At 61.8% G+C, this 55423-nt stretch carries 58 protein-coding genes (2 of these 58 running past the window's edge); 19 read left to right on the forward strand and 39 right to left on the reverse strand.

Annotated features, from left to right (window positions below):
• From ACYQ6T_RS00550 to coaBC, 9 genes are all read right to left on the reverse strand, one after another.
• Positions 1–741, reverse strand: partial view of a c-type cytochrome gene (locus tag ACYQ6T_RS00550; RefSeq protein WP_459826383.1) — the 5' portion only. It extends 324 nt beyond the left edge of the window; only the first 741 of its 1065 coding nucleotides appear in the window; the start codon lies at positions 739–741; its stop codon lies beyond the left edge, outside the window.
• Positions 725–2083, reverse strand: a complete 1359-nt coding sequence (gene soxC / locus ACYQ6T_RS00555) for a sulfite dehydrogenase (protein WP_459826385.1) — start codon at positions 2081–2083, stop codon at positions 725–727. The genes ACYQ6T_RS00550 and soxC overlap by 17 nt, the downstream gene beginning before the upstream one ends.
• Before the next feature lie 135 nt (positions 2084–2218).
• Positions 2219–3487 (reverse strand): FCSD flavin-binding domain-containing protein, encoded by a 1269-nt coding sequence (locus ACYQ6T_RS00560; RefSeq protein ID WP_459826387.1) that lies wholly within the window; start codon positions 3485–3487, stop codon positions 2219–2221.
• 14 nt (positions 3488–3501) lie between these two features.
• Positions 3502–4101, reverse strand: coding sequence for a c-type cytochrome (locus ACYQ6T_RS00565; RefSeq protein ID WP_459826389.1), 600 nt, complete (start codon positions 4099–4101; stop codon positions 3502–3504).
• Between the two features lie 88 nt (positions 4102–4189).
• Positions 4190–5131, reverse strand: coding sequence for an ankyrin repeat domain-containing protein (locus ACYQ6T_RS00570; RefSeq protein WP_459826391.1), 942 nt, complete (start codon positions 5129–5131; stop codon positions 4190–4192).
• Positions 5132–5185: 54 nt separating this feature from the next.
• The gene (locus ACYQ6T_RS00575; RefSeq protein ID WP_459826393.1) at positions 5186–5704 is read right to left on the reverse strand and encodes a NapC/NirT family cytochrome c; all 519 of its coding nucleotides are present in this window, start codon (positions 5702–5704) and stop codon (positions 5186–5188) included.
• Between the two features lie 137 nt (positions 5705–5841).
• Positions 5842–6282 carry an NUDIX domain-containing protein gene (locus ACYQ6T_RS00580; protein WP_459826395.1) on the reverse strand — a complete coding sequence of 147 codons (441 nt, stop codon included), beginning with the start codon at positions 6280–6282 and terminating at the stop codon, positions 5842–5844.
• Entirely contained in the window at positions 6282–6716 is a 435-nt protein-coding gene (dut, locus tag ACYQ6T_RS00585; protein WP_459826540.1) for a dUTP diphosphatase, read from the reverse strand. Before dut ends, ACYQ6T_RS00580 begins: the two co-directional genes overlap by 1 nt.
• 7 nt (positions 6717–6723) lie before the next feature.
• A complete protein-coding gene (coaBC, locus tag ACYQ6T_RS00590) occupies positions 6724–7998 on the reverse strand; it encodes a bifunctional phosphopantothenoylcysteine decarboxylase/phosphopantothenate--cysteine ligase CoaBC (RefSeq protein ID WP_459826397.1) in 1275 nt (424 codons plus the stop codon).
• Positions 7999–8011: 13 nt separating this feature from the next.
• Here coaBC and radC point away from each other — a divergent pair, with 13 nt between their 5' ends.
• Positions 8012–8695: a RadC family protein gene (gene radC, locus ACYQ6T_RS00595; protein WP_459826399.1), complete on the forward strand. Its 684-nt coding sequence runs from the start codon at positions 8012–8014 to the stop codon at positions 8693–8695.
• A 27-nt stretch (positions 8696–8722) separates the two neighbouring features.
• Here the strand turns inward: radC and ACYQ6T_RS00600 are convergent, their stop codons facing one another.
• A complete protein-coding gene (locus tag ACYQ6T_RS00600) occupies positions 8723–9190 on the reverse strand; it encodes a hypothetical protein (RefSeq protein WP_459826401.1) in 468 nt (155 codons plus the stop codon).
• A 197-nt stretch (positions 9191–9387) separates the two neighbouring features.
• On the opposite strand from ACYQ6T_RS00600, the gene ACYQ6T_RS00605 reads away from it, so the two are divergent.
• From ACYQ6T_RS00605 to ACYQ6T_RS00620, 4 genes are all read left to right on the forward strand, one after another.
• A complete protein-coding gene (locus ACYQ6T_RS00605; RefSeq protein ID WP_459826403.1) occupies positions 9388–9618 on the forward strand; it encodes a sulfurtransferase TusA family protein in 231 nt (76 codons plus the stop codon).
• A gap of 71 nt (positions 9619–9689) precedes the next feature.
• Positions 9690–10160, forward strand: coding sequence for a sulfur carrier protein DsrE2 (dsrE2, locus tag ACYQ6T_RS00610; protein ID WP_459826404.1), 471 nt, complete (start codon positions 9690–9692; stop codon positions 10158–10160).
• Between the two features lie 23 nt (positions 10161–10183).
• Entirely contained in the window at positions 10184–11287 is a 1104-nt protein-coding gene (locus ACYQ6T_RS00615) for a YeeE/YedE family protein (protein ID WP_459826406.1), read from the forward strand.
• 3 nt (positions 11288–11290) lie between these two features.
• Positions 11291–12193 (forward strand): TauD/TfdA family dioxygenase, encoded by a 903-nt coding sequence (locus tag ACYQ6T_RS00620; RefSeq protein ID WP_459826408.1) that lies wholly within the window; start codon positions 11291–11293, stop codon positions 12191–12193.
• A gap of 83 nt (positions 12194–12276) precedes the next feature.
• On the opposite strand, the gene ACYQ6T_RS00625 is transcribed toward ACYQ6T_RS00620, so the two are convergent.
• The 3 genes from ACYQ6T_RS00625 to ACYQ6T_RS00635 are packed head-to-tail and all read right to left on the reverse strand — an operon-like array spanning position 12277 to position 16859.
• Positions 12277–13179: a dimethyl sulfoxide reductase anchor subunit family protein gene (locus ACYQ6T_RS00625; protein WP_459826410.1), complete on the reverse strand. Its 903-nt coding sequence runs from the start codon at positions 13177–13179 to the stop codon at positions 12277–12279.
• A gap of 3 nt (positions 13180–13182) precedes the next feature.
• Positions 13183–13902: a 4Fe-4S dicluster domain-containing protein gene (locus ACYQ6T_RS00630; RefSeq protein WP_459826412.1), complete on the reverse strand. Its 720-nt coding sequence runs from the start codon at positions 13900–13902 to the stop codon at positions 13183–13185.
• Positions 13899–16859, reverse strand: coding sequence for a molybdopterin oxidoreductase family protein (locus ACYQ6T_RS00635; RefSeq protein WP_459826414.1), 2961 nt, complete (start codon positions 16857–16859; stop codon positions 13899–13901). The genes ACYQ6T_RS00630 and ACYQ6T_RS00635 overlap by 4 nt, the downstream gene beginning before the upstream one ends.
• Positions 16860–16992: 133 nt before the next feature.
• On the opposite strand from ACYQ6T_RS00635, the gene ACYQ6T_RS00640 reads away from it, so the two are divergent.
• Positions 16993–18153, forward strand: coding sequence for a GAF domain-containing sensor histidine kinase (locus tag ACYQ6T_RS00640; RefSeq protein ID WP_459826416.1), 1161 nt, complete (start codon positions 16993–16995; stop codon positions 18151–18153).
• On the forward strand, positions 18146–18820 hold the full coding sequence (locus ACYQ6T_RS00645) for a LuxR C-terminal-related transcriptional regulator (protein ID WP_459826418.1): 675 nt from the start codon (positions 18146–18148) through the stop codon (positions 18818–18820). Before ACYQ6T_RS00640 ends, ACYQ6T_RS00645 begins: the two co-directional genes overlap by 8 nt.
• A 14-nt stretch (positions 18821–18834) precedes the next feature.
• Here the strand turns inward: ACYQ6T_RS00645 and cobA are convergent, their stop codons facing one another.
• The 14 genes from cobA to ACYQ6T_RS00715 form a co-directional block, all read right to left on the reverse strand.
• Positions 18835–19671, reverse strand: coding sequence for a uroporphyrinogen-III C-methyltransferase (cobA, locus tag ACYQ6T_RS00650; RefSeq protein ID WP_459826420.1), 837 nt, complete (start codon positions 19669–19671; stop codon positions 18835–18837).
• Positions 19668–21179 (reverse strand): cobyrinic acid a,c-diamide synthase CobB, encoded by a 1512-nt coding sequence (locus ACYQ6T_RS00655; protein WP_459826422.1) that lies wholly within the window; start codon positions 21177–21179, stop codon positions 19668–19670. Before ACYQ6T_RS00655 ends, cobA begins: the two co-directional genes overlap by 4 nt.
• A gap of 49 nt (positions 21180–21228) precedes the next feature.
• Positions 21229–22428, reverse strand: a complete 1200-nt coding sequence (gene nrfD, locus ACYQ6T_RS00660; RefSeq protein ID WP_459826424.1) for an NrfD/PsrC family molybdoenzyme membrane anchor subunit — start codon at positions 22426–22428, stop codon at positions 21229–21231.
• Between the two features lie 3 nt (positions 22429–22431).
• The gene (gene dsrO / locus ACYQ6T_RS00665) at positions 22432–23166 is read right to left on the reverse strand and encodes a sulfate reduction electron transfer complex DsrMKJOP subunit DsrO (protein ID WP_459826426.1); all 735 of its coding nucleotides are present in this window, start codon (positions 23164–23166) and stop codon (positions 22432–22434) included.
• Positions 23163–23558, reverse strand: coding sequence for an Hdr-like menaquinol oxidoreductase cytochrome c subunit (locus ACYQ6T_RS00670; RefSeq protein WP_459826428.1), 396 nt, complete (start codon positions 23556–23558; stop codon positions 23163–23165). Before ACYQ6T_RS00670 ends, dsrO begins: the two co-directional genes overlap by 4 nt.
• 1 nt (position 23559) lies before the next feature.
• Positions 23560–25539, reverse strand: a complete 1980-nt coding sequence (locus ACYQ6T_RS00675; RefSeq protein ID WP_459826429.1) for an NAD(P)-binding protein — start codon at positions 25537–25539, stop codon at positions 23560–23562.
• A 38-nt stretch (positions 25540–25577) separates the two neighbouring features.
• Positions 25578–27092 carry a sulfate reduction electron transfer complex DsrMKJOP subunit DsrK gene (dsrK, locus tag ACYQ6T_RS00680; RefSeq protein ID WP_459826431.1) on the reverse strand — a complete coding sequence of 505 codons (1515 nt, stop codon included), beginning with the start codon at positions 27090–27092 and terminating at the stop codon, positions 25578–25580.
• Positions 27093–27122: 30 nt separating this feature from the next.
• Positions 27123–27842, reverse strand: a complete 720-nt coding sequence (locus ACYQ6T_RS00685; RefSeq protein WP_459826433.1) for a respiratory nitrate reductase subunit gamma — start codon at positions 27840–27842, stop codon at positions 27123–27125.
• A 93-nt stretch (positions 27843–27935) separates the two neighbouring features.
• Positions 27936–28271 carry a TusE/DsrC/DsvC family sulfur relay protein gene (locus ACYQ6T_RS00690; protein ID WP_459826435.1) on the reverse strand — a complete coding sequence of 112 codons (336 nt, stop codon included), beginning with the start codon at positions 28269–28271 and terminating at the stop codon, positions 27936–27938.
• A 21-nt stretch (positions 28272–28292) separates the two neighbouring features.
• On the reverse strand, positions 28293–28583 hold the full coding sequence (gene tusB / locus ACYQ6T_RS00695; protein WP_459826437.1) for a sulfurtransferase complex subunit TusB: 291 nt from the start codon (positions 28581–28583) through the stop codon (positions 28293–28295).
• Between the two features lie 12 nt (positions 28584–28595).
• A complete protein-coding gene (gene tusC / locus ACYQ6T_RS00700) occupies positions 28596–28952 on the reverse strand; it encodes a sulfurtransferase complex subunit TusC (protein WP_459826438.1) in 357 nt (118 codons plus the stop codon).
• Between the two features lie 13 nt (positions 28953–28965).
• Positions 28966–29325 (reverse strand): sulfurtransferase complex subunit TusD, encoded by a 360-nt coding sequence (tusD, locus tag ACYQ6T_RS00705; protein WP_459826440.1) that lies wholly within the window; start codon positions 29323–29325, stop codon positions 28966–28968.
• A 21-nt stretch (positions 29326–29346) separates the two neighbouring features.
• A complete protein-coding gene (gene dsrB, locus ACYQ6T_RS00710) occupies positions 29347–30438 on the reverse strand; it encodes a dissimilatory-type sulfite reductase subunit beta (protein WP_459826442.1) in 1092 nt (363 codons plus the stop codon).
• Positions 30439–30505: 67 nt separating this feature from the next.
• Positions 30506–31819 (reverse strand): dissimilatory-type sulfite reductase subunit alpha, encoded by a 1314-nt coding sequence (locus ACYQ6T_RS00715; RefSeq protein ID WP_459826444.1) that lies wholly within the window; start codon positions 31817–31819, stop codon positions 30506–30508.
• Positions 31820–32046: 227 nt separating this feature from the next.
• Between ACYQ6T_RS00715 and ACYQ6T_RS00720 the strand changes: the two genes are divergently transcribed.
• The 6 genes from ACYQ6T_RS00720 to rpmG all read left to right on the forward strand — a co-directional run bounded on the left by ACYQ6T_RS00720 (position 32047) and on the right by rpmG (position 35896).
• The gene (locus tag ACYQ6T_RS00720) at positions 32047–32763 is read left to right on the forward strand and encodes an iron-containing redox enzyme family protein (RefSeq protein WP_459826446.1); all 717 of its coding nucleotides are present in this window, start codon (positions 32047–32049) and stop codon (positions 32761–32763) included.
• Between the two features lie 15 nt (positions 32764–32778).
• Complete coding sequence (locus ACYQ6T_RS00725) at positions 32779–33909, forward strand: anthranilate phosphoribosyltransferase (protein WP_459826447.1); 1131 nt, start codon at positions 32779–32781, stop codon at positions 33907–33909.
• Positions 33910–34014: 105 nt separating this feature from the next.
• Positions 34015–34965 carry a sulfite exporter TauE/SafE family protein gene (locus ACYQ6T_RS00730; RefSeq protein WP_459826449.1) on the forward strand — a complete coding sequence of 317 codons (951 nt, stop codon included), beginning with the start codon at positions 34015–34017 and terminating at the stop codon, positions 34963–34965.
• Positions 34962–35420 carry a hypothetical protein gene (locus tag ACYQ6T_RS00735; RefSeq protein WP_459826451.1) on the forward strand — a complete coding sequence of 153 codons (459 nt, stop codon included), beginning with the start codon at positions 34962–34964 and terminating at the stop codon, positions 35418–35420. Before ACYQ6T_RS00730 ends, ACYQ6T_RS00735 begins: the two co-directional genes overlap by 4 nt.
• Before the next feature lie 59 nt (positions 35421–35479).
• Positions 35480–35716 carry a 50S ribosomal protein L28 gene (gene rpmB / locus ACYQ6T_RS00740; RefSeq protein WP_459826453.1) on the forward strand — a complete coding sequence of 79 codons (237 nt, stop codon included), beginning with the start codon at positions 35480–35482 and terminating at the stop codon, positions 35714–35716.
• 12 nt (positions 35717–35728) lie between these two features.
• Positions 35729–35896 (forward strand): 50S ribosomal protein L33, encoded by a 168-nt coding sequence (rpmG, locus tag ACYQ6T_RS00745; RefSeq protein WP_459826455.1) that lies wholly within the window; start codon positions 35729–35731, stop codon positions 35894–35896.
• Between the two features lie 109 nt (positions 35897–36005).
• On the opposite strand, the gene ACYQ6T_RS00750 is transcribed toward rpmG, so the two are convergent.
• Positions 36006–36209 carry a cold-shock protein gene (locus tag ACYQ6T_RS00750; protein ID WP_459826457.1) on the reverse strand — a complete coding sequence of 68 codons (204 nt, stop codon included), beginning with the start codon at positions 36207–36209 and terminating at the stop codon, positions 36006–36008.
• 160 nt (positions 36210–36369) lie between these two features.
• On the opposite strand from ACYQ6T_RS00750, the gene ACYQ6T_RS00755 reads away from it, so the two are divergent.
• Entirely contained in the window at positions 36370–37680 is a 1311-nt protein-coding gene (locus ACYQ6T_RS00755; protein ID WP_459826459.1) for a M23 family metallopeptidase, read from the forward strand.
• A 15-nt stretch (positions 37681–37695) separates the two neighbouring features.
• On the opposite strand, the gene rfbC is transcribed toward ACYQ6T_RS00755, so the two are convergent.
• From rfbC to ipdC, 5 genes are all read right to left on the reverse strand, one after another.
• Positions 37696–38247 carry a dTDP-4-dehydrorhamnose 3,5-epimerase gene (gene rfbC, locus ACYQ6T_RS00760; RefSeq protein WP_459826461.1) on the reverse strand — a complete coding sequence of 184 codons (552 nt, stop codon included), beginning with the start codon at positions 38245–38247 and terminating at the stop codon, positions 37696–37698.
• 10 nt (positions 38248–38257) lie between these two features.
• Positions 38258–39202, reverse strand: a complete 945-nt coding sequence (gene rfbA, locus ACYQ6T_RS00765) for a glucose-1-phosphate thymidylyltransferase RfbA (RefSeq protein WP_459826463.1) — start codon at positions 39200–39202, stop codon at positions 38258–38260.
• A 48-nt stretch (positions 39203–39250) separates the two neighbouring features.
• Positions 39251–40159, reverse strand: a complete 909-nt coding sequence (gene rfbD, locus ACYQ6T_RS00770; RefSeq protein WP_459826465.1) for a dTDP-4-dehydrorhamnose reductase — start codon at positions 40157–40159, stop codon at positions 39251–39253.
• On the reverse strand, positions 40156–41238 hold the full coding sequence (gene rfbB, locus ACYQ6T_RS00775; RefSeq protein ID WP_459826542.1) for a dTDP-glucose 4,6-dehydratase: 1083 nt from the start codon (positions 41236–41238) through the stop codon (positions 40156–40158). Before rfbB ends, rfbD begins: the two co-directional genes overlap by 4 nt.
• 106 nt (positions 41239–41344) lie before the next feature.
• Entirely contained in the window at positions 41345–42964 is a 1620-nt protein-coding gene (ipdC, locus tag ACYQ6T_RS00780) for an indolepyruvate/phenylpyruvate decarboxylase (protein WP_459826466.1), read from the reverse strand.
• 122 nt (positions 42965–43086) lie between these two features.
• On the opposite strand from ipdC, the gene yajC reads away from it, so the two are divergent.
• From yajC to secF, 3 genes are read left to right on the forward strand one after another with little or no spacing between them, the layout of a single operon-like run.
• Complete coding sequence (gene yajC / locus ACYQ6T_RS00785; protein ID WP_459826468.1) at positions 43087–43413, forward strand: preprotein translocase subunit YajC; 327 nt, start codon at positions 43087–43089, stop codon at positions 43411–43413.
• A gap of 21 nt (positions 43414–43434) precedes the next feature.
• Complete coding sequence (secD, locus tag ACYQ6T_RS00790; protein WP_459826470.1) at positions 43435–45273, forward strand: protein translocase subunit SecD; 1839 nt, start codon at positions 43435–43437, stop codon at positions 45271–45273.
• 12 nt (positions 45274–45285) lie between these two features.
• Positions 45286–46218, forward strand: coding sequence for a protein translocase subunit SecF (gene secF / locus ACYQ6T_RS00795; protein WP_459826472.1), 933 nt, complete (start codon positions 45286–45288; stop codon positions 46216–46218).
• A 139-nt stretch (positions 46219–46357) separates the two neighbouring features.
• On the opposite strand, the gene ACYQ6T_RS00800 is transcribed toward secF, so the two are convergent.
• From ACYQ6T_RS00800 to ACYQ6T_RS00810, 3 genes are read right to left on the reverse strand one after another with little or no spacing between them, the layout of a single operon-like run.
• Complete coding sequence (locus tag ACYQ6T_RS00800; RefSeq protein WP_459826474.1) at positions 46358–47365, reverse strand: TRAP transporter substrate-binding protein; 1008 nt, start codon at positions 47363–47365, stop codon at positions 46358–46360.
• A gap of 25 nt (positions 47366–47390) precedes the next feature.
• Entirely contained in the window at positions 47391–48674 is a 1284-nt protein-coding gene (locus tag ACYQ6T_RS00805; protein ID WP_459826476.1) for a TRAP transporter large permease, read from the reverse strand.
• On the reverse strand, positions 48675–49274 hold the full coding sequence (locus ACYQ6T_RS00810) for a TRAP transporter small permease (RefSeq protein ID WP_459826478.1): 600 nt from the start codon (positions 49272–49274) through the stop codon (positions 48675–48677). It abuts the gene before it with no gap.
• Between the two features lie 73 nt (positions 49275–49347).
• Here ACYQ6T_RS00810 and ACYQ6T_RS00815 point away from each other — a divergent pair, with 73 nt between their 5' ends.
• The gene (locus ACYQ6T_RS00815; RefSeq protein WP_459826480.1) at positions 49348–51276 is read left to right on the forward strand and encodes a two-component system sensor histidine kinase NtrB; all 1929 of its coding nucleotides are present in this window, start codon (positions 49348–49350) and stop codon (positions 51274–51276) included.
• Positions 51273–51920 (forward strand): response regulator transcription factor, encoded by a 648-nt coding sequence (locus ACYQ6T_RS00820; RefSeq protein ID WP_459826482.1) that lies wholly within the window; start codon positions 51273–51275, stop codon positions 51918–51920. The genes ACYQ6T_RS00815 and ACYQ6T_RS00820 overlap by 4 nt, the downstream gene beginning before the upstream one ends.
• On the opposite strand, the gene purB is transcribed toward ACYQ6T_RS00820, so the two are convergent.
• The 3 genes from purB to secA all read right to left on the reverse strand — a co-directional run.
• Positions 51903–53276, reverse strand: a complete 1374-nt coding sequence (gene purB, locus ACYQ6T_RS00825; protein WP_459826544.1) for an adenylosuccinate lyase — start codon at positions 53274–53276, stop codon at positions 51903–51905. The genes ACYQ6T_RS00820 and purB overlap by 18 nt on opposite strands.
• Before the next feature lie 68 nt (positions 53277–53344).
• Entirely contained in the window at positions 53345–54583 is a 1239-nt protein-coding gene (gene argJ, locus ACYQ6T_RS00830) for a bifunctional glutamate N-acetyltransferase/amino-acid acetyltransferase ArgJ (RefSeq protein ID WP_459826484.1), read from the reverse strand.
• A gap of 29 nt (positions 54584–54612) precedes the next feature.
• On the reverse strand, positions 54613–55423 hold the 3' end of the coding sequence (secA, locus tag ACYQ6T_RS00835; protein WP_459826486.1) for a preprotein translocase subunit SecA. Its footprint extends 1928 nt past the window's final position; only the last 811 of its 2739 coding nucleotides appear in the window; its start codon lies off the right edge, out of view; it ends in the stop codon at positions 54613–54615.

Raw genomic sequence — 55423 nt, forward strand, 5'->3', positions numbered from 1 at the left:
GGGACCGACGATCCGGTTCTGCTCCTTGAGGTTGCCGTGGGCGTCCCACGCAAACTCGGGGAGGTTCGATGCGATCACCACCTCTTTCTTACAATCTTTCATGCAGTTGCTGCCCTGCACGTCGGGTTTGCCGCCGTTGCCGATGCCACCTCCTTTCAGACCGGGCCCCCACGGCCACATGCCGTGGTCCCAGGTCATTCCGTTGCGGTTCGGCATGCGCTGCTGCACCTCCTTGATCGTCTCCTGATTGAGTTCGAAGTCGGCAGGGATGATCTCGGCAAGGTTGAGGAGGTAAGCAACGAGCGCATAGACCTCGTCCGATTTTAGCGACTTCGGCGAGGTCCACGGCATTGCCCGGTGGATGTAATCCCAAAGGGTAGAGACGGTGGCCACCTTCATCAGCGTGGTCCGCTGCGGGACTGACCCGGTCACGAGCGCCTTCACCCGTCCGGTTTGGATATCTTCCTGGGTCGTCCCACCAACCAGCGGGGTGAAGACCTCGTTCGACTCCGCAAAGTCACCGTGGCACATCGCGCACTTTTGCAGCCAGATCTTCTCCCCCTCTTCGGCCGTCCCACGGCCCGGAGGAAGACCGACGAAATCGGGGCGAACGTCGATATCCCACGCCTTCACTTCTGCCGGAGTGGCCGGCCGTCCGATCCCTTCATATTTTGCTGCAACGGCTGCACCACAAGCCACAGCGGCAGCCAACGCGATCAGAGATTTAGAGAACTTGGACATTGCTCACCTCGCCATTTTCACTGACCAGCCACGACTGGATTGCGTTGTTGTGGTAGATCGAACGGGTTCCGCGCACCTTGCGCAACTGCCCATAACTCGGCTGAATGTGGCCGGTCTCATCAACCGCGCGCGATTGCAGAATCGCCGGCTTGCCATCCCAAACCCAATCGATATTGAAGCGGGTGAGCGCTTTGGGAAGCACCGGCTGCTCGAGGCGGGCCTGCCGCCAGTTGATCCCGCCGTCGGTCGAGACATCGACGCGCACAATCTTGCCCCGTCCCGACCAGGCGAGGCCGGAGATGTTGTAAAATCCTTTATCAAGAAGGATCTGCCCGCCCGACGGGGTGGTGATCACCGACTTCACCTCTTGAAGCGAGGTGTACTGCCGGTGCAACCCATCGGGCATCAGATCGATGTAGTGCACCGCTTCGTCCTTCGTCCCGTAGGGTTTGTCCCCCACTTCGACGCGGCGCAGCCACTTCACCCAGCTGACCCCCTGCACCCCGGGAACGACCAGACGCAACGGGTAGCCGTTCTCTGGCCGGATCATTTCGCCATTCATCCCGTAGGCGACGAGGACTTCGCCCGATTCGACGAGCTCCATCGGGATCGTCCGCGTCATCGACGAACCGTCGGCCCCTTCAGCGAGGAGATAGCGCCCCTTCTTGAGGTCGGCGCCACACATCTCGAGAAGATCGATCAGGCGCACGCCGGTGAACTCGGAGCAGGAGAGCATCCCGTGGGTATATTGGACGGTGGGCACCGCGACGTTCGCCCACTCCATGCCGGTGTTGGCGCCACACTCGATGAAATGGATGCGCGACACCGACGGGAGACGCAGCAGGTCGTCCATCGTAAAGACCATTGGCGTCTTTACCAGGCCGTTGATCATGAAGCGGTGGCGGGTGGGGTCGATATCGTGCCACCCTTGGTGGTGGCGTTCAAAGTGCAGCCCCGACGCGGTGATGATCCCGAATGTCCCCTGAAGCGGGGTAAAAGCAACCGACGAGGCCGCCGTTTGCGTGAGCCCCGGGCTCTGCCGCCGGATCAACCCCGCCTCATATTTCGACGGGAGGCCGTACCCGCGGGTCGCGACGGGCATCCCGAGCGTGGTGCTCCACTCCGGGAGATTGAGAATGTTGGGATCCCCTTTGCCGGGGTCAACGGTCTCACCATAGGCATTGATCACTGGGGCGCTCGCGGCGAGCGCCGATGCGGTGGCAAACGCTTTGCGGATGAAATCGCGCCGCCCCTTTTTGATCGCTTCGATCTCCTCCGGCGACAGGAAGTTTTCCGGTGCCTTGCGAATCAAGCCGATCTTCGTCGCTAACTCTCGACTCATCGAACTCTCCATTGGCGAAAAAATTGATCTACGTCAAAATTTATTGTATCGTGAAATTGTGAAATGTCAAGACTAAAATCCTTGAGGAGGCGCAACCGCCTCCTCGCGCAACTCAATGGGAATAAAAGAAAATCATCAGCCGAACATCTCGGTAGTGATGTTGCGGTACCACGATTCGGCGTAGGCCGCCTCGCGACGCAATATCGCCTCTGGCGCATCAGCAGGGGTCAAACCACCCGCCTTCTCTTTGATTTCGCCGTCGACGAGTTCATAGATCCCCGCCACCGAAACCGCTTGATCACCAGTGACATAGCTATAGCAGGTGTTGGTATAGGCCGGCGTGAGCGGGTCTTTGCCGTTCAGTAGCAGCGCAACGGCCATCGCACAGACCTTCGCCTGACTGTTCGCCGCATAGGCGGACTTAGGCATCGCGCCGGCGATTGCCGCGTCGCCAATCACGTGAACCCCCGGGACGAGCTTCGATTCGAAGGTGTGCTGGTTCACCGGGCACCACCCCTTGTCGTCGGTGAGGTTCGCATCCTGCGCGATCTTGCCGGCTTTCTGCGGCGGGATGAGGTTGAGGACATCTGCCTTGAACTCGCCCGCATCCGATTTCACCGTTTTACTCGCGACATCGACCTTGAATTTCGTCCCCGCCATGTCGGGACCGAGCCGCTCGACGATGCCGGAGTAGTGCTTCTGCCAAGCAGCGGTAAAGAGCCCCTGCTTGGAGAATTTCTCTTTCGGATCGAGGATGATCAGCTTCGACTTCGGCTTATGCTGCTTGAGGTAGTTGGCGATCAAGCACGCCCGCTCGTAGGGCCCGGGGGGACAACGGTAAGGGTTCGGCGGCGCGACCATCACCACAAGCCCACCGTCTTTCATCTCTTGCAGCTGCTTGGCGAGGATCGCGGTCTGCTCACCCGCTTTCCAGGCGTGGGGGATCGTCTTTTCCGCCTCTTTGCTGTACCCTTCGATCCCCTCGTAGACGAGGTGGATCCCCGGCGAGACAATGCAGCGGTCGTAAGAGAACTTCTGGCCACCCGCCGTCACCACGGTCTTCGCCGCGCCGTCGATCGCGGTGACGGTATCGTGCACCACCTTGACGCCGCGCTTCGCGAGCCCCTCGTAAGTGTGGCGGATCGACTCGAGCGGCCGCAGCCCGCCAACCACCAGGTTACTGAAAAAGCAGGTGTAGTACTCTTTGTTCGGCTCGATCAGAGTCACTTCGATCGACGGGTCGTAGCGCCGCAGGTATTGGGCTGCCGTAGCCCCTCCTGCACCCCCACCGACGATCACCACCTTTTTCGCGGCGCCCAACGCCAACGAGGGGGCACCGACGACCCCGACCGCGGCGGCGGCACCCAACCCTTGCAAAAAAGTACGACGATGCATCCGATTCATGGCTACTCCTCCTCTCACTTCTGGCTCGCGTAGAAGTTGACGACCGCCTGGAGCCCATCCCGCCCCTCTTTTTCGAGCAACTCAGCCAGACGCTTCTTCATGTTGCTCTCTTTGTACTCGCGCTTCTCGGCAAGATAATCTTCAAGCTGATAGTGGAGGTAGGGCGACCACTGGCCGGCCAAAATCCCCGCTTCGGCGCTCGCTTTCCCTCCCTCTTCGTGACACTTCTCACAATAGCGCTCGTGGAGTTTCTTCCCTTTTTCGGCCAATTTGGCGTCGAACGGCTGCGCAAACCGCTGGAAGGGCTGCTTCGCGAAATACTCGGCCATCAGTTTGATCTGTTCGTCGCTGTACCCTTTCGCGATCCGCGGCATGATCGTTCCCGGCCGCTTCCCTTCGCGATAATCTTTCATCGCTTCGATGAAAATTTCCGGATTCATCCCGGCGATTGTCGGCGATGCCGGTCCATGGCTTGAACCATTAGGACCGTGGCAGCCCGCACAGGTGTTGCTCACTACCTGCGCGTAGTCGACCTCAACCGCGTGCGCCTGCGGCACGGCCGCAAAAGCGAGCGCCGCTGCCGCCCCCAACGCGACACCTTTCCAACGCTTCATCGTCTGCTCTCCTCTTGTTGCACAACACACCCCCCTTGGCGGGGTCCCTCAAAACGCCAACCGGAGAGTGTCCCCGATTGACTAGACCTTAGCGCAGCCCGCGCAACCACGCGGCGAGCTCCGTATGCCCGCGCTTTTCGGCTATCGTGATAGCATCGTCGCCATGGCGGGTGCGAACAGCGGGCGCAGCACCCCGCGCGACAAGCAACTTCACCAGATCGAGCCGCCCTGCATCAGCCGCGGCAATGAGCGGCGTAGCCCCCTCGACATCCTGGTGGTTGATATCGGCACCGCGTTCGAGGAGGAGTTCGGCAGTATGGAGATGTCCCTTGGCAGCAGCTAACATCAGTGGCGTTTCGCCTTCGTCATCGACGACATCGACCCGAGCCCCGTGGTCCAAAAGCCAATGGACCACATGCAGCCGCCCCGTCTCGGCGGCATAGTGGAGCGGCGCTTTGCCGTCGCGGTCACGCAAATCGATGTCTGCACCGCCGTTCACCAAGAGCTCGACCGCCCGCAGATCCCCTTTTGCCGCGGCCCGCATGAGCGGGGTCACCCCGTGACGGTCGCCACTATCGGGGTCGGCGCCGCGAGCAAGGAGCAGGCCAATCAGTTCGTGGTAGCCGCGTGCCGTGGCAATCCCGAGTGGCGTCTCCCCACTGCGCGTTTTGATATTGACACGCGCCCCCCGATCAATCAGGTAAGCGGCAACGTCGATCCGACCCGACTCGATCGCATAAAAGAGGGCGTTCCGGCCTACCGAGCACCGGGCATGGAGGTCAGCACCCGCCTCCAAAAGGGTTTTGACGGTGGCAAGGTCACCGCTCTCTGCCGCATACATCAACGGTGTTTGGCCGAACTCGCCTGTGGTTTTGGGGGAGACCCCTTGCGCAAGGAGCGCTCGTACCGTCTCGGCGTCCCCCAATTGTGCCGCTTCAAAGAGCGCCTTCTCGTCATGCGTGAGCGCGTGGACCACGGCGGAAGAAAGGAGTAAACCTCCGACTGCCAGTTTCAATAGGCGACGCTTCATCCCCCTCTCCCTCGATCCGACGATGCAAGCTCTCTCATTTTAGTCAACTCGCGCTCAAGATTGCGGCTCTTTGGGCAGACGATGGGCAATGCCTTGGTGGCAGTCGATACAGGTCTTTCCTTCCATTGGCGCGTTTTCGTGCTTGCGTCGCGCGGAGCGCCCCTGCGCTGCAAGATCCATGTCGGCAAACTCGTGGCAGGTACGGCATTCGCGGGAGTTGGTCTCCTTCATCCTCGCCCAGACGCGGTTCGCCATCATCCAGCGGTGCGCTTCGAACTTCTCCTGCGTGTCGATCGTACCGACGAGGTGGTGGTAGATGTCCTTGACCGCAACAATCTTCGCCGCAACTTTGGGAAAGAACTGTTTGGGGACATGGCAGTCGGCGCATTCGGCTTGAACACCGACCCGATTCTTGTAGTGGATCGTCTCCATCCACTCCGCCTTGTTCCACTGCATCGTGTGGCATGAAGTACAAAATTCGGTGGTGTTGGTGTATTCAAAAAAGGCGTTCACCGCCCCCAACGCGAGAACACCCGAGAGAAAGAGCCCGACGGCGAAGAACCACTTTTTCATCGTCACTCCAAACGGGGTTGAAAAACAAGTGTTTTACGGTTATGTACTTATGGATTCATTGTATAAGAATTTTGACCCCTGTCAAGAAAAAAAGCAGACGAATTATGCTGCGGTGCAAAATCGCGCAGTAGAGGGGGCTACCAACCGAGCTCAAAAAGCCACGTCCCCCCGAGCTGCGACCAGATGGCCGCGAGATAGGGCACGAGGGGTTCAGGGGGATTCGCGCGCGGCGCCCAGCAGAGTCTCGCCGCCCGATCCGGTTCGCAGCATTTCGGCACCCCTTGCCAACGGGTGAGGGTGAAGAGAAACTCGATGCGGTTGGTGTCGGACAAGCGGTGGATCGCCCCTAAAGGTTCGAGGTCCCCTGGGGCCACCGCAATCCCCAACTCCTCCGCGAGCTCCCGGCATGCGGCAGCGCGGAGCGACTCACCCGGTTCGACGTGCCCGCCCGGCAAGCTCCAGAAGCCGTCGAAAAAACCAGTGCCGGCACGAAGCTGAAAAAGGACCTTCCCCCCCGGGTCGCTGAGTACCACCTGAACCGCCGTAGGGATCCCCGCGCGGGGAGCATGCGACGCCATTACCGGCTTCCAGTGCTGCCAAAGCCACCCTCGCCGCGTGTGGTCGGCGCAAAGGACTCCACCACCTCAAAGGCGACTTGGACCACCGGCACGACGACGAGCTGGGCGATGCGCATCAACGGCTCGATCGTGATCGGGTTGGCGCCACGGTTCCAGAGCGACACCATGATCTCCCCTTGGTAATCGGAGTCGATCAACCCCACAAGGTTACCCAACACCAGACCGCTTTTATGGCCCAACCCCGAGCGCGGCAGAATCATCGCCGCAAGCGTTGGATCGGCGAGGTGGATCGCGATCCCGGTCGGGATGAGCTCGGTCGCCCCGGGCGCAAGGGTGATCGGTTGCGCGATCGCAGCACGCAAGTCGAGCCCTGCCGCCCCCTCTGACGCGTAATGGGGGGGATGGGCGCGAATCCGTTCGTCGAGGAAGTGAATGGCGACTTTAGGGCGTTGCGCAGTCACGTACTGCTCCTTCACTTGAAGCCGACAACAGCGATCGCAGGTGGGCGAGAATCCCCCACGCTACTTCTGTCTTATCTCCAGGGGGCAAGGGGTGACGGCCGGCGGCGTCGTAGAGGACCACCCGGGTGCGGTCGTGGCCGAGCGCTTCATGTGCAAGGTTGCCGACCACCAGGGCAAGCCCCTTGCGCTGCCGCTTCTCTTCGGCATAGCGATCGAGCGCCTCGCTCTCAGCAGCAAAGCCGACACAGAGGGGGCCATTGGGGAGCGCCGCCACCTCGGCGAGAATATCGGGGTTGCGCACCAGCGTGAGCGTCAGCCGCTCGGCACTCTTTTTGATCTTCTGGGGCGCCTCCCGCTCTGGGCGGTAGTCGGCAACCGCCGCGACCCCGACGAAGAGGTCCGCCCCTGGGGCATGGACAAGCGCCGCGTCACGCATCTCCAACGCCGTCTGGACGTCGATTCGCCGCACCCCCCACGGCGTTGCGAGCGACGAAGGACCAGCGATCAAGACCACCTCAGCGCCCGCCATCGCAAAGGCTTCGGCAAGGGCAAATCCCATCTTGCCGGAGCTCAAGTTGGTGAGCACCCGCACCGGGTCGAGCGGTTCCTGCGTCGGTCCGGCAGTGAGGACGACCCGTTTGCCACGGAACCACTTGGGGGCGAGTTGGGCCTCGATCGCGCGGACGATCTCCGCTGCTTCGATCATCCGCCCCTCCCCCACTTCGCCGCACGCTTGCGCCCCTGAGGCCGGGCCCCACACCTCAGCGCCGTCCTCACGAACCTGCGCGAGGTTGCGCTGCGTCGCGGGGTGACTCCACATCGCACGATTCATGGCCGGCACCACCGCCAGGGGGCAATCGCGCGCGAGCGCCAAAGCGCTCACCAGGTCGTCGGCCCGCCCCTGCGCCAGGCGCGCGAGGGCATCGGCCGTCGCCGGCGCAACGACCATTAACGCCGCGCCCCGCGTAAGGTCGATATGGGCCATCGCATCGTCCGCTTCGCCCCCCCAGAGGTCGTGCCAGACGCGTCGTCCTGAGAGCGCTTGAAAGGTGAGCGGTGTGACAAAGCGGGTCGCCGCTTCACTCATCACGACGTCCACAACCGCCCCGCGCTCGACCAGCCGCCGCACCACTTCGCAGACCTTGTACGCGGCAATGCCGCCCGTCACGGCGACGACGATCCGTTTTCCACGGACAAAGGGGGGCGCAGGATGCCCCTCTGGAGCGCTTGCGGTAAGATTACCAAGTTCTGCCATTTTTCTGCTTTCAATGTCGATCAACGATTGGCCCGAACTCGAGCGCCCGCGGGAGAAGTTACTCGCCAAAGGGGCGCAGCACCTCAGCGACGCCGAGCTTTTGGCGATTTTCCTACGGGTTGGCGTCCGCGGCAAGAGCGCGGTTGATCTGGCGCGGGAGCTCCTCACCACCTTTGGCGACATCGCGTCGCTGATTCACAGCGAACCCGCGGCGTTGGCGCAACTTCCCGGTGTAGGGCCGGCGAAGACGGCGCAGCTCCTTGCGGCGGTCGAGCTCGCACGGCGAGTGCTCTGGCAGGAGGCGCGCCAAACCCCCGCGTTTGAGAAACCCCAAGCAGTCAAGGAGTGGTTGCGGCTGCAGATTGGCGGACTCCCCCACGAACTTTTTTTGGTGCTGCTGCTGGACCAGCGTCACCGTCTGATCCGCAGCGAACCCCTCTTTCGCGGCACCACCCATGAGGCGACCGTCTATCCGCGCGAAGTCGCCAAACTGGCTTTGAGCGCCAACGCGAGCGCGGTGATCATCGCGCACAACCATCCGAGCGGCTTTGAGGAGCCGAGTCGCGAAGATCTCGCGATCACCGAACGGGTCGCACGGGCGCTGGAGCTGATCGATGTGCGGCTCCTCGACCACTTCATCGTCACGCGCCACACCACCGTCTCGTTTGTCGAGCGGGGGCTTTTTACCGCGCGGTGACCCCGCGACGATTGCGTCCGCCGAGTGCTATTCCCCCTTGGCCTCTCTCTTGCCGACGAAGGCGACGGGAAAGGTCGTCCCTTGGCGAGCACGGCGGCGACGGGCGTTTTCGTAGTCGGGAATCTCATTCTCGAGCTCCGCCGCCTGAGCGAGCTTCTGAATCAAAACCTGCACCGGCAGCTCGAACCACTCCTCGTTGACCCACGTCGGGATGAAACTCAATTCGGCAACGCCAGGAGGAACATCACTGGGCAGCAGGCGCTCATGGGCTGCGTAGGCGGAGGTAAAGAACGGGCCCGAAATGAAGACGAGCTCCCAGCCAGTCTCGTCGTTGGGTTGAATGATGAAGATCTTCGCCCCTTCGGCGCGTACCTCTTCGTCGTCGGCGACATCGGGAAAGACGGGGACAGCGCAGAAGACCGGTTGCAACTCATTTTCCACGTAGCGGACGGCATGCACGAACGGCAACCGCCCCAGCTCATCGACGGGGTACATCTTGTCTCTCCACTGGACACAATAGAATAATCACCGTACCATAGCTTGGGGCTCCCGTTGCTACCAACTAACGGTCACTCCCCCTTACCCAAAAGGGTACTATCGTTTTTCCCCTTTGGGAATTGATTGGCAATCAAAATCTGCTTATGATCGTGTGACCATTGCACTGACGGTTTTTTTTCATATCTAGGAGGAAAGTGATGAACTTCGATCAGGAACTCGACGCCCGCGGTCTCAACTGCCCGATGCCGATCGTCAAAACGAAAAAGACCCTCTCGGGAATGGCCTCGGGGCAGATTCTCAAGGTGATCGCGACCGACCCGGGCTCGGTCAAGGATATGGAGGCGTTCGCCAAACAGACCGGGAACCAGCTGGTCGAGAGCGGGCAAGAGGGGAATGCCTACGTCTTCTACCTCAAAAAGGCCTAGTCTATCCCCTGGTGGGTAGCCCACTTCACCGCCCCCTTTCTCGGGAGAGGGGGCTTTTTTAGGAGTCGCTTATGAGCAAGAAATTGGCGATGATCGCCTCGAAGGGGACCCTCGATTGGGCCTACCCCCCTTTCATCCTCGCTTCGACTGCAGCCTCGCTCGGTTATGAGGTGGCGATCTTCTTTACCTTCTACGGGCTGCAACTCCTCAAAAAAGATCTCAGCGAAATCCGCGTGAGCCCCTTGGCGAACCCCGCGATGCCGATGCCTGTCCCGATGCCCGTGCTGGTCCAAGCCCTCCCGGGGATGGAGGCGATGGCGACGACGATGATGAAGAGCATGATCAAGAAGAAAGGGGTGGCGTCGCTTGAGGAGCTGCGCGCCCTCTGTCAGGAGCTCGAGGTGCGCTTCATCGCCTGTCAGATGACCGTCGAACTCTTCGACATGAACCCGAAGCGCGACTTCATCGACGGCATCGAGTATGGCGGCGCTGCGACCTTTTTTGAATTTGCTGGGGAAGCGGACATCACCCTCTTCATCTGACCCCCCGACCGGAGAGCACCCCTATGGAATGGACGATCCACCACACCGTTCTCACTGGCGCACTGGGCGCAGGAGTCACCGTCGGAGTTGTGGCTGCGCGGAGCCACTTTTGCACGATGGGGGCCGTTTCAGACTGGATCAACATGGGGGAGCTCTCCCGCCTCCGCTCCTGGTTTCTCGCGATTGCGGTGGCGATCGTCGCAACCCTCCTCCTCGAGCGCTTCCAGGGGGTCAATCTCGACGAAGGGGTCTTCCCCCCCTACCGCAACGGCCAATTCAACTGGCTTCGCCATCTCCTCGGCGGCCTCCTCTTCGGCGTCGGCATGACGATCGCCGGTGGCTGCGGCAACAAGACCGCGGTCCGCATCGGCGGCGGGAACCTCAAATCGGTGGTGGTTCTAGCAATCATCGCGGCGACCTCCTACGCGCTCGTCTGGGGCGGAGGCTATGCGACGCTGATTGAACCCTGGGTCGGCCGCGCCACCGTCACCCTCTCCTCAGGGTCACAAGAGCTTGGGCAGCTCCTCACTGGCCAGAAGGGGGTCGCCCACGACCTGATCGCGCTCCTCGTTGCGGCGCTCTTTCTCCTCTTCGCCGTGAAGGACCGAGAGTTCCGCGCCAACCGCGAGCTCGGCGCCGCGGGGGTGATCATCGGCCTTGCCGTCGCCTTTCTCTGGTGGCTCACGGGGAGCAGCACGACCGGAAGCAGCTGGCGCGAGTACGCCGAATTTGCCGATGTGACCCCCAGCCGGGTCAATACACAGTCGATGACCTTCATTGCGCCAGCGGGGGACCTGCTCCACTACCTGACCGCCCCCTCTGAGCTGCAGCGCATCAATGTCGGCATCATGGTGCTTGTCGGGGTGATCGTCGGCTCTTTTCTCTACGCGATCGCGAGCCGCACTTTCCGCGTCGAGTGGTTTGCCAACCGCGCCGATTTCATCAACCATGTCGTCGGCGCGGTGTTGATGGGGGTCGGCGGCGTGATGGGGATGGGGTGCACCTTTGGGCAAGGGATCACCGGTGTCTCGACGCTCGCGTTGGGTTCGTTCCTCACGCTTGCCGGCATCATCCTCGGCAGCGCCGCGATGATGAAATACCTCTACTGGAAAATGATGAACGAGTAACCCGTGGTCCCGACCCGCGAAGAGCTGAGCCGCTACCTTGCGCCGATCCGGCAGTGCGCCCCTTTCGCGTACTGTGGGTTGACCCCCGAACGGCTGGTCGTCGAGGTCGCCGATCCGCTCAAGCTCACACGGTGCGAGATCGACGCCCTCGCTGCACGCCTGGCTCGCTACCGTTTCGCCTTCTACTCCTGCCGCCAACCGGTGACGCTCGCTACTGCCAAAGCGTGGGTTCGCTCGGTGGGAGCTGTTTTTGGCCTTGCGACGCTCGACGACAATCTCCTGAGCGACGATGACGGCATTACCCCCATCACCGTCCATCACGAGGGGGAGCGGGCGCACTACATCCCCTACACTGATCGCCCGATCCAGTGGCATACCGACGGCTACTACAACCCGCCGGAGCGGACCGTCCGGAGTCTGATGCTCCACGCGCTGCGCCCCGCCCTTTCAGGCGGTGAGAATCGCCTGCTCGATCCGCGCATCGCGCTCTGGCTGCTCTTTGACCAAGACCCTGAACTCGCACTCGCCCTCTTCGAGCCCGACGCGATGACGATTCCCCCTGGGCGAGACTATGACGGTAACCCACGCGGCGCGTCGGTCGGGCCGGTCTTCCGCTTCGAGCGGTTACCCGACGGCGGCGTTGCGCTCATTACCCGCTACACCGCACGGAAACGCAACGTCGTCTGGGCCGATCGACCCAACGTCCAAGCCGCGAAAGAGGCCCTCTTTGCCCTCTTGGAGGACGCCGACAACGCTTACGTGGTTACCGCCCGGCTCGAAGCGGGGATGGGATTGATCGGAGACAACATCCTCCACACCCGCGAACCGTTCCGCGATAGCCCCGACCCCGAGGCGCGCCGCCTGTTGTTGCGGGCGCGTTTTCTCGAGCGCATCACCCTCCCTTGAGCAATTTCCCTCATCCGCAGGAATAAAAAAGCCCGCACGAGTCAAGCGCGGGCGACAACTCCAAAAGAGGAAGGGTACGCGACTTAGCCGACCGACTGGTAGTAGAGGTTTTGCGGGTGCTTCGCTTCGGCAAAGAAGTACCACCGTTCCGCGAGCAAGCCACCGTAGTGGATGACGAAGACAATGAGCGCCGGCGCACCCAAGGCAACGAGGAGGAGCGGGATCACGAACCCGGCAAGGAGCGCAGCCCAGCGAATCTGGCCAACCCGCTCCTCGCTCTGCCCGTGGAAAAACTCCCGGGTGTTGAACGACCCCGCCATCGCCCCCTGCCCGATCTGGCGAATGCGCGTGTGGTGAACGTTGAGCGCACGGCCGAGCGACAACGGAGGAAGGCGAAGGTTGCGCCAGACGGTGTAGCCGCGGGTCGCGAGCGCGACAGCGAGCAACCCCAACGCGACCCGGGAGAAGCGTTCAACCGCGTCAGGCGCCCACCACGCAGCAAGCGCCTCCGCGAGGAGCGCGCCGGACGAAAGCCCGATCACGATGAAATTGATCACCGTGAGCGGGTGGGACCATTCGCGCAAGATCTTGATCGCGGCGTAGATCATTCCGGTGCAGACGTAGAGTGCCAGTGCAGCGAGCGCGGCGACACCACCAAGTAGAAGGTTCGGTTGGCCACTCACCGCAACGCCGACGGTCCAGAAAAAGACAAGGATCCCAAAGAGCGGCAACGCAATCACCTCGCGCGACAGCCACGAGGTCCGCCAGCGGGTTGCAGCACGCCACGCCCGTTCGGGATGACCCAAATGGAAGAACGAGGCGAAAAGCCCCGCCGCGAGGAGCACCATCGTGACCACCCCGGCAGCGATCAGATAGGCGGGCGGTAGCATCCATCCAGCAAGAAGCGCGGCAAAGAGCACCAGAAAGAGCCCCTGCCCCGCACCGACCAACGTGGTGAGAAAGATCACAGAGAAGGCGGGACGCATTGTTTACAACTCCTCAGTAATGGGGGAAAGCCCTTGTTGGTATGGGGCGGTCGTCAGCTCATTGGGGAAATGGACCCGCTCGACCTGCTCCTCGCTGATCGGGATCTCACTCTTACGCCGCGGCAGGTAGTGGTTCGCGGGTCTCGCCCCCAGTTCCGGCATCAGCTGGAACCCCCCCTGCTCGCGGATGAGGCGCGACACCTCCGAATCGGGATCGTGGATGTCGCCAAAGATCCGCGCGTTGGCAGGACAGGCGAGGACACAGCTCGGCTTACGCCGCTCTTCTGGGAGCGACGTATCATAGAGGCGATCGACGCAGAGGGTGCATTTGGTCATCACCTTACGCGCTTCGTCATACTCCCGCGCGCCATAAGGGCAGGCCCACGAACAATATTTGCAGCCGATGCATTTGTCGTAGTCGACGAGGACGATCCCGTCCTCCTCGCGCTTGTAGGAGGCGCCCGTCGGGCAGACTGGAACGCACGGGGCCTCTTCGCAGTGCATGCACGATTTCGGCAGATAGACCGTCTCCGTCCCCGGGTAGGTGCCCACCTCATAGTGGAGGATGCGGTTGAAAAAGGTGCCCGTCGGGTCGGCCTCGTAGGGGTTGAGGTCGGCGAGTGGCCCGGCGCTCCCCGACGTATTCCACTGCTTGCAGTTGGTGACACAAGCGTGGCACCCGACACAGACGTTGAGATCGATCACTAAGGCAAACTGGGTCACGATTCGACTCCTTTCGCGGTCAGCGCCCCCACGGGCGATTCGATCTGCGGCCAGACGCGCGCCGCCTCTTCAGCAGCAACCACCACCGGATAGGCGATGAGGTGTTCGGGGCGCTTCGCCAAACCGGGGATCGAATCGGGCATCGGCGGGAACTGCGGCCAGCTCTGTTTCGGCTCGCCGGCCCCGGCAGGATAGATCCGCACCCGGACGTCGTACCACGCGGCCTGGCCAGTGATCGGATCGGAATTGGAGAGGGTCTGCTCGCCAAAGGGGAGCTCTTCAGTGATCAGGTGGTTGAGGAGAAACCCTTGCTGGCTCTCGTTGGCGTCGGGTGCGAGGTTCCACGCGCCGGCCGCCTTGCCAATCGCGTTCCACGTCCACACCGTACCCGGCTCGACCGCCTCGCTGGTGCGACAGAGGCAGCGGACTTTCCCCCAGCGGGACTCGACCCACATCCACTCGCCGTCTTTGACCCCGGCCGCCTGCGCGGTTTGAGGATGGACGTAGAGGAAGTTGTAGGTGTGGATCTGGCGCAACCACGCGTTTTGCGAATCCCACGAGTGGTACATCGCCATCGGGCGTTGCGTCACCGCCCGCAAAGGGTAACGGGTGGGGTCGGTATGGGCGTCTTCGAGCGGTTCGCTCCAGAAGGGAAGCGGCGCGAAATGGCGGCGAATCCGCTCCCGGAGCGCCTCCGGTGGCTGGCGGCCGGGACGGCGCCCTTCCGCGGCGAGGCGAAAGCGCTGCAGAATCTCGGAGTAGAGATGGATCACGATCGGGTCGAAATCGCGCCGCAACCCGACCTCTTGCGCCCATTTCAGATAGTCGCGGTTCCAGTTGCGCATGTAGCGCAACCCCGGCGGGAGTTCGTAGTGAAAGAAGCAGCCGTGCTCTTCGTACCGCTTCCACTGTTCGGGGTTGGGTTCACCGCGCAAGGCGAGCTGCCCATCTCTTCCCCGCCAGCCGGCAAGAAAACCGATCCCAGAGTTCGGCGCGGTCTGGAAGTTGACGATAAAGTCCGGGTAATTCTTGTACTTGCGCGACCCGTCGGGGTTAGTGAAGGCGTTCAGCTTCAGGCGCGAGCCGAGTTCGATCAACACCTCCTGGAACGGCAACGTCCCCGGTGGGGGGGGAATAACCGGCACGCGACACGAATCGACCGGGCCGTCGAATTCGGAGATCGGGCGATCGAGCATCGAGAGACAGTCGAACCGCTCGAGGTAGGTGCAGTCGGGCAGCACCAGGTCGGCAAAAGCGACCGTTTCGGAGTAGAAGGCGTCGCAGACCACGAGGAACGGAATCTTGTACTCGCCGTCGTCCCGCTTGTCGGTGAGCATCTTGCGCACCGCGCTCGTGTTCATGCTCGAGTTCCACGCCATGTTGGCCATGAAGAGAAGCAGGGTGTCGATCGGGTAGGGATCCCCCCGCCAGGCGTTGGTGATCACATTGTGCATCAACCCGTGGGCCGACAAGGGGTGCTCCCACGAGAACCCCTTGTCGAGCCGCAGCGGCCTTCCCGATTCATCGACCGCGAGATCTTCAGGAAACTCGATCCACCCGAGCGGTGCCCCTTTGAGCGGTTGGTTGGGTTGCACCGCCTCTGGCCCCTTGGGCGGACGGGCGTTCGGCGGGACCGCCCGCGGGTAGGGGGCACGGTGGCGAAACCCCCCTGGGCGATCGATCGTCCCGAGGAGCGACATCAGAAGCGCCAACGCCCGAATCGTCTGAAAGCCGTTCGAGTGGGCGGCAAGGCCGCGCATCGCATGAAAGGCGACAGGGCGGCCGATCACCCGGTCGTGCTTCCGCCCCCACCAGTCGGTCCACGCAATCGGGAGTTCGATCTGGAAGTCCCGAGCAACGACCCCCATCTCGTGGGCGAGCCGGACGATCCGCTCTGCAGGGATCCCGGTGATCGCGCTCGCCCATTCGGGGGTACACTCTTGAAGCGACTCCACGAGGAGCTGGAACGCCGGTTTCACCCGCCGGCCATCAGGGAGCTGCCGCTCTCCCTCGAGGAGCGGCACCGCACCCGGGGTATGGTCGGGCACCCAGCGCTCGGTCACCGTATCCCACCACGAAAAGTTGTGGGGTCGGAGCGGATTGATCGGGTCGCCTTCCGGGTGGCGGACGAGGAGCCCCTCCTCGGCGGAGCCAGGCGTGACATCGACGAGAAAACCGCCATTGGTGTAATCGGCAACGAAGGAGCGGTCGTAGAGGTTCTTCGCGATCAACTCCCGCATCAACGCCAAAAAGAGGGCGCCGTCGGTTCCCGGCCGAATCGGAATCCACTCGTCGGCAATCGCCGCATAGCCGGTGCGGATCGGGTTGATCGCGATGAACCGCCCACCCCGCCGCTTGAACGCGGCGATGTGGCGCTTGAGCGGGTTCGAGTGGTGGTCTTCGGCGGTGCCGATCATGATGAAGAGTTTTGCCTTCTCCAGATCTGGCCCGCCGAACTCCCAGAAGGAGCCTCCGATCGTGTAGATCATTCCAGCAGCCATATTCACCGAACAGAAGCCCCCATGGGCAGCGTAGTTGGGGGTACCGAACTCGCGGGCAAAGAGGCCGGTGAGCGCCTGCATCTGATCGCGTCCAGTGAAGAGCGCGAACTGTTTGGGGTCGGTGGCGCGAATTTTCGCCAACCGTTCGGTGAGGATCGTGAACGCCTCCTCCCAGCTGATCGCCTCAAACGCCCCCTCCCCTCGCTCCGCGCCCGGTTTGCGGCGCAACGGCTGCGTCAGACGCGCCGGGGAGTACTCCTTCATGATCCCCGAGCCCCCTTTGGCACAGATTACGCCCGCATTGAGGGGATGGTCGGGGTTCCCCTCGATGTAGCGTACCTTGCCGTCCTTCACATGGACCCGGATGCCGCAGCGGCAGGCACACATGTAACAGGTGGTCTCTTTCACCCCGTCGCGGATGGTGTGGGCAAGATAGTCTTCGTCGATCGCGTTCATCGTATCCCCCAAATCGTCGGATTATGCTATTCTATTTTCAATGTATCTATATTACTATTACCCCATAATGGAACAGGTGGGGGATCCTTTTTCTACCCATTCGGGTAACTCCACCTGGCCAAAGGAGTAGGAGATGGTCGAGCGCGAAGTGGGCCGATTCGCCACTACCCCCCCTCCAGCGGGTTGGGAGCCTTTCTTGCAGATGATCGCGTCGCTCACCGGCGCAACGGGGGCACTCCTTCGCGCGTGGGACATGCAAACGGCGAGTGTCGCTTTTGTCGCCGCAGTGGGGCTCGACCGCGAGGCGATCGCGCAGGAACGAGAAACCCCCCTTTGCGGTGTCTGCCTCGAGGCGATCGACCGCGACCAGATCTGCACCACTTCCGACAACTGCCTCCTTGCCCACCGCGACTCCTCCCCCTTTCTTTCGCCCCAGCAGGGAGAACCGACACTCGTATCGGTCCCGCTCGACCACCAGGGAAAACCGATCGGCGTGCTCAACCTCTTCTTTTGCAACCAGCGTCCGACCGATCCGCTCCTGCAGATCCTTCGTCCCCTTGGACTTCTTCTGGCGCTTACGCTGGAGAACGAGCGTCTCAAAGAGGAGCAGGTTCGCACATGGAACATCCGCCTGCAACATCTCGTTGCCGGAGAACTCCACGACGGCCTTGCACAACAACTGAGCTACGCGCGGATGGCGCTGCGGGTGGCGAACAACGCCTTTGCCGAGCGTTTGAATCCTACCGAAGCCCGCAGCTCGTCCCCCCCATCAGAGTGGTCGGCGCTGCTGGAGCGCTACCGTGAGGTCGAGCAGCTCATCGCCTCGCTTCATCAGGAGGTGCGCCATCTGATCCGCTCTTTTGCCTGCGACGACGCTGCCCACCACGTCCTCACCTGGTCGCAACTCTTTGCCGAATTCCGCGCCCACAACCCGGAGTGCACCCTCGAGGTCGCGATCGACCCGGAAGCGCTCCCCTCGACCACCTTCATCACCGAGCAGCTCGCGCGCATCATCCAAGAGGCGCTCAACAATATCGAGAAGCACGCCCACGCCACCCACGTCTCCGTTACCCTTTCCCGCCACCATGATCAGGTCGTCCTGACGATCGAGGACAACGGCCAAGGATTTGAGCCCGAAGTGACCTCTAGCCACTCGTCCGCTTTTGGCTTAAGATTGATGGCGAACCGCGTCGCGCTCCTTGGCGGAACGTGGCACGTCGCCTCTGTTCCCGAGCAAGGGACGAAGATCGAAGTCGCGATTCCCTTACCCCATTTGAGAGCGAGCCATGAGTAACCCGACTCCCCGCGTCATCCTGGTTGAAGACCACGCCTTGTGCCGAAAGGGGCTCGAAGATCTCCTGCAATCGCCCGCAGGTCAGATGAAGGTGGTCCTCTCTACTCCCGATTACGACACGGCCCTGCGGCAGGTCGCCACCCACCAGCCCGAGCTCGTTCTGGTCGATGTCCGCATCGGCGAACGCAGTGGCATCGAGTTCGTCCGCGAGGCCAAACCCCTTGCCCTTCAATCCCATTTCGTGATTCTCACGATGAGCGACTCGGCTGATGACCTCGCCGAGGCAATTCGCTTAGGGGTTCAAGGATACCTCCTCAAGGATATGGACCCCGACGATCTCCTCGCGTCGCTCCGTCGAACCTTGCGCGGCGAATTGGTCGTCGCGCCGGCGATGGTCGACAAATTATCCTTTTTGCTGCGCCCGCAGAATTTGGCGAGCAAAAACGAGCTCGATGCGCTCACAGGGCGGGAACGCGAAATTCTCAGTTTCGTCGCGATGGGGATGAGCAACAAACAGATCGCGCGGGAGCTCAACATCTCGCCCGATACGGTCAAACTCCACGTTCGCCACATTCTTGCCAAACTCAACCTCCCTTCCCGCGTGGCTGCCGCTGTTTTCGCTGTCGAAAAGCAGCTGGTCGACAAACCGGCGCAGAAAGGGCACTGATCGGGGAACAAGCGTCAGCGCGGGAGAAGCGCCCCGGCGGTCTCACTCTTCTCTTCGTCCAGATGCTCCCGGGCCTTCGCCAGCAGAAGCGACCGGCACCGCACCGCCTCGCCGACAAAGACGATCGACGGAGCGCCAACGCCAACCGCATCGGCCAGGGTGGGCAACGTTTCAAGTGTCCCGGTGACCACCTTTTGTTCGGGTGTCGTCGCCTTTTGCACAATCGCCGCCGGGGTCAGCGGGTCCCGTCCGTGGGCGATCAGCCGTTGGCAGAGAAGCGGCAGGTTGTGTCGCCCCATGTAGAAGGCCACCGTCAAATAGGGAGAAGCGAGCGTCGACCAATCGATCTCGTCGTCGTCACGGCCGTTGTGGCTGTGGCCGGTGACAAAGATACAGGCGTGGGAAAAATAACGATGGGTGAGCGGAATGCCGCTGTAGGCCGCGGCACCAACCGCCGCCGTGATTCCCGGAACAACCTGGAAAGGAATCCCCTCTCGAGCGAGCGCCTCTGCCTCCTCACCCCCTCGGCCAAAGATATAGGGGTCACCCGCTTTGAGCCGCACCACTCGCCGTCCTGAACGGGCGAGCGCCAAGAGAAGCGCAATTGTCTCCTCCTGGCGCATGTGGTGGCGATTGCGCTCCTTCCCGACAAAGATCCGCTCGGCAGTAGGAGGAAGGAGTGCAAGGATCTCGGCCGAGACCAGGTTGTCGTAGAGGACCGTCTCAGCCTGCGAGAGGATCGCAAGGGCCCGAACCGTCAACAAACCCGGGTCGCCCGGCCCCGCGCCGACGAGCGCCACCTCCCCCGGGTGGAGGGGATAGCGGGAGATCCATTCAGCCAGGGTATTCATACCACCTCCTCGATAAGTGGCACTGCTCGCGCAGCTGGAGAAGTATCGCTCCACGTTGCGCACCAGGCCGCGACCCAAGACCAGGTGGCTAGCGAGCGCAGGTGGGCGTAACCCGCAAGAACGTTATGCCACACCACACCATCGTGGTCACCATCGATCCCAAACCCCCGCTTCACCGTCCAGGCAAAGCGCGGTGGCGCCGTGTCGAGCCAGTGCAAACGCGAGTGGTGAAACTCGTGGGCACGCACCACTGGGGGGACCGCCGACCATGAGTGGTCTGCGGTCGCCACCAGGTGGACGTAGCCCCGCCCGACCGCTTTCGCCTCCATCGCCACCTCGGCGGGAAGAACCCCGCACATCGAATGGGCGCGACCGTCGAACCCGACCAGCCGTTCGCAGAGATACATCAAACCGCCACACTCGGCATAGATGGGAAGGCCATCACGTGCCGCAGCGGCAATCTCCCGCCGCAGCCGTTGATTCTCAGCCAAAGCGGCGGCCGCCATTTCGGGGAAACCTCCCCCGAGCCACAGCGCGTTGCACTGCGGCGGCAGGCGCGCGTAGCTTAGGGTATCGAACGGAACCAGTTCGACCCCCAAGGTAGCAAACGCTTCCCAGTCGTCAGGGTAGTAGAAGTGGAAAGCGCGGTCGAGCGCGACGGCAACCCGGCGGCGACGGGAACTCCTCGTTCCCTCACCCAGGCGAAGAAGGGTCGGGTAAGAAGATTTAAGGTCGGATGCCGCAACAGCCGGTTCGGCCGATTTTCCCCGATCCACTGAGGGACGCAATTCAGCTCCTGGGCGCTCGCCCTCTGCTTTCTCTTCAGGCAACGCGATCGCAGCAAGAAGCGCCGCGAGGTCAACCCCGGCAACGACCCATTCACGCAAAGCGGCGATCAGCGCTTCTGCCCGCTCCTCTTCTGCGGCAGGAACCAACCCGAGATGGCGCTCGTCAACCCAAGGGGTATTCAGCCGGGGAAGAACACCCAGAACCGGAAAGGGGAGGGTCGCTTCGATCGATGCACGCAACTTCGCTTCGTGGCGCGCGCTCGCGACCCGGTTGAGAATCACCCCCGCAATCGGCAACTCGGGGTCGAAGTGGGCGAGACCAAGCAGGAGCGCCGCCGCAGTCCGCGTCACCCCCTGCGCGTCGAACACTAAGACGACAGGAAGGCGCAACGCTTTGGCGATCGCCGCGTTGCTGTCACTCCCCTCTTTGTCCATGCCGTCAAAGAGCCCCATATTTCCTTCGACGAGCGCGACGTCCGCCTCATGGGCACGCTTTGCGAAGCGCTCGCGAACCACAGAAAGCGGTTCGAGGTAGGGATCGAGCGAATAACAGGGGGCGCCGCTCGCCGCCGCAAGCCAGGAGGGATCGATGAAATCGGGCCCCTTCTTGAAGGTCTGGACGCGGTGGCCCTGTGACGTGAGCGCCGCGGTAAGGCCCACTGCAACCGACGTCTTCCCCGAGGATTGCCGCGCAGCCGAAAGGTAACACCCGTAGCGCATCGTCTTCTCCTCGAAAAGGGCCGGCTACCCGTGGGCTTACGTTGGCGGCTTATGGACGCGCACGAACCGGCGTGAACGGCCAGACCCGCACCCCAACGGTAAAGATCAGCAACGACAACCCGACCCCGCCACACGCCAAGAACCACTCCGGCCAGCGGGGAAGATAGGAGGCGACTCGCCCGTCGTCGAAGCCACTCGCGACCACGGTATAACCGACAAAAGGCTGTAAGGGGTAGGCCTGCCCCCCGATGATGAAGAGGTAGAGAAAGGCAAAGGCGCCGACGACGGTCGCGACCGCGGCCCAACGGATGCGCAAGCGGGGATTGCCGCCGGTCGTGAGGGTCAGGTAGAGGGGCAACACGGTGCCAACCGCGACAAACCCGAGCCAAAAGAGAACGGGATAGATCCCCCCTTCAAAGAGGATGAAACGGACAAAGGCGTCGTTACGGGAAAAGTAGGCGTAGGTGAGCTGCCAGAGGAGGACAAAGTAGAGTGCGGCAGCGAGGAACACGGCGAAGAGGCGCTGCGCCCGCGCAAAAAGCGCCTCGTCGAGAACCACCGCGTCAGGCTCGGCGAACCAACGACCCAAGAATTCCTGCGCCAACAGAAAGAGCGCCCACCCCCAAGCGAACGAGAGCGCGAGGAACATCGGCGCCATCAACGCCGTTCCGTACCCTTCCCGGCCGACGAGAAAACCGAAGATGAGGCCGGTACCGCTCGTGAGAATCAATCGCCAGAGAAAGACCACCATCCCTGCAGCCGAACCGTAGCGCTTACCCTGGCGATCGAACATCGACCAGAGGTAAAACAGGATCGCCACCATCAAGCCGGTATAGAGAAAGACGTTCCAGGCAAACATCGAGGTGAAATTGAAGTGGGTCATCGCCACCACGAGGCGGTCGGGTTTTCCCAAATCGAGGACGAGGACCGCAAGCCCGCCGACGAGCAGCGCAATCGAGAGCCAAGCGGCCATCGGCGCGTAGGGCTTGTAGTCGCTTTTGCCGAAAACCGAGGCGATCGACGCGACGTTGAGCACCCCCGACGCAGCGACAATCAGAAAGATCGCCGCGACATGGGGGAGCCCCCAGACGATATGCTGGCTCATTCCGGTGATCCCGTGCCCCGAATGTTCAAGGGCAAAAAAGGCGGTGGCGCCGAGCAACACCAAGAGGAGCGCGCCGCCCGCGACACGGTAAAAGATGGAATCGTGCCGCCGCCCATCCAATGACCACCATTGCACACTACTCATCGCTCACACTCCATGAACCCGGACAGAGGGGTCGAGACGAAGATCGGGCCGTAGCGCCCCCGCCGACAGCGCCTGCAGCCGTTTGACCAGTTCGCTGTTGGGGTCGTTGAGGTCGCCAAAAAGGAGCACGCCGTTGGGACACTTCTCGACGCACGCGGGAAGCTGACCGCGATCGACGCGATGGACACAGAGGGTGCACCCTTCAGCACACCCGACACCGCGCGGGACGTCGTTTTTCTGCGTCGTCACCGGCTCATAGACAAAATTGCGCGCTTTGTAGGGACACGCCATCACGCAGTAGCGACACCCGATGCAGAGGTGGCGATTGACGAGCACAATGCCGTCGGCCCGTTTGAAGGTCGCCCCCGTCGGACAGACGTCGCGGCACGGGGGATGGGCACAGTGGAGACACATCGCCGGCAGGGTCACCTCACGGCCGCTGCGCTCTTCGCGGAGATGGACCTTGCGGATCCACCGCACGTCACTGGGCTTTGCCGGCATGGGCAGGCCGTTCTCCTCGTGGCACGCTTCGACGCACCGGTTGCAGTTGGGGTCGCAGCGCGTCGCATCGATCAGCATCCCCCACCGCTTGCGCCCGTCGGCTGCTGCTTCTGCCGACGGGATCGCCACGAGGTGGACGCCAGGGGCAACCATCAGCGCACCGACTGCTGCGGCTGCGTGAGCGAGCCACCTGCGACGCGAACTGTTTTCGACCTGATCACGATCCTCAAGGCTCATCGCCCACTCCTCACACTCTGGATCGTCGATTGCGGTGCGTTGGGTTGATGACAGGTGAAACAGTCGATCTTGACCGCAGCGTATTGGTGGCACGCGACGCAAAAGTCGTTGGGTCCCGCGGCAACCGAACGGGTCTCAGCCGATGCATGACACGCAATACACTGTTGGAAATTCACCTTGGCATCGCGCTCGCCCAGCATCACCGTGCGATTCTTTTGCTGGTGAAGCATCGCATGGTGGTCGCGCCGCATCTTTTGCGGGTCGTCGATACACGAACCGCGCTCCGGATAGACCGTCACCTTCGGCGGTCCGGCCACCGCAGCGGCTGCTGCGATGACCCCGGCAATCAGCAGCGCGGCGCGCCACCCCCCTTGTGGGCCACGCCGCTTCATCTCACTCTCCCATCCCCATCTGGATATACCCCGTCGGGCAGACATCGTGGCAGATGTGGCAACCGACACAGCGATCGTAGTCGGTGTAGACGTACCGGCCAGTGGTCGCCTCACTCTTCGGAACCCGCTTCACCGCCTCTTGCGGGCAGTAGACGACACAGTTGTCGCACTCGAAGCAGAGGCCGCAGCTCATACACCGCTTCGCTTCGTTGATCGCCTCCTCTTGCGTGTAGGGGACGATCCGCTCCGCAAAGTTGCCAAGCGCCTTGTCGGCGTCGACGAAAATCTCTTTGCGCTTGATCCGTGGCGTGTAGGTGAAATGCCCCAAGAAGAGCTCTTCGTGGGGAATGACGTAACGGTCGTTGCGCACCTCGAGGTTGTGAATGATCTCGTTCTGCGGCCGCTGGTCGGAACCCCGAATCGGTTCATGGACCTCGCCCAGTTGCAGCCCCTTCTCGATGAGCTTGCGCTTGATGTCGAAGGAGTGGACCATCAGCTGCGGCCGGCGGCCCGGCTGCTCCCCTTTGAGGAAGACGTCGATCTGTTCGGCAGCGATCCACCCTTGACCGATCGCGGTGGTCAAGAGGTGGGGGCGAACCGCGTCCCCGCCGACAAAGACATTGGGAAAACCTTTGAGCCGGTAGTTGTTGTCAACCTCCAGGCGACCATTGGGAGCAAGCGCCTCAAAACCGGTGAGATCGAGCTCCTGCCCGATCGCTGAGACAAAGAGATCCCCCTCAAGCTCCATCTCGGTCCCTTCGATCGGGGTGATCTCCAGCCGGCCCTTCACGATATCGGCACGACATTGGGCCACCACCAGCGCCGTCGCCCGCCCTTTGACATCCTTCTTCAACGCCACCGGGACAACTCCGCCGATGATCTCGATCCCTTCGGCAAGGGCATGCTCCAGTTCATGTTTGCTCGCCTGCATCCGTTCGATCGGAAAGACCGAAGTCAGCTTGACATCGACCCCTTCGCGCGCACTTGCTTCGGCGACATCGGTTGCGATATACCCTGCCGAGGGCACTTCATGGTCGACCGCGTGATCCTGATCGAGGCGCAGATGGCCCAACCGCCGGGAGACGGTCGCGACGTCGATCGAGGTATCCCCACCACCGACGATCACCACCCGCTTCCCGACCCCTTTGAGCCTCCCTTGGTTGAAGAGCTCGAGAAACTCGACTGCAGTGATGACGTTGGGGGTATCCTCCGCCTCTTTGAGCATCAGCTTCCGCCCTTTTTGCGCCCCGATCCCGATGAAGACCGCGTCGTGGGTCTTCATCAGTTCGTCCCACGAGAGGTCGACCCCCACCTTGACCCCCGTTTTGAGCTCCACCCCGAGGTCGAGGATCCGCTGAATTTCGGCGGCAAGGACGTGGCGCGGGACGCGATACCCCGGAATGCCGTAACGCATCATCCCGCCCGGTTCCGCTTTCGCCTCGTAGATCACCACCGAGTGCCCCTTAAGGGCCAGTTGGTATGCGGCAGAGAGCCCGGCGGGACCAGCACCAATCACGGCGACCTTTTTCCCCGTCTTTTCAGCGGGCGCTTGAAACTTCCACCCCTGGTTGAGCGCCATCTCGCCGAGGTAGTGTTCAACCGCGTTGATCCCGACATGGTCCTCGACGGCGTTGCGGTTGCACCCGTGCTCACACGGCGCCGGACAGACCCGCCCCATCACCGCGGGGAAGGGGTTCGCTTCGGTCAGACGACGCCATGCGTACTCCTCACGGCTCATCACCGGTTTGCCGTCAGGACCGACGGGGGGTTTTTCCATCCCGCGCATGATGTTGAGGTACCCCCGGATATCTTCGCCGCTTGGGCAACTCGCCTGACAGGGGGGAGCGGAGAGCATGTAGGTCGGGCACTTGTACGACCAGTCCCCCTGGAAGATCTTCTCCCGCCACGACTTCCACTCGTGATCGCCATCCTTGAAGCGGCGGAAGGTCAATTTGGTCTCGGTCACAGCTGCGTCACTCATTTGTGCTCTCCTTCTTTCGATTCGACTGGTTGCATGACTCAGAGAATGATGGCGTTGCTGACGAGCTGATGCACACCGCCCACCATACTCATCTTGAACCCGTAAGCCGGCAGAACCTTGGTAAATTGCGCTTTGCAGATCGCGCAGATCGTCGCCATAAAATTGACCCCATGTTCGTCAGCGACCTGCTTGAGCGCCTCCATGCGCGGTTTCGCCCCTTTGATGCGAATATCCATCAACTCGTCGGTGAGCAAACCGCCGCCGCCGCCGCAGCAGAAGGTCTTTTCCCGGATCGTCTCGGGGTCCATTTCGACGAAGCGGTTGGCGACCCTTCGGATGATTGCGCGAGGAATGTCGAACTGCCCCTCGGGGTGATCCCCCATGCGCGAGGCGCGGGCAACGTTGCACGAGTCGTGGAAGGTCACCACATAGCGGTCGTTCGCGCTCGGGTCGACCTTGATCGCCCCTTTCTCGAGGAGATCGTAGGTCACTTCGCAGATATGGGAGGGCTGTTTGTAACGGTGGTCAAGCTGCTTTTGCAGCATCTGGGCGTAGGGGTCATCGCCGCCGCTCCCTACCCCAATCAAGGTGTTCCAGAAGCTGTAGGCGACGCGCCACGCGTGGCCACACTCGCCGACCACCACCCGTTTCACCCCCAACTCGAGCGCCGCTTCGCGGATACGCAGCGCGATCGCGCGCAGCTGCTCATAGTTGCCGATGAAGAGGCCGAAGTTCCCCCCCTCGGAGGCCTTGGTCGAGAGGGTCCAGGAGATACCGGCGGCGTGAAAGACTTTCGCGTAACCGATCAAACTATAGACGTGCGGTTCGGCGAAGAAGTCGGCCGACGGGGTGACGAGCATCACCTCCGCCCCTTTCTCGTCGAGCGGGATGCGGATATCCTGGCCGGTATCTTCTTTCAACTCCTCTTCGAGCTGCTGCAAGGTATCCCGCAGCGCTGCTGGGGGAAGCCCCAGGTTGTTGCCGATCCGATGGACCTTGCCGATGATCTCTGCAGAGTATTTCTGCCCGTAGCCGACCGAGTTCATGATCTCCCGCGCGGCCATCGTCACCTCGGCGGTGTCGATCCCGTAGGGGCAGAAGACGGAGCAACGGCGGCACTCTGAGCACTGGTAGTAGTAGGTGAACCACTCGTCGAGAACCTCTTTCGTGAGGTCACGAGCGCCGACGAGCTTCGGAAAGAGTTTGCCGGCCGGGGTGAAATAGCGGCGGTAGACGCTGCGCATCAGCTCTTGGCGCGCCACCGGCATGTTCTTGGGGTCGCGTGTTCCGAGGTAGTAGTGGCACTTATCGGTGCACGCCCCGCAGTGGACGCAGGCATCCATGAAGACGCGCAGCGAGCGGTATTTGGTGAGGAGCTCCCCCATCCGGGCGATCGCCCGATTCTCCCACCCTTCGCTCAACTCCGGAGCAAACCCGAGCGCTTTCTGGGTTTCGGGAGGGGCGACGAAACTCTTCACCTGGGCGGTCGCCCCCGGAACCAGTTCGGGTTCTTGCTCATCTGCGGGTCGATCGAGCACGACGGCGTTGGCCATGCCTTTACTCCTTTCTTACTGGGTTCATCGTTACGATTTCCCCTGCGACTCCAACGGCGCAGCCCAAGGGGCGAGATGGCGATGTTCGCGGGGATCGTCGACTTGGTTTCGGGTTGGCGAGAAGAAGACCCCGGGTGCATGAAGGAGCTTCGAGAAGGGGAAGAGGGCAATGAGGAGGAGAAAACCGAGAATATGGGCTGCAAGGAGCGCATCGGCGGGGAAAGGTTGCGGCGAGAAGGTGATCGCGCCGATGACGAACGCTTTGAGACTTACGATGTCGGTGTGCCAAAAGAGGGAGATCGCGAGCCCCGTGATGCCGATGAACACGAGCAGCGCAAGCCAGAGGTGGTCCGAAAGGGTGGAGATGTAGCGAACGCGTGCGATGAGAAAACGGCGTGCCCACAAACCAGCAAGGCCCACAACCATCGCCATTCCGCCATAGAAACCGAAGGGTTGCAGCCAGACGATCACCGCCGGGACGGGATCGAGGAAATAGCGCAGATGGCGGAGCGTCACGAGGAGCAGCCCGCCGTGGAAAAGGATGGCAAAGACCCAAAGGAGGAGGTTCGCCTTGAAGAGACTTTCGAAAACGGTAACCTCTTTGACCATCCGCCAAACGACACCTGAAGGGGTAGTCGGCGCCGGGGTGGTCGGTATTTTCAGCGGAGCGGGGGTACGCCAGAATTGCACGATCTTATAGAGAAGACCCGCAATGAAGAGGAGCGATGCACCGTAGAAGAGGTAAATCATAAAAACCCCCCGTTCGAAGGGCAGCGGGGCTGCCCCTCGCGTTGCATAACCGATGCTGGTGCGTAAAAAGGTGAGTCTTACCGCGCCAGGTCTTTAGACGCAGCCGGTTGGTTTGGGAAGCCCGGCGATCTTGCACGCCTGCTTCGCCGGCCCGTAGGGGAAGAGCTCATAGAGGTAGTCGCTGTTGCCCTTCTCTGGACCCAGTTTTTTCGCGATCGCTTTGGTCAGAACGCGAATCGGCGGGGCGACCTGGTACTCGTTGTAGTAGTCGCGCAGGAAATTGACCACCTCCCAGTGGTTTTCGGTCATATCGATCCCTTCCATCTTCGCGATCTCCGCGGCGATGTCGAGATCCCAGTCGCTGATGTTGGTGAGGTAGCCCTCTTCATCGACTTCAATGGTTTTGCCATTCACGACGATCGTACCCATAGCTTTCGCTCCTTTTGCTCATTACAACCAAGTTTGACAATTGCGGTGGTCAGCCACCAGTTGGACAAAACCGGCATAATCGACAACGGTGACGCCGTCGATCACCCGTTGGGCCAAACCGCGCGCCTCAAGGTCTGGGCCCAGAACATAGACCGGCATCTTCGCGGCGATCTCGGTGAGCGGCGACGCGACCCCTTTCGTCGCTGCGACCACCCCATCCTCGATCAAGAGGAGCGCCCCACCTCTGGCGCATCGCGCGACCGTCGCCAACGTCGGTCGGTCGAAGGGCGATTTATTGACGATATGCAGCATCCGACTCCCCTTTCAAAAGCTCAGGACGACGTCCTGCGCCTCCATCAGCTCCCCCATCTCCGCCGCAGAGAGGACGGTGACGTCGACGACGAAATCGTCGGGCGTCAAACCACGCGCCTCCATCGACTCCCGTTCGACGTAGAATTTGTCGATGTCGTAATCGGGTAGCACCCGATAGGCAGGGATGTGGTTCTTCATCTCGATCCCTTTGGGCTGCGTCCCTTTGACGATCTGGTAGACCCCATCGTCGAGAAACGCCACCCCCACCTCCTGCTCGAACGCCGCGGTGATCAACACCACCTCGAGGGACTCCAGGGCGTAGACGCTGCCAAACGGCGCTTTGCGGTTGACAAACAAAAATTTCTTCATCCGTCCCTCCCCGTCAGTCGCCAAAAGTCACCAGGCGATCCGCTTCGATCCCCGCTTCGATCAGTTGCCCCAACCCCGAGATGCGAAATCCAGGGGCGAGATGCTCATCTTTGATCCCGCGGCGCAACCCGGCGGCAACACAGACGACGAGATCGACGCCGTGGTCGGCTGCGAGCTGCGACCACCGTTTCACGATGTTGCGGTCGTCCTGCGGCGGTTCGGCGCTCTTCATCGCGTTGTAGACCCCATCGTGGTAGAAGAAGACGCGGCTCACCTCATGGCCGGCGGCGATCGCCGCACGGCAGAAGAGGTAAGCGGAGTCACTCGCCTGATGCTGATAGGGACCTTCGTTCACCAAGACCGCGAATTTCATCCGCTCCTCCTCCGCGTCCGGTCAGAACCGGATATGGGTCGACGCGTTCAAGCTCTGCCGTGCATGCTTGTAGTCGTCGATGAGATACTTGGTGAACACCAGCCCGGTCTTTTCAAAGAAGCGCGGCCAACCGATCCGGTCGATCCAGTCGGAGACCCGCTCCCACGGGCGACCGTCCTCTTTGTAGGCGCGGACGATCTTCAGCACCACTTCGGTCACCTCCGGCCAGCGCGGCGGATTGTTGGGAAGCCCCGCCGCGACCATCTTCATGAAGGTCGGACGACCGCGGGCGTTCGAGTTCTTCCCACCGACCCAAACGGCAAGTTTGGTGTGGACCGGGTCGTTGATCTGCATCGGCGGGCACGGCGGGAAGCAGGCGCCACAGCAGACGCACTTCTTCTCATCGACTTCGAGCGACGGTTTGCCGTTCACCAACGCGGGACGGATCGCGGCGACCGGGCAGCGGGCAACCACCGCCGGGCGCTCGCAGACGTTGGCGACGAGGTCGTGGTTGATCTTCGGCGGTTTGGTGTGCTGCACGATCACCGCGATGTCGGCCTGACCCCCGCAGTTGATCTCGCAGCAAGAGGTAGAGAGGTGGAGCCGGTTCGGAAGCTCTTCGTTTTTGAATTCATGGTAGAGCGCGTCCATCAGCGACTTCACCACCCCCGACGCGTCGGTACCGGGAATGTCGCAGTGGAGCCACCCTTGAGTGTGGGCGACCATCGAGCAGGAGTTCCCTGTCCCCCCGACCGGAAAACCGTTCTCCTCCAACGCCTTGATGAGCGGCTCGACCTTGTTGGGGTCAGCCACCGTCATTTCGACGTTGGAACGGATCGTAAAGCGCATATAGCTGTCGCCATACTGATCGGCGATGTCGCAGAGCTTGCGGATCGTCCACACGTCCATCTGCCGCTGGGTCCCGGCGCGAACCGTCCATACCTCGTCACCGCTGTGGGCGACATGGTGGAGTACGCCGGGACGCGGCCGGTCGTGGTACTTCCAGTTGCCGATGTTTTTCACCAGAACGGGGTGCATGTACTTTTTCGGATCGGGCACGCCATGCGGAACCGGTTTTTTCGGTTTGCGAACCTCTTGCTGCACTTCGCTCATTGTTTCCTCCAGATTGAGCCAACCGATGAGAGGAGAGAAACTCTCCCCTCTTTGACCTCTTCAATGCTCAGGCGGCGCTCTCGGCCGACTGCTTCGCCGCTTGCTTCGCCTTGATTCTTGCGACCTCTTCGTCCCAGCCGTCGGTCCGAACGAACGGGTTGGTCCGCGGATGGATCACCATGTTCGGGTCGGGCTCGATTCCGATCGCTTCGAGGAAAGTCGCCAAGCCGATCCGCTCGATCATCTCGCCCGTCCGTTCGTGCTCAAGGGCGTTCTCTTCGAAGAACTCGATCACCTTGTGGGCGAGCTCGACGAGCTTCTGCCGGTCTTCGTCGGTGTCGAGCTTCATGAAGGGGATGATGACCGTCCCCATCAGGTCGCCGATCTTGAGGGTCCGTTTGCCGCCGATGAGGATCGCCGCACCGCGATCTTTCCCCGGCGCAAGCGCCCCGGTCATCACGTTGATGCAGTGCATGCAACGGACGCAGTCGCGGTTTTCGATCTCGAGCGCGTGCTTGTCGTCGAGCGCCACTGAACTGATCGTCGGCCCCGTCTTGACTTTGTCTTTCTCCTTGAGCTGGATCGCGCGGGTCGGGCAGTGGGAGACGACGAAATCGACGACGTTCATCAGCCCGTTCTTCTCGACCCACTTGCGCGCCAGGGCTTCATCGGTCTGGATGTTGTCGCGCCAGATGCCGATCACGGCAAAGTCGGAGCGCTGCACCGAGTTCATGCAGTCGTTGGGACAGCCCGAGAACTTGAATTTGAATTTGTACGGGAGTCCCGGACGGTGGATGAGGTTGAGGACGCTGTTGATCACCGCGCGATGGGCTTCCGCCTCGTTGTAACACGACTGCTCGCAGCGGGCCGCGCCGACACACGACATCGCGGTGCGCACCGCAGCCCCCGCGCCACCGAGGTCGAAGCCGAGATCGTTGATCTCTTCCCACGCCCACTGGACATTTTCGGTGGAGATCCCCTGGAACATGATGTCGCCCGACTGGCCATGGAGTGCAATCAGCCCGGACCCCCACTTCTCCCAGATGTCGCACATCTTGCGCAACACCTCGGTGTTGTAGTGCATCCCTGCCGGCGGCATCACGCGCAGGGTATGGAACTCCGCAGCAGCGGGAAACTTCGGTTTGCCGTTCTCATCCTTGAGCTCGGTAAAACGGGGAATCACCCCACCCCCGTAGCCGAAAACCGAAACAGTCCCCCCTTTCCAATACCCCATGCGGGTCTCGTAAGAGGTCTCGAGCTGACCCAGGAGGTCGACGACCAGCTCCTTGTCTTTGGCGAGCCGCTTGAGACCGGTGACGAAGCTGGGCCACGGCCCTTTTTCGAGTTCGTCGAGTAGCGGCGTTGGATGCATCGGTTTCATGTTGCCTCTCCTTTCACACGGTGGTTGCTCACGGTTGAGCTCTTCGTCTCAGCATTTTACGAATCCCTGATAGACGAATCTATCCACATGATGGCGTGATCACTTTTCCTTAGAGGGATGTCCTGAGCTACCCTATTGGGGTTAGTGCACCGCAACATTCTTTCTTGCGGTTCTCTTTGCGGTAAGCTAATTGCCGTCGTTCCCACACTCCCGGAGCTCTTCATACGATGACCACCCGAGCTGAGCGTTTTTTGGCGGAACTGGAAGCGGAGATCCTCGCCCATCCGGTCTTTCACGAGGGATTTACCCAACGCATCGCCACTGTGGGCCAACTCTCGCGGGAGGCGGCACGCCGTTTTGCCCTTGCCTATTACCCGCACATTCTTCACACTCGACGCTACCAAGCCAATGCCCTGGGCCTTGCCGAAGATGAGCGGGTGCAGTTTGCCCTTGCCCGAATCCTCGGCGACGAGTACGGCAACGGCGCGCTGGAACGGACCCACATGGAGATGTACCGGACCTTCATGCGGGGCGTCGGGGTGAGCGAAGAGGAGATCGCTGCCGGCGGGACGATCTTTCCCGAGTTACGCCTCTACATCGACGCGATGATGCATCTTACCCGCAGCAGCCACTGGCTCGCTGCCGCTGCTGCGGTCGGCATCGCGATGGAAGCGCCGATTCCCCACCTCTATCGTGCATTTCTCCAGGGTTTGCGCACCATCCCGGGGATCACGGAAGAGGCGCTCGTCCTTTTTACCGAACACATCGTCGTCGACGTCGATCACACCCAGGCGATGCGCGAAGCGCTCCTCCCTTACGCCGACAAACCCGAAATGCAACGGTTGCTGCGTGAAGGGGCGCTCTACAATGTCGAAGCGCGCTGGGTGATGATGCAAGGGTTGGAGCGGGTCGTTTTCGGATCGAGTCAGTCAGAAGCTGTTTGAGATGAGGAGCGTGCGATGTTCTTCCCTTTGACCGACGGTCAACAAGCGATGAAGCGGGCGATCGGTAAGATCGCCACTGGCCCCCACCTCTCCAAGGACCTCACCCGCGACGAGGCGCGCGACGCGATGGCGGCGATCCTGCGCGGCGAGATCGATCCGATCCAGACCGCCGTCTTTCTCATCGCGCTCAGGATGAAACGTGAGACCGACGAGGAGTTTCTCGGCTTACTCGACGCGATCGCGGCGGCAACCCACACCGTCGAAGCGAATGTCCCAGAGTTGGCGATCCTCGCCGATCCCTTCGACGGCTTCAACCGGTCGCTCCCCGCCTCCCCGTTTCTCCCCGCGGTGCTCGCGGCGTGCGGTCTGCCGACCCTTTCGATGGGCGTCGCGCTCATGGGACCCAAGTTCGGCGTCACGCCGCACGCGGTCCTGGCGGCGGCGGGCGTAGCGACCGACCTCACTCCTGAAGCGTGCCGCGACCAGATCGACCGCTGCGGTTGGGCCTACTGCGACCAGAGCCGCTACGCGCCACAACTCTACGCGCTTCTTACGCTGCGCATCACGATGATCAAACGGACGCCCATTACGACGCTGGAGACCGTGGTGAAACCGCTCGTCGGCCAGCAGGCGACGCATCAACTTGCGGGCTACGTCCACCCCCCCTACGCGCGGCTCTATGCACTTTTGGCGCGCGGAGCCGGGTTTTCCTCAGCGGTGATCACCAAGGGGGTCGAGGGGGGCTTCATTCCGTCACTCCGTCAGGAGAGCAAGCTGATCCGCTTCTTCGGCGCAGGTGACTTCGAGGAGATGACGATCGATCCGAAAACGATCGGCATCGCGCAAAACGTCCGGGCGCCGCTCCTTCCCGGAAGTAGTGGCGACGTCGCCGAGACCGAAGTGGAGAAAGAGGCGTTCGACGCCCGGGCGATGGCGCGCGCTGCGGTGGAAGCGGGGCAAGCGGCGTTGGCCGGCGAGGCTGGCCCGACGCACGACGCACTGATTCTGGGCGCTGCGTTGGCGCTCTGGCACACGGGTAAAGTCGCGTCGCTCGCTGAGGGGGCTGCACGGGCCCGGGAGGCGATCGCCAGCGGAGAGGCAGCCCGGCGTTTTGCTGCAGGGGCGCGTACTTCAAAAGCTGATTGAAAACTTACCCTGAGGGTGATCCCCCTCCTCCCCCTCCGGGGGATAGTCTCTGTCGTGCTAGTATATAATAATAATGAAGAAGCAAATTCTCTTAAGAGAATAAAGATGGGCACTACCCTACGACTTCAACGCCTCATACCAGCGCTTTTGCTGCTGGTCTTGCTCACGCCGCTCTTTGTTTCGGCAGCGGTCGAACCTCAGCCGCCCGAGAACACCACGCAGTGGCTCTTTTGGGTCGCGGGTCTCTTCTTCTTCTGCTTGGCGCTGGGGGTCGTCGCGGTACTGGGCGGTGTGGGGGGCGGTGTCCTCTTCGTCCCGATCGTGGGCAGTCTCTTCCCTTTTCACATCGACTTCGTTCGGGGCGCAGGGCTCCTGGTCGCACTCTCCGCTGCCTCAACATCGAGCAGCAAGTTGCTCCGCACTGGACACGCGAGTTTGCGACTCGGGCTCCCGTTTGCGGTCGTTGCCTCGATCACCGCAATCCTCGGCGCAAAGGTTGGACTCCTCTTGCCCAGCCAGTACGTCCAAATCGCCCTGGGCGTAACGATCCTGGCGGTTACCGGGTTGATGTATTTCAGCAAAAAGAGCGATTACCCCGAGGTGACGCAGAGCGACCCGCTCGCCGAACGGCTCCAGATGAAAGGGTGTTACTTTGAACCGTCGCTGGAGAAGGAGATCTGCTGGAAAATCCACCGCTCGCCGATCGGTTTCCTCCTTTTCGCCCTCATCGGTTTCCTCGCGGGGATGTTCGGTCTGGGTGCCGGGTGGGCTAACGTCCCGACGCTGAACCTGCTGCTTGGCGCTCCGTTGAAGCTTTCGGTGGGCACAAGCCAATTTATTCTCACCGTTGCCGATTCGGCTGCGGCGTGGGTCTACCTCCATCAGGGGGCGATTCTGGCGATCATCGCGATCCCCTCGATCATTGGCATCATGCTCGGCTCGATGGTGGGGACCAAACTTTTGAGCCACGCGAAACCTGCGGCGATCCGGCAAGTGATCATCGTTTTGCTCCTCGTCGCGGGCGTCCGATCGATTCTCAAAGGAGTGGGGTTGTGACTGAGCATAGCCAAGGGTTGAACTCCGAGACTTCTGCGGGTTCGGCGTCGAAGTGCTGCGACAAAGATCCGCAACTCCTCTATGCCCAGCTCCTCGGCTGGGGGGTGCGGCTGGGGCTGACGGTGATGGTGGTCTCCGGCGTGCTCTACTTTCTTGAGCTTATCCCCGCACTCATACCCTTGGCTCGGGTGACCGAACTCTGGGGACTTTCCGCCGGTGCGCTCATCGAGCAGACGCACGGTCCGCAGGGGTGGCGTTGGGTCTCCTTCCTCCCTGCACCCGATATTTTGCCCTTTCTCGGCATTGCGATTCTCGCCGGCGGCCCCATCTGGAGTTCGCTGCTGACAGCCTTGATCGCCTGGCGGCGCAACGATCGCCTCTTTGCCCTTTTCGCCCTCGTGGCTGCTGCCGTGGTTCTGTTGGCCGCAACTGGTGCCGTTTCACCCCACCACTAGCGGGCAAGCGAAATTGCTGTGTTATAATTTTTGTTTTATCGGATTCAAGGAGCAAAGCGATGGCTCGCGTCTGTCAAGTGACGGGTAAACGCCCGATGGTGGGGCACAACGTCTCCCACTCGAACATCAAGACCAAGCGGCGGTTCCTTCCCAATCTCCACTACCGCCGCTTCTGGAGTGAAGCAGAGAACCGCTGGGTGCGTTTGCGCATCTCCAATGCGGCGCTGCGTACCATCGATAAGCTCGGGGTCGATGCCGTTCTGGCTGAACTGCGCGCCCGTGGCGAAAAGATCTAATCAGGAGCGATCATGGCCAAAGCCGCCCGTGAAAAAATCAAGCTCGAATCGACTGCCGGTACCGGGCACTTCTACACGACGACCAAGAACAAAAAGAACACCCCGGGCAAGATGGAGCTGATGAAGTACGACCCGAAAGCACGCAAACACGTGCTCTACAAAGAGACCAAGCTCAAGTAACCCTTTTTCCTCAGGCGCGCGTCTGCGCCTTTTTGTTTTGAGTCCACAAAAAAACCACCCTTCCGGGTGGTTTTTATTTGCCGCTTAGGCTTGAGTCGTCGTCAGAAAATTAGATTTTCTGAATGTTCGACGCCTGCTTGCCTTTCGGGCCTTGCGTCACCTCGAAGCTCACCCGGTCACCCTCTTTCAGGGTTTTGAAACCGGGCATGTTGATCGAGGAGAAGTGCGCAAAGAGGTCATCTCCGCCCTCGTCCGGGGTAATGAACCCAAAGCCTTTAGAATCGTTGAACCACTTCACAGTACCTGTTGCCATTGCTTTACTTCCTTACGAACATCAATTAAATCAGGGCAGAGCCCTCTTCGCTTGTGCCGCACAAATGCAGCACAGGATCTACAATACGCCCTTTCTCGATCGGTGTCAACAAAATTGCGCTACAATTTTTTATCTTGTGTGCGCAATGATGGAGGAGGCGATGACCCCACCCTTTTTGCTCCGCCCCCCCTTCTGGTTCACCCTAGCGGGGGTGTCGGCCACCTTGGGGCTTGCGGTCGCTGCGATCGACCCTGCACAAACGGCCCCTACCCCGCAAGAGGTGATCGCCTCACTTCCCCCGATCTCGCTCCAAGTTGAGCCAGCGGAGGAGTTTTCGATTGTTGTCCGTGACCGCCTCAAGCACGGGGAGTCACTGGAAGAGCTGTTGACCCGCATTGGGGCAAACGACAGCGAGCTCCTCAACTACACGCTGGTCGCCCCTGAAGCGCGGACGCTGCACCGGCGGCTCCTCGGTAACGGAACCGTCACGGTCAAACGCAGCAGCGAAGGAAAGGTCGACCTCCTGCTCCTCCCGCTCACCCGCGGGGAACGGGTGGTGATCGAGCGTGAAGGTGACCGCTTTACCCTCAAAAAGGCGACCGAGGGTAACGATCACCTCCCCTTTCTGGAGGTCAAAGAGGGGGTGATCACCTCATCCCTTTTTGCCACCGCCGACGAGATCGGCCTGCCGTACGAGATTGCCAGCCGCCTTGCCGAAGTCTTCGGCACCGAGATCGACTTCTCTCGCGATCTCCGCGTCGGCGATTCGTTCGTCGTCCTCTATGAGACCCGCCTCGACGCGACGGGTGAGCCGATCGTCGGTGACATCGTCGCCGCTGAGTTTACCAATCAAGGGAAGAGCTACCAGGTTCTGCGCTACACCAACCGGGAGGGCGAAACCGGTTTCTACACCCCCGACGGCAAGATGCTCGGGAGCGGTTTTTTGCGCTACCCCCTCAAATTTACCCGCGTGAGCTCCACTTTTGGGGTGCGCACCCACCCCGTGACCGGCGAGCTCAAACACCACGTCGGGCTCGATCTTGCCGCTGCGACCGGAACACCGGTGCTCGCCGCTTCTGACGGTCGAGTCCTCTTCAAAGGGTGGAAAGGGGGTTACGGGAACCTCGTGGTCCTCCAGCACCGCAGTGGCTACGAGACCCGGTACGGCCACCTCTCCGGTTTCGCCCCTGGGCTCACCCCGGGGAAAAAGATCCAGCAAGGGCAGGTGATCGGCTTTGTTGGCGCAACGGGGATGGCCACAGGGCCACACCTTCACTACGAAGTCCGCATTCAAGAGAAACCCTATAACCCGCAAACGGTGCGCCTCCCCGGGCCAGAGCCGCTGCCGAAAGCGGAGCTTGCGCGCTTTTTGGCTGAAACCCGAGGAACGCTCGCACAGCTCGCCGCTGCGACACGCCGCCCGGAGTGGATCGCAACGGATTCGACCTCCGCTCCTCAGCGCGGGGGTTAGCAGCCTGCTGCCTGCTCAATCAAAAAGCTGAGCGCTGTGGAGCATGGGTGCCACCTGGTCTTTCGCCGAGATCGTGAGCGGCACGTCGAGCTCGGGCCACGCGATCGCGAGCGTTGGATCGTTCCACGCGATCGCGCGGTCGCATTCAGGGGCGTAGTAATCAGTAGTCTTGTAGAGGAGCCGCGCGGCGTCAGTGAGGGCAAGAAAACCGTGGGCAAACCCCGCGGGAATCCACAGCTGCCGTTTGTTGGCATCAGAAAGCTCCACCCCTACCCAACGACCAAAGGTGGGGGAACGCCGGCGAATGTCGACGGCGACGTCAAAGATCGCCCCTTCGACGCAGCGTACGAGTTTGCCCTGGGCGCGCGGTGGGAGTTGGTAATGGAGCCCACGCAACACCCCCCGTTTCGAGCGCGATTCGTTGTCTTGGACAAAACGAACCTCCTGACCCACCGCTCGGCAGAAGCGCTCGTGGTGAAACGCTTCAAAGAAATAGCCCCGCTCATCGCCAAAAACGACCGGCTCGAGGATCAAGAGGTCGGGAATGTCAGTAGTGATTACGCGCATCATTCGCACCCTATTTCGTTTGCAGCAGTCGGCGGAGATACGCCCCGTAGCCGCTCTTTCCGAGCCGCTCGGCCTCAGAGAGGAGCGTCGCGTCGTCGATCCACCCTTGGCGCCAGGCGATCTCTTCCGGACAAGCGATTTTGAGCCCCTGCCGCCGCTCGATCGTCGCGATAAATTGCCCCGCATCCAAGAGCGAATCGTGGGTGCCAGTATCCAGCCAAGCATACCCCCGCCCCATCACCTCGACGTGCAGTTGCCCCCCTTGGAGATAGCTGCGGTTGAGATCAGTAATCTCGAGTTCCCCGCGCGCCGACGGTCGCAAGTTCTTCGCGCGGTCAGAGGCGGTCGCGTCGTAAAAGTAGAGCCCGGTCACCGCGTAAGCAGATTTGGGCTTCGCCGGCTTCTCTTCGATGTCGACCGCCCGCCCCGCGGAGTCAAAGGCGACCACGCCGTAACGCTCGGGGTCGGTCACGTGGTAGGCAAAGACGGTCGCGCCAGTCGTGCGCAGGTCGGCGGAGACCAAGAGCGTCTGCAGGTCGTGGCCATAGAAGACGTTGTCGCCCAGCACCAACGCGCACGGCGCCCCCGCGAGGAACGGTTCGGCGATCACGAGCGCCTGGGCAATTCCTTCGGGTTTGGGCTGAACCGCGTAGGAGAGGTGGATCCCCCAGCGGCTGCCGTCGCCCAGCAGTTGCGTAAAGCGCGGCGTATCCTGCGGCGTCGAAATGAGGAGGATGTCGCGAATCCCCGCCAGCATCAGCGTCGAGAGGGGATAATAGACCATCGGTTTGTCATAGAGCGGCAGGAGCTGCTTCGAAACCGCCAGCGTACTCGGATAGAGCCGCGTTCCCGAGCCGCCGGCAAGGACGATCCCTTTGCGCGTACTCGTGCGTTGCGTAAAGGCGTAGGGTAAGCCGACAAGAGGGGTCGGCGCTGCAGGGGAAGAGGGTGTCATTTTCGCTCCCTGGTCGTTTCTTCTGCCACCGATGATCGCACGTGCATTTCACCCCGTCGCGCAGCAGTGGACGAGCACCTCGACCGTGCGCGCGACCTCCTCTTGCCACGGCGGGAGGGTGATGCCGAGGAGCTGGCGGAGGCGTGTCGTGTCGAGACGCGAGTTGTGCGGCCGCGCTGCTGCCGTGGGGTAGTCGGCAGTGGTGATCGACCGAATCGCTTCCGGGGCAACGGCAAGCGGCCAACCGTAGCGCGCCGCACAGGTCAAGAGGTATTGCGCGTAATGGTACCAGCTCACCTCCCCTTGCGGTGTCAAATGGAGGAGCGGGGGGAGCGCGATTTCGGGCGTGAGGAGCCGGGCAAGGAGCCGTTCACTCACCGCAGCGATCAACTCCACCCCGGTCGGCGCACCGATCTGGTCGGTGACCACCGCAAGCTCCTTTCGCGAGCGCGCAAGCCGCAACATTGTTTTCAGGAAGTTATTGCCGTGCGGGCCAAAGACCCAGGAGACGCGGAGAATCACGGCGCGCGCACCGCTTGCCCGGATCATCTCCTCACCGGCCAGTTTGCTCGCCCCGTAGGTGTTGCACGGGGCGGGGGGGTCGTCTTCGCGATAGGGGCGATCGAGGGTGCCGTCGAAGACGTAGTCGGTCGAGTAGTGCAGCAGCGCCGCACCGTTCGCTTGGCACCACGCTGCGAGCAGCGCGGGGAGGTCGCGATTGAGCCGGTAGGCGATCGCGGGTTCGCTTTCGGCGCGGTCGACCGCGGTGTAGGCAGCGGCGTTGACGATCGCCGCCGGTCGCGTTGCCGCAAGGAAGTGCTCGACGGCTGCCAAGTCGGTGAGGTCGAGCGTTTGGCGATCGGGAGCGATCAGGTCGTAGTCGAGCGCAAGCCGCGGCGCCAACGTCCAACCGACCTGCCCCGTGCGGCCAAGGAGCAGCAGCTTCGGCCGACTCATCGCGCCTCCCCAACGGGACGGTGCGCGTATTGGCGCTCGACCCACTCGCGGTAGGCGCCACTCCTCACCCGCTTGACCCAGTCGCGGTGGGTGAGGTACCAGCGCACGGTCTTCTCCAGGCCACTCGCGAAACTCTCCGCAGGTTTCCAGCCCAGTTCGCGGGCGATTTTGCGCGCGTCGATCGCGTAACGCCGGTCGTGGCCCGGACGGTCGGCGACAAAGGTGATCTGTTCGCGGTAGGAGCGACCGTCCGGGCGCGGTTGAAGGCGGTCGAGGAGGTCGCAGAGGGTGGCGACCACGGAGAGGTTCGTCTGTTCGTTCCACCCGCCGATGTTGTAGGTCTCGCCGGGGGTTCCGGCGTCGAGCACCCGCCGCACCGCAGCGCAGTGGTCTTCAACGTAGAGCCAGTCACGGATCTGTTGGCCATCCCCGTAGATCGGGAGCGGCTCGCCGGCAAGCGCTCGGAGGAGACAGAGGGGAATGAGCTTTTCGGGGAATTGCCTCGGGCCGTAGTTGTTCGAGCAGTTGGTGGTGAGGGTCGGAAGCCCATAGGTGTGGTGGTAGGCGCGCACGAGGTGGTCGGACCCCGCTTTGCTCGCCGCGTAGGGGGAGTTCGGCGCGTAGGGGGTCGTCTCGGTGAAGGGGGGATCGTTCGGCCCGAGGGTGCCGTAGACTTCGTCGGTCGAGACGTGGAGGAAGCGAAACGAATGCCGTGCCGCGTCAGGCAGCTGCTGCCAGTAGGCACGCGCCGCCTCGAGGAGGCGGAAGGTGCCGACGACGTTGGTCTGGACAAAGGCCTCGGGGCCGAGAATGCTGCGGTCGACGTGCGACTCGGCGGCGAAATGGATCACCGCGCGGATCTGGTGTTCAGCAAGGAGCTGGGCAACGAGCGACTGATCGGCAATGTCGCCGTGGACAAAGGTGTGGCGGGGGTCGTTGAGCACCTCTGCAAGGTTGTCGAGGTTGCCGGCGTAGGTGAGCGCGTCGAGCGTCACTACCGGCTCGTCGCGTTCGGCAAGCCACGTCAGGACGAAATTGCTGCCGATGAAACCAGCGCCACCCGTGACCAGTATCGCCATCGTCTGTACCCGCCCCTCTCCAGTCAACAGGGGCAATTGTACCCGAATGGAGCAAGCGATCAGGGGTGCGCCGGTGCGTCAGCTCCTGCGCGTGGGATTTTAGATTTTAGGCCGAGCTACTGAGCCGTTTCACGCCGGCGACAAAGCGGGCAAGCGTCGGGGACATCGCGCCCCGGGGAATCATCGCTTCGATCAGCTGGAAGCGGCCGCGGGTGCGCCATGCGCGATCAAGCGCCGCTTTCAGTTCCCGTCGGGTCCGGACACGCACCCCGTCGCCCCCCATCCCTTCGGCCATCGCGGCAAAGTGCCAATCGTCGAGATCGTTGAAGCGCGATTCGGGTTGGAAGGCGCGAAGCATCTCCCAACTGGCGTTGTTGAGCACAATCACAATGGGATCCCACCCATAGCGCCGACAGTTCCCCAACTCCCAACCCGTCATCTGAAAGGCACCATCCCCAACCAGAATGATCGGCCGCTCGCCACACGCGCAGATCCCCATCCCGGCGGGAACGCCAAACCCCATCGTCGCGTAGTAACCCGGCGCAACCAGCGCCGTATGGACGATCTCCATCGCGGTAAAGAGGCAATCCCCGGTATCGGCGGCAAGGGGGATCTGGCCGTGGGCGGCAATCAGGTCATTGACTGCGGTCGCAATCGCTTGCGGCGTGATCGCAGCGTCATCGGCAACCAACCCGGTAGGATAGTTCCGTTTCGCCGGTTGGAAACGCTCCCCGCGATCGGGAGTCCGCTCCAGCAGGGCCGCAACCAACCGATCGAGCGGAATCTCGGGATAGCGATGGTGGGCGATACGCACTTCGCCGTCAAAAGCGTGCATGGTTCGCCGCAGGTCAATGCGCTTCTCGGATACAGCAAAGTTGGTATCAGAAAGGATCACCCCCAGCAGAAAGAGTCCATCGCTCTCTTCGACCAGACGGGTGATCTCCGGATCCCCCGCGATCCCCATGTAGGTGCCGAGGAGCGGCGCTTCGGCGTCCGCCAACAGGCCACGCCCCATGAAGCTGGTGACCACTGGAACACCCAGCCGTTTGGCGAGCTCAGCCACTGCGCGCTCCACGCCGTAGCGCCGCACCTCAACGCCAACGAGCAGCACCGGTTGTTTTGCCGAGCGAAGTCGCTGCAGAATTTCGTCGGCACACGCCGCCACTGCTTCTGGGTCATACCTCGTCGGGGGAAGCGGCGGCACAGGGTCAGAGGGCGCGGCAACCAGGTCGCGCGGGAGTTCAATGTAGACTGGTCGCGAATGGCGCTTCGCGCTCGCCAAAACCTGTGCGATCCTTTGCGGTGCTGTGGCCGGGTCGTCGAGACGGACTTGGTCGCAGGTGATCTCCTGGTAGATCCGATACTGCGAATCGAGCGTCTTGGCTTGGTGATGAAGAAAGAGGCCAGAGCTCGCTTCCCGAGCGCCCGGCGCCCCTGAGATCACCACAACCGGCGACTTTTCTGCGTAGGCTGCAGCAACGGCATTGACCATATTGAGGGCGCCGGCACCGTAGGTGACTGCCGCAACCCCCAGACCGCCGTGGTAACGGGCCGCAGCGTCGGCGGCAAAGCCGACGCCGGGTTCATGAGAAAAAGTGTAGAGCGGTAAGATTCGGCTCTCTTCGATGATTCGAAAGTAGGGAAGCGCAAAATCGCCCGGGATACCAAAAATCTGCTGGGCACCGTTGGCTTTGAGCGCATGAAGAAGTGCTGTAGTGATGTTCATTTTCTCGCTCCTTTGGGTGTGAATGAGACGAATTATCTCACCTTAGTGCGGCACTGAGCCACATGCCTTCGCCGATCTGGGACGTGCCGATGTTACAATGACTTTTTTTGGGAGCTTGAACCATGTGGATCAACAACGCCTACGCTCAAGCAGCCAACGCTGCCGACCCAACGGGGGGTCTCATGCAGCTTCTGCCGCTCATCTTGATGTTTGTGATCATCTGGTTTTTGATGATCCGTCCCCAGATGAAACGGGCAAAAGAACACAAGCAGATGCTCGAAGCGCTCAAGGTGGGCGACGAGGTCCTCACCCAAGGGGGGATCATCGGCATCGTGCGTGCTTTAGATGACCAATGGGTTACGGTGGAGATCGCCAAAGGGGTCGAAGTGGTGGTCCAAAAGCCAACGATCGTCGCGGTATTGGTCAAAGGGACGGTCAAACACCTCTAACTCTGCGAAAGCGCTGCGTCTATGAACCGCACTCCGCTGTGGAAAACGATCCTGATCCTGCTCGTGATTGCGGCAGGCGTCCTCTACGCCCTTCCCAACCTCTTCGGGGAGATTCCCGCGGTGCAGGTCGCACCGATCAAGGCCGGTAGCCCGTGGAACGTCACCGAGGTCGAAACGCGCATTGTCGAGACGCTCAAAGAGGCGGGGGTGACTGCGAACGGCTTTGACCGCGACCCCGACGGTTTGCGAGTGCGGTTTGCCGATACCGAAACTCAACTCAAAGCCCGTGACCTGATCGACGCAGCGCTCAACAGCGACCCCAAAAAACCGCGCTACATCGTCGCGCTCAACCTCATCCCCGGTGCGCCGAAGTGGTTGCTCGCGATCGGCGCGAAACCGATGTACCTTGGGCTTGACCTCCGCGGTGGCGTTCACTTTCTCCTCGAAGTCGATATGGAGGGGGCGATTGCGCAGCGGCTCGACGCTTTGGCTGCGGACATCCGGTCGACGCTTCGATCGGAACAGATCCGCTCGCGTGGTATCAGTCGGCAAGGCAACACGATCGTTGCCCGGTTTGCCGAACTGGAGACCGGCCAACGGGCCCGCACGGTGCTCGCAAAGACCTTCCCTGAGCTCACCTTTGACCTGAGCGAGTCCCCCGACGAGGTTCGTCTCGTCGCGCGGCTCACCCCGTCAGCAGAGAAGACGATTCGGGAGTTCGCCCTCAAACAGAACATCACGACGCTCCACAACCGCATCAACGAACTGGGGGTTGCCGAACCGGTGATCCAGCAACAGGGTGCGAACCGCATCGTGGTTCAGCTCCCGGGCGTCCAAGATGTGGCGAAGGCGAAAGATATCCTCGGCCGAACCGCGACGCTCGAGGTGCGGATGGTCGACGAAACTCCGGGAGCACTCGAGGCAGCGCTCGCAGGCCGCGTCCCGCCGGGCACAGAGCTCCTCTATGAGCGCAACGGCCGGCCGATCCTGGTCAAGCGCGACGTGGTGCTGACCGGCGAGCGGCTCACCGACGCCCAACCCGGGTTCGACAGTCAAACCCAGGAGCCCGCCGTTCACCTCACCCTCGACGCCGCTGGCGCACGGATCTTCCGCGACGTCACCCGGGAAAATGTAGGCAAACGGATGGCAATTCTCTTGATCGATCGCGGCGTTGCCGAAGTGGTCACCGCCCCCGTGATCCGTACCGAAATTGGTGGCGGACGGGTGCAGATCTCCGGCGCGATGACCACCGCCGAGGCGCGCGACATTGCGCTCCTCTTGCGCGCCGGAAGCCTCGCCGCCCCGATGCGCATCGTCGAAGAGCGGACGATCGGGCCGAGCCTTGGGAAAGAGAATATCGAACGGGGGGTCAAGGCCACGCTCTACGGTTTGATTGCGATCGCGCTCTTCATGACCGTCTATTACGAGGTGATCGGCGTAATCTCGGTCATCGCCCTTTTGGTCAACCTCGTGTTGCTCGTCGCACTCCTCTCGCTCCTCCAAGCCACGCTGACCCTCCCCGGGATCGCTGCAGTAGCGCTTACCCTGGGGATGGCGATCGATGCCAACGTCCTCATCAACGAACGGATTCGTGAGGAGCTCCGTGCGGGTGTCTCACCGCAGCTCGCGATCGCTGCCGGCTACGACCGGGCGTTCGATACCATCTTGGACTCCAACATCACGTCGCTGATCGCCGGCCTCGCCCTCCTCATTTTCGGTTGGGGGCCGGTACGTGGCTTTGCCGTGGTCCATGTGCTGGGGATCCTCACCTCGATCTTCAGTGCGGTGCTCGTCTCGCGCTGGATGGTCAATGGGGTCTATGGGGGTCAGCAACGCATTTCACGTATTCGGATCGGTTAAAGGGACCGTGCCATGGAATTTTTTCGCCCCCGCGCAGACATCCCCTTCATGCGCCATGCGCTCCTCTTCAACGTGATCTCGATCGCGCTCTTTCTGGTTGCGGTCGCAAGCCTCGTCGTGCGCGGTCTCAACCTCTCGATCGAATTCACTGGGGGAACGCTCGTTGAGGTGCGCAGCAGCGAACCGATCGCGCTCGAACCGCTTCGTACCCTCTTTGCCAACAACGGTTTTCCTGAGGCGCAGGTGCAACATTTTGGTTCGACCAAAGAGGCGATTGTGCGCCTCGCGCAACACGATGAGCTTCCCCCTGAGCAGGTCGCCGATCGTTTGCGTCGCCTCTTTGCCGAAAACCTCCCGGCAGTGACGATTACCCGCGTCGAATTCGTCGGACCGCAAGTGGGTCAAGAGCTGGCGACAAACGGTGCGTTGGCGCTCTTGATCGTGGTGGTTGGGATTGTGATCTACCTCGCATTTCGCTTCGAGTGGCGCTTCGCGATCGCCGCGATCATCGCCAACCTCCACGATGTGGTCATTATTATCGGCTTTTTCTCTTTGTTTCAATGGGAGTTCTCGCTCCCGGTCCTTGCCGCGGTGCTCGCCGTGCTCGGTTACTCGGTAAATGAAACGGTGGTGATCTTCGACCGCGTTCGGGAGAAGATGCGGGCGAGCAGAGGTGCAGTCTCCACTGCGGCGCTCCTTGACCACGCGATCACCTCGACGATGTCGCGGACCGTGATCACCCACGGCAGCACCCTCGCAATGGTCCTCTCGATCCTGATCTTTGGCGGGGAGACCCTCTACAACTTTGCGTTGGCGCTCACGATCGGGATCCTTTTCGGCATCTACTCGTCGATCTTCGTCTCCGCGGCGCTCGTGATGTGGCTGGGGGTGACGCGCGAGTCGCTCATCAAGCCGGAACGTAAGAAAGAGGAGGCAGTGGTTTAACGTCTGGGATTTCGAACGCGTCATTGCAGACGCGGAAACTCAGCAGCGCTCCTTGACGGAGCGTGAAGAGAAGGGTAACAGCCTGAACCCGTGCGCCGATTGACGGCCAAGTCGAAAGCACGGATTCAGGCATTCCTCCTTACCGCATCTTCTTCGGATCGAAACCGGTGGCCTGATAGATCATTTCGATCGTCTCTTTGCCAATCCGCGACGCCATCTCCTCGTGCACCGGAATCAGCGCCTTCTTGAGCGCGAGCTTCTCGTCTGGGGTCAGCTCAATGATTTCGCTCGTCCCAGCCTTACGAACCGCCTCAAGTGCCTTGTCGTTCTCCTCCTTCGCGATCGCATTGGCGTATTCGGTCGCTTCCTGCATCGCCTTCTCGAGCTGCGTGCGGATCTCGGCAGGCAACCCTTCCCAGAAGCGCTTGTTGGCGATCACCGCGTAACCGAGATAGCCGTGGTCGGAGAGGGTGACATACTTCTGCACCTCGTGCATCTTCTGGGTATAGAGGTTCGAGGGCGGGTTTTCGGTCCCATCGACCACCCCCGTTTGCAGCGCCTGATAGACTTCGGAGAAGGCCATCACCTGGGGTAGCGCCCCAAGCGCCCGCATCTGCGCTTCGAGCACCTTCGAGGATTGGATGCGCATCTTCAACCCTTTGAAATCCTCAGGCTTACGCAGCGGTTTGTTGGCCGAAAAGACTTTGAAGCCGTTGTCCCAATAGGCGAGCCCCTTGATCCCTTTCGGTTCGAGCGCCTCAAGAAGCTTCTTCCCGACCGGCCCATAGGTGACCTTGTGGAGATCATCATAGCCATCAAAGATGTAAGGAAGGTCGAACGCTTCGAACTGCCGCACCCCCAACGGTCCAAATTTGGCGAGCGACGGGGCAAGAAGATGAACCGCCCCAAGTTGCAGCGCTTCGAGCTCCTCTTTGTCTTTGTAGAGGGTGCTGTTCGGATAGACCTCGACCTTCACCGCCCCATGGGTATATTTTTCCGCGAGCTCCTTGAACTTGAGCGCCCCTTTTCCCTTCGGCGTATCTTCAGCAACGACGTGGCTGAATTTGATCACGATCGGCTCCGCCCCGTGCGCGGCGACGACAATGCCGGCAACAGCGAGTGCCACCAGTAGTCCTCTCACTTTCATAGTCACCTCCGATGAAAGGCTGCCGTTACATCATCCCCAACGCCCGCGGCAGCCACAACGAGAGCGTTGGCCAGTAGGTTACCAAAACCAGGAACAGCAACATCGTCATGAGCCACGGCACCACCGCAACGCTCACCTCGGTGAGCCCTGCACGGGTGATGCCGCTCGCGACAAAGAGGTTCAACCCCACGGGCGGCGTGATCATCCCGATCTCCATGTTCACAGTAACGACGACGCCAAAATGGACCGGGTCGATGCCCAGAGCGACCGCGACGGGAAAGAGGATCGGCGCCAAGATGAGAATGATCGAGCTCGGTTCCATCAGGCTACCCGCTAGGAGCAACAGGATATTGACGATCAGGAGAAACCCAACCGGCCCAAGCCCGAGATCGATGATGAGTTGCGCCAGGCGCTGGGGAATCTGTTCGCTCGTGAGGATGAACGAGAAGAGGACCGCTCCGGAGATGATGAAGAAGAGCATCGACGCCATGTTGGCCGAATCGATCAACACCCGCGGCACGTCGCGCCATCTGAGGTCGCGATAGACAAAGAGCGCGATCACGGCGGCATAGACGGCGCTCATCGCCGCCGCCTCGGTGGCGGTAAAGATCCCGGCGTAGATGCCACCCATGACGATCACGATAAGGAGTAACCCCCAGGTAGCGTCGCGGAACGCCGCCCACCGCTCCGACCACGACGCTTTGGGTTGCCGGGGGAAGCCGTTCTTCTTCGCTTGCCACCAGGTGGTCGCCGCCAACATCAGCGTCAAAACAAGCCCGGGAATCACTCCAGCCATGAAGAGCGCCCCGATCGACGAGTTGGTGGTCACCGCGTACATCACCATCACGATCGACGGGGGAATGAGAATCCCCAAACCGCCGGCGGAGGCGACCGTGCCGATGGCAAACCGGCGGGAGAATCCTTGCTTCAACATCGCCGGGATGAGGATCGAGCCGATCGCGAGCACCGTCGCTGGCGAGGAGCCAGAGACCGCGGCAAAGAGCGCGCACGCCGCGACCGCGGTCATCCCAAGCCCCCCCGTGATGTGGCCGACCATGACGTTCGCGAAGCGGATCATGCGCCGTGCTACTCCGCCACTCGTCAAAAAGTTTCCAGCAAGGATGAAAAAAGGGATCGCAAGGAGCTCAAATTTCTCCACCGCGGAGTACATCTTGAGCGTCACCGACTCGAGGGGGACGTTCGCCATCACCCCCATGAAGAGGAAGACGGTGAGGCCGAGCGCGACCCCGATCGGCATACCGATCGCCATCAAAAGGAAAAGGAGACCGAAAAGCATTGCCGCGTTCATTTACGCCTCCTCCAGCCCGGCAACATGGGCCACCTGGTGGCGAGGCAGTTCGCCACTTCGCCAAAAGCGGAGCAACACCTCGAGAAAGCGCCACGCCATCAATGCGCCGCCCAACGGAATCACCGAATAGACCGCCCATGTCGGCCACTCGAGGTCGGGCGTAATCGGCCCTTCAAAGTAGGGCCCAGGGTCTACCCCCACGGCGGTGTAGAACGCGTAGGCCATGCCGTTCTCCCAGACAAAGCGGGTACCGAACCAGGCGGTCAAAACGCAGAAGAGCAGTCCCGCTGAAAGCCCCAAAGTGACCAGCACTTGCCGCGTCACGCCCGTTGCCCGCTCGGTGACGAGGTCGACCCCGACGTGGATGCCGGTCCGCACCCCATACGCCGCGCCGATTTTGGCCATCCACGCAGCACAGATCAGGGCGAATTCCTGCGCCCAACCGAAATCGCGTGCCAAGAGCCAATCTTGAAGATAGGGGATCGACACCCCGCTGAGGTACCGATGCACGACCGCCACAAAAATCACCACGGTGGTGAGCAGCAACAGAAAACCGATCGACCACTCTTCCAAGTGGTTGAGGAAGGAACGCACCTTCATCAGCACTCTCCAGGATACTGTCGCCGGTCATTATGCGACAATCCTGTACGAAACGCTATTGTGGAATTCCACTATGCCTGGCGTCTCCCGCCAAAGCCCCCTCTTCTGGCCGCCGCTTGTCGCCATGCTCGCCCTCCTTCTTGCCTTGGCCGCCACCGCCCTCTACCAGTGGCGCAGCATCGCGGAGCAGCGTTCTCAGCAACGCATTCAAGACACCCTGTGGCTGCGTCAGTATTTGATCTTTCAGCTCGAAGATCTGCACAATAAATTGAAAAGTGCCAAAGAGGCGCTTTCGGCCCCTGAGGGGGCACTCTCCTTCAGTGTGACGCAGGGGCTTCTCTTTCGTCAGCACAGCGAACTGACACGCCTTGAAATGGTCGCCGCAGCAGAAAACCCTCTGCCCTGCACCGCGCCCCACCCCTGGTCCTTCTCCGCTGCTCCCGATGCAAAACCGCGACTCGTCTGGTGCCAATCGCTCGGCAACGGCCTTGCGCTCGCCGCGCACATCGATCTCTCCGAGCTCCTCGCGCAGGCGCCATGGTGGATTTTGCAGCACTACCATGCCGCACTCTACGACGCCCAGGGCGAACTCCTCGCCGAGCGCGGGGCGACGCGCAATAGCCGTAGCCCAGAGTCACGCTACCGCACGGTGGTCACCCTTCCCGGGGTGGAGTGGATGGTTGAACTGGCCGGAGATCCTCCCGTCACTCCCTTTGCCCAGCGCCTGCTGCTGGCGGCAAGTTTGACGTTGGGTTTGGCGGCGGTGGCCGCGATCGGCTTTGCTGCTCAGGCCACTCAAGCGCGCCTCAAGGCTCTCAAAGCATTGAAGGATGAAGTCGCCTTCCGCCGCGCGATGGAAAACTCACTGACGGTTGGACTTCGCGCGCGGGATCGGAACGGAACAATCCTCTACGTCAACGACGCCTTCTGCGCGATGACCGGTTTTTCCGCCGACGAGTTGATCGGCCGCGCCCCTCCCATGCCCTACTGGGATCCCCAAGAACGGGAGCGGACCGAAACGTTGCACCGCCAGATTCTCGCCGGTGAGGGCCCGAGCGGGGGTTTTGAGATTCTCTTTCGCCGAAAAGATGGCCGACCGCTTGAAGCACTCATATTTGAAGCCCCTCTTGTCGACGGTGACGGGGACCAGATCGGCTGGATGGCGTCGGTGATCGACGTCACCGAACAGCGACAGAAAGAGCGCGAAATGGAGTGGCAGCGCAGCCGACTTGCTGCCCAGGCGCGCCTCATCACCTTGGGGGAGATGGCCGCGGCGATCGCCCACGAGCTCAACCAACCCCTGCTGGCGATCGCCAGCTACGCGAGTGGCGCGCGCCACCTGCTTTCCGCCCAAGGGAGAGAGACGGCGACCTCCCCAGCTGTCGAAGAGGCGCTTGCGGCGATCGAACGTCAGGCGCTGCGTGCCGGGGAGGTGGTTCGGCGAATCCGCCACTTCAGTCGCCACCGAGAGCCGCTCTACGCCCCCCATCCCCTGCCCGCCCTCGTTGCCGAGGTCGTGCAACTGGTCGAGCCGCTGGCACGACGAAGTGGCGTGCACATCATGATCGAAGCGGCAGAGGAGGTTGTCGTTCATGTCGATGCGATCCTCTTCCAACAAGCGATCGCCAATCTGCTGATCAACGGAATCGAAGCAGCTGCCGAACCAGATGCGATCGCCCATCGAGTCACACTCTCGTGGCGGCCACACCAGGCCGAGCGCATGGTCGAGATCACCCTGCGCGACTGGGGACCCGGTTTGGTCGAGAAGGAGTGGGAACAGCTTGGGGAGGCGTTTGTCACCCACAAACCCGACGGAGTGGGCTTGGGATTGTGGGTGACCCGCTCTGTGGTCGAAGCCCATCGCGGGCAGTTGCGGGTCGAACGACACCCGGACGGGGGGACGGTGGCAACACTCCTCATCCCCTGTGCTTCTCCTCACCAGGAGGTGCAACCCCTGCAACCGCCAGAACTGGGCACTCATCGGACGGCGGAGCAGCGATGAGCCCCCAGGTACCGATCTTTCTCATCGACGACGACGCCGACGTCCGGGAAGCGCTGCGCTGGATGCTTGCAGCGCGCGGTTTCTCAGTGCGCGATTTTCCCTCTGTGGCCGCCTTCCTTGCAGCCACACCCGCCACAGCCCGAGGCGTCGTCGTGATGGATCTTCGGATGCCCGAAATAGATGGCCTCAACGGCCAGGCGCTCCTTCGCCACCACGGTTACACGCTCCCGATCCTTTTTCTCACCGCGCACGGCAATGTGCCGAGCGCTGTCGTCGCGCTCAAACAGGGCGCGTTTGACTACCTCGAAAAGCCGATCAGCGGGGATCTGCTGGTGGCCAAGCTCGGGGAGGCGATCCGCTTCGAAGCGCACCTCTGGGAAGAGCGGCAGCGCGAAGCGCGTTGGACAGAAGGGGTGGCCAAATTGACTGAACGCGAACGCGAAGTGCTCTCCTTGACGCTTCAAGGGCTACCAGCGAAGACGATCGCTGAGCGGCTCGGGATTACGGTGCGCACAGTAGAGGTCCATCGGGGCCATCTCTTCGAGAAACTCGGGGTGAAGAGTGCGCTCGAGCTCGCAACCCAGATGCCCGTGCAGCTACGCACCAGCCTGATCGAGCAACGCGCGTCAGACTCGTCGGGCTAGTTCGCTCGCTTTCCCGGTGTAGTCGCCCGGCGTCATCGCCAGCAGGCGCGACTTGACCGCTTCGGGGAGCGGCAGGCTGCTGACGAATTCGCGCAGCCGTTCGGGGGTGATTCTCTGACCCCGGGTGAGCGCTTTGAGCTGTTCGTAGGGGTTGGGGAGGCCATAACGGCGCATCACCGTCTGCACCGCTTCGCCGAGCAACTCCCAAGCGTCGTCGAGGTCAGAAGCAATCGCCGCGGCGTCGACGTCGAGTTTCGCCAAACCTTTGGCGAAACTGTCGAGCGCCAGGAGCGTGTGGCCAAAAGCAACGCCGAGGTTGCGCAGCACCGTCGAGTCGCTGAGGTCACGCTGCAGGCGCGAGATCGGGAGCTTCTCGGCAAAGTGGCGAAAAAGGGCATTCGCCACCCCCAGATTCCCTTCAGCATTTTCGAAGTCGATGGGATTGACCTTGTGCGGCATCGTCGACGAGCCTACTTCGCCCGCTTTGAGTCGCTGGCGGAAGTAGCCGAGCGAAATATAGGTCCAGATGTCGCGTGCCGCATCGATCAAGATGGTGTTGGTGCGGGCAATCGCATCGGAGAGTTCGGCAATCGCGTCGTGCGGCTCGATCTGGATGGTGTAGGGGTTGAAAGTGAGCCCCAACGACTCGATGAAGCGGCGGTTGATCGCCTCCCAGTCGAGCTCTGGGTAGGCAGCGAGGTGGGCGTTGTAGTTCCCGACCGCGCCGTTGAACTTGGCAGTGAGCGCCACTGCCGCGATCCCCGCCCGCGCACGCTCGAGACGCGCGACGATGTTGGCGAGCTCTTTGCCAAGCGTCGTCGGGCTCGCGGGCTGACCGTGGGTCCGCGCCATCATCGCGAGGTCGGCGTGCTCATGCGCCATGGTGCGCAGCGTTGCGACCACCGCGTCAAGTTGCGCAAGCACAACGCGCCGGCCAGCCGCGAGCATCAGCGCATGGGCGACGTTGTTGATGTCTTCGCTCGTACAGGCGAAATGGACGAACTCTTTCGCGGCGGAAAGCTGCGGCAGCACCGCCAACCGCTCCTTCAGCCAATATTCGACCGCTTTGACGTCGTGGTTGGTTTCGCGCTCGATCGCCTTGATGCGCTGAGCGTCGGCTGCCGAGAAGTCGCGTGCAAGCCGTTCGACCTCCGTTCGGGTGGCCTCATCAAGCGGCGGCACTTCGGCGATCTCTGGGGTGGCTGAGAGGTGCAGAAGCCACGCTACCTCGACGCAGACCCGCGCGTGGATGAGCCCCCACTCTGAGAAGATCGACCGCAGAGGGTCGAGCTTTGCGGCATAGCGCCCATCGAGCGGCGAAAGGGCAAAGAGGGTCGCGTGGGGGGAAAGCGTCACGTCACTCGGCGCGGCAGGAAAGAAGGGAAAAGAAGGAGATTGTTGGGATTCAGTCATCGCAAAGGCCCTCAACTGCGGTATTCGGCATTGATCTTGACGTAATCGTAGGAGAGGTCGCAGGTCCAGACGGTTGCCGCGGCGGAACCCCGCCCCAGATCGATGCGGATCGTGAGCTCAGCGGCCTTCATGATGCGGGAAGCGACCTCCTCCTCATAGCTCGCCGCACGGCCGCCCGCTTCAGCAACGAGGGTCGTTTCCTCTCCGTTCGCGAGCCAGACGCGCACCTGCGAAGAGTCGAGGTCGCTGATTCCAGCGTAGCCGATCGCCGCGAGGATCCGCCCGAGGTTCGGGTCGGAGGCAAAGAGCGCGGTTTTTACGAGCGGCGAATGGGCCACCGCATAGGCAACCTGGCGGCACTCGTCACGGTTTCGCCCCCCCTCGACGGCAATGGTGACGAATTTGGTGGCACCTTCCCCATCCCGGACAATCGCCTGGGCGAGCCATTCGGCAAGCGAGGTGAGCGCGGCACGAAAGCGCTCGGAGTCGGGGCCATCCCCCGTGAGCTCGGGTCCGGTGCGGCGGGTCGCGACGACGACGAACGAGTCGTTGGTGGAGGTATCGCCATCGACGGTAATGGCGTTGAACGACCGGTCAGCGACCTCCCGGACCAGCGCGTCGAGCCACCCCGGGGCAACCCGCGCGTCGGTGGCGATGAAGCCGAGCATCGTCGCCATGTTCGGCCGGATCATCCCCGCCCCTTTGCTGATGCCGGTAAGCGTCACGCTACTCCCATCCGAGAGGGTGACGGTGCGGCTCGCCCCCTTGGGCACCGTATCGGTGGTCATGATCGCTTCGGCCGCTGCGGCCCAACCGGAGGGGGTGAGCGCAGCGATCGCGCGCGGCAGCGCGGCCTCCACCTTCGCAACGGGGAGCGGCTCGAGAATCACCCCCGTGGAAAAGGGGAGTACCGTCTCAGGGGGGATGGCAAGCGCCTCGGCGACAGCGGCGCAGGTACGCTCGGCATCGCGTAGCCCCGCAGCGCCCGTTCCCGCGTTCGCAACACCGGTGTTGATCACAAGCGCCCGGACGCGACCAGCGGTGGCCGCAAGATGGCGGCGACAGATCTCGACCGGCGCCGCACAGAAACGGTTCCGGGTAAAGACCCCTGCCGCGATCGTCCCTTCGTCGCACGCGATTACAGTGAGATCGCGCCGGTTCGCTTTGCGAATCCCCGCCTCTGTCGTTCCGACGCGTACACCGGGAACCGCGAGTAAAGTTTCAGGGTGAAATTCCAGATTCACAGCCATCGACTGCTCCTCTCGCAACAGGGCCGGTTTTACACCAACCGGCCATGACAATGTTTGTATTTTTTCCCCGAACCGCACGGACAGGGGTCGTTGCGCCCCACTTTCGGGAGCGCATGGCGAAGCGGCTCCCCTTTGGCAGCGGGTTCTTGGGCGTCGTTCTGCGCGGAAGGAGCACTCGCAACCTCCGGATGTTCGTAGTGCACCGCCTGGAGTTCCGGCTCGTGCTGAACCACCTCCTCGACCGCCTCGGGGGCTTGGATGCGAACGGTCATGAGAATCTGGACGACATCGCGCCGGATCGCCTCGAGCATCGCTTCAAAGAGTTCGAACGCCTCGCGTTTGTACTCCTGTTTCGGATTCTTCTGGGCGTAGCCCCGCAGATGAATCCCTTGGCGCAGGTGGTCCAACGCCGCAAGATGCTCGCGCCAGTGCTGATCGATGCTCTGGAGCAGCAGCGACCGTTCGAATTGGGCCCAAGCATGCGGGTCGACCAACCCCTTTTTCTCGGCGTAGACCCGATCGGCCTCAGCCAGAATCCGGGCGAGCATCGCTTCGTCGCTCAAATCGGGTTCCGCTTCGAGCCACCCTTGAATCGGCAGAGGAAGAGCGAACTCCCCTTCGAGCGCCTTCTCGAGTCCCGCAAGATCCCACTGCTCGACGATGCTGTCGTGCGGGACATAGGTGCGGAAGGTGTCGGTCAAGACGCCGGCGCGCATCTCGTCGATCATCTCGGCAACCGACTCGGCATCCACCACTTCGTTGCGTAGCGCATAGAGGACTTTGCGCTGTTCGTTGGCGACGTCGTCGTACTCGAGGAGCTGTTTGCGGATATCGAAGTTG

The sequence above is a fragment of the Hydrogenophilus islandicus genome (assembly GCF_054657095.1).

Coding starts and splice junctions, on each gene's coding strand:
- soxC (WP_459826385.1), bottom strand. CDS start 2,083: ATGAGTCGAGAGTTAGCGACGAAGATCGGCTTGATTCGCAAGGCACCG.
- ACYQ6T_RS00560 (WP_459826387.1), bottom strand. CDS start 3,487: ATGAATCGGATGCATCGTCGTACTTTTTTGCAAGGGTTGGGTGCCGCC.
- ACYQ6T_RS00565 (WP_459826389.1), bottom strand. CDS start 4,101: ATGAAGCGTTGGAAAGGTGTCGCGTTGGGGGCGGCAGCGGCGCTCGCT.
- ACYQ6T_RS00570 (WP_459826391.1), bottom strand. CDS start 5,131: ATGAAGCGTCGCCTATTGAAACTGGCAGTCGGAGGTTTACTCCTTTCT.
- ACYQ6T_RS00575 (WP_459826393.1), bottom strand. CDS start 5,704: ATGAAAAAGTGGTTCTTCGCCGTCGGGCTCTTTCTCTCGGGTGTTCTC.
- ACYQ6T_RS00580 (WP_459826395.1), bottom strand. CDS start 6,282: ATGGCGTCGCATGCTCCCCGCGCGGGGATCCCTACGGCGGTTCAGGTG.
- coaBC (WP_459826397.1), bottom strand. CDS start 7,998: ATGGCAGAACTTGGTAATCTTACCGCAAGCGCTCCAGAGGGGCATCCT.
- radC (WP_459826399.1), top strand. CDS start 8,012: ATGTCGATCAACGATTGGCCCGAACTCGAGCGCCCGCGGGAGAAGTTA.
- ACYQ6T_RS00600 (WP_459826401.1), bottom strand. CDS start 9,190: ATGTACCCCGTCGATGAGCTGGGGCGGTTGCCGTTCGTGCATGCCGTC.
- dsrE2 (WP_459826404.1), top strand. CDS start 9,690: ATGAGCAAGAAATTGGCGATGATCGCCTCGAAGGGGACCCTCGATTGG.
- ACYQ6T_RS00615 (WP_459826406.1), top strand. CDS start 10,184: ATGGAATGGACGATCCACCACACCGTTCTCACTGGCGCACTGGGCGCA.
- ACYQ6T_RS00625 (WP_459826410.1), bottom strand. CDS start 13,179: ATGCGTCCCGCCTTCTCTGTGATCTTTCTCACCACGTTGGTCGGTGCG.
- ACYQ6T_RS00635 (WP_459826414.1), bottom strand. CDS start 16,859: ATGAACGCGATCGACGAAGACTATCTTGCCCACACCATCCGCGACGGG.
- ACYQ6T_RS00640 (WP_459826416.1), top strand. CDS start 16,993: ATGGTCGAGCGCGAAGTGGGCCGATTCGCCACTACCCCCCCTCCAGCG.
- ACYQ6T_RS00645 (WP_459826418.1), top strand. CDS start 18,146: ATGAGTAACCCGACTCCCCGCGTCATCCTGGTTGAAGACCACGCCTTG.
- cobA (WP_459826420.1), bottom strand. CDS start 19,671: ATGAATACCCTGGCTGAATGGATCTCCCGCTATCCCCTCCACCCGGGG.
- ACYQ6T_RS00655 (WP_459826422.1), bottom strand. CDS start 21,179: ATGCGCTACGGGTGTTACCTTTCGGCTGCGCGGCAATCCTCGGGGAAG.
- nrfD (WP_459826424.1), bottom strand. CDS start 22,428: ATGAGTAGTGTGCAATGGTGGTCATTGGATGGGCGGCGGCACGATTCC.
- dsrO (WP_459826426.1), bottom strand. CDS start 23,166: ATGAGCCTTGAGGATCGTGATCAGGTCGAAAACAGTTCGCGTCGCAGG.
- ACYQ6T_RS00670 (WP_459826428.1), bottom strand. CDS start 23,558: ATGAAGCGGCGTGGCCCACAAGGGGGGTGGCGCGCCGCGCTGCTGATT.
- ACYQ6T_RS00675 (WP_459826429.1), bottom strand. CDS start 25,539: ATGAGTGACGCAGCTGTGACCGAGACCAAATTGACCTTCCGCCGCTTC.
- dsrK (WP_459826431.1), bottom strand. CDS start 27,092: ATGGCCAACGCCGTCGTGCTCGATCGACCCGCAGATGAGCAAGAACCC.
- ACYQ6T_RS00685 (WP_459826433.1), bottom strand. CDS start 27,842: ATGATTTACCTCTTCTACGGTGCATCGCTCCTCTTCATTGCGGGTCTT.
- ACYQ6T_RS00690 (WP_459826435.1), bottom strand. CDS start 28,271: ATGGGTACGATCGTCGTGAATGGCAAAACCATTGAAGTCGATGAAGAG.
- tusB (WP_459826437.1), bottom strand. CDS start 28,583: ATGCTGCATATCGTCAATAAATCGCCCTTCGACCGACCGACGTTGGCG.
- tusC (WP_459826438.1), bottom strand. CDS start 28,952: ATGAAGAAATTTTTGTTTGTCAACCGCAAAGCGCCGTTTGGCAGCGTC.
- tusD (WP_459826440.1), bottom strand. CDS start 29,325: ATGAAATTCGCGGTCTTGGTGAACGAAGGTCCCTATCAGCATCAGGCG.
- dsrB (WP_459826442.1), bottom strand. CDS start 30,438: ATGAGCGAAGTGCAGCAAGAGGTTCGCAAACCGAAAAAACCGGTTCCG.
- ACYQ6T_RS00715 (WP_459826444.1), bottom strand. CDS start 31,819: ATGAAACCGATGCATCCAACGCCGCTACTCGACGAACTCGAAAAAGGG.
- ACYQ6T_RS00720 (WP_459826446.1), top strand. CDS start 32,047: ATGACCACCCGAGCTGAGCGTTTTTTGGCGGAACTGGAAGCGGAGATC.
- ACYQ6T_RS00725 (WP_459826447.1), top strand. CDS start 32,779: ATGTTCTTCCCTTTGACCGACGGTCAACAAGCGATGAAGCGGGCGATC.
- ACYQ6T_RS00730 (WP_459826449.1), top strand. CDS start 34,015: ATGGGCACTACCCTACGACTTCAACGCCTCATACCAGCGCTTTTGCTG.
- rpmB (WP_459826453.1), top strand. CDS start 35,480: ATGGCTCGCGTCTGTCAAGTGACGGGTAAACGCCCGATGGTGGGGCAC.
- rpmG (WP_459826455.1), top strand. CDS start 35,729: ATGGCCAAAGCCGCCCGTGAAAAAATCAAGCTCGAATCGACTGCCGGT.
- ACYQ6T_RS00750 (WP_459826457.1), bottom strand. CDS start 36,209: ATGGCAACAGGTACTGTGAAGTGGTTCAACGATTCTAAAGGCTTTGGG.
- ACYQ6T_RS00755 (WP_459826459.1), top strand. CDS start 36,370: ATGACCCCACCCTTTTTGCTCCGCCCCCCCTTCTGGTTCACCCTAGCG.
- rfbC (WP_459826461.1), bottom strand. CDS start 38,247: ATGCGCGTAATCACTACTGACATTCCCGACCTCTTGATCCTCGAGCCG.
- rfbA (WP_459826463.1), bottom strand. CDS start 39,202: ATGACACCCTCTTCCCCTGCAGCGCCGACCCCTCTTGTCGGCTTACCC.
- rfbD (WP_459826465.1), bottom strand. CDS start 40,159: ATGAGTCGGCCGAAGCTGCTGCTCCTTGGCCGCACGGGGCAGGTCGGT.
- rfbB (WP_459826542.1), bottom strand. CDS start 41,238: ATGGCGATACTGGTCACGGGTGGCGCTGGTTTCATCGGCAGCAATTTC.
- ipdC (WP_459826466.1), bottom strand. CDS start 42,964: ATGAACATCACTACAGCACTTCTTCATGCGCTCAAAGCCAACGGTGCC.
- yajC (WP_459826468.1), top strand. CDS start 43,087: ATGTGGATCAACAACGCCTACGCTCAAGCAGCCAACGCTGCCGACCCA.
- secD (WP_459826470.1), top strand. CDS start 43,435: ATGAACCGCACTCCGCTGTGGAAAACGATCCTGATCCTGCTCGTGATT.
- secF (WP_459826472.1), top strand. CDS start 45,286: ATGGAATTTTTTCGCCCCCGCGCAGACATCCCCTTCATGCGCCATGCG.
- ACYQ6T_RS00800 (WP_459826474.1), bottom strand. CDS start 47,365: ATGAAAGTGAGAGGACTACTGGTGGCACTCGCTGTTGCCGGCATTGTC.
- ACYQ6T_RS00805 (WP_459826476.1), bottom strand. CDS start 48,674: ATGAACGCGGCAATGCTTTTCGGTCTCCTTTTCCTTTTGATGGCGATC.
- ACYQ6T_RS00810 (WP_459826478.1), bottom strand. CDS start 49,274: ATGAAGGTGCGTTCCTTCCTCAACCACTTGGAAGAGTGGTCGATCGGT.
- ACYQ6T_RS00815 (WP_459826480.1), top strand. CDS start 49,348: ATGCCTGGCGTCTCCCGCCAAAGCCCCCTCTTCTGGCCGCCGCTTGTC.
- ACYQ6T_RS00820 (WP_459826482.1), top strand. CDS start 51,273: ATGAGCCCCCAGGTACCGATCTTTCTCATCGACGACGACGCCGACGTC.
- argJ (WP_459826484.1), bottom strand. CDS start 54,583: ATGGCTGTGAATCTGGAATTTCACCCTGAAACTTTACTCGCGGTTCCC.